Raw genomic sequence first — 57,671 nt, forward strand, 5'->3', positions numbered from 1 at the left:
AATTATTAACTGATATAACTTGGATAAACTATGAATCTTTTGTTTCTTTTTTTTCTTGAAGAACTTCATCTACACTTTTTTTTAGATTGTCAACAATACCTTTTAATGCTTCTTTTTCTTTAGCGTCTATTTTCTGTTTATCTAAATTTACACCATGTTTTTTAAATATAGAATCTAAAAGCATATCTACACTCTGAAATTCTTTATTACTCATCTATATACACCTCCTTAAATTACTTTTATATATCATATTCTTATGGTTATTAAACGTGCTATAGATAATAGTCTAGTTAATCCTAATTATGAATTTGTACTATTCTTCTATGATTATCGTCAATTCCTTTTGTTATTGCGCAAATAAGATTATTAATTTATGCAATAGTATGGTATTTTCGTGGAATTATCTATTAATGAATGAAATGCCCTTACGGTAAATAGAATTCAGCATATAGTAAAAGTGAATACTATTATAGAAAGGATGATTACAATTGGCTCTTACTAATAGACAGACACGATTGTTAGAGTTGCTTAACCAAATGACGCAAAATTTAACTACTAATAATGGATTAAACACAGATGTTTCACTTGATCTACCAGGGTTAGATTTAGATGCTAATCTCAATGTAGGAGAGGGGGAAACTAGCACACCATCACCAGTAATACCAACACCTACAACACCTACAACACTTAGAGAAGTACTACTAAGTTTAGTAAACGAACAAGTACAAATTACCACCCCTTTTGGAACAATTACCGGAACACTACTTCTTGTAAGAAATGACTATATCGCAATTATTGAAAATACAGGAGATCAAACATTGGTGCGTATGGATAAAATTGAATTTGTAAGTGAATTATAAGGAGGGAATTTATATGTTTGAACAAACATTTGCTAGTGAATTAGCAACGAATATTGGTTCAAGAGTAGAAGTAGCTACAGATAACAATTTAATAGAAGGTATCCTCTCAACTGTTACTACAGAGTTGGTACTAGTTATCGATGTAAGTAGTGGTTATGGACAAAATACGAAACTTTATGTCTCTTTAGATGCTATCAACTTCGTTCGTTTTCCTTCAGTAGCATAAATGAAAACAATAAAATATTATATTACAAAGACGACTCAATCAATGATTGAGTCGTCTTTATTATAGCCCTTAGGAAAATAATAAAATTTGTTTAATGTGGATAACATGCTGAATCCACAACGTCCAACACCAGCACCTATAACCTTGAGTTCTTAAAACAATCCTCTATGTGGTAAGTGCACACATGGAGGATTGTTTTAAAGTTGGCGGTGTTGGTCTAGGCCCTGCGATTCTGTTTAGGTTGAAGTTTTACATAGTAATTTTATTCTGTAATTATAAAAGAAGCAAAACACGTCCTTTTAGGTGATTTTTCAATCCCTTAGTGTTAATAATCCTCTACACACTTTTTCCATAATTTTAAAAAGCCCGATCTCTAATTTATATGAGATTGGGCCTTTTATTTTAAATAATGATTATAAAAAAGAATGTTACTGTAGATATTCCTAATTAATTGAATACTTTCAAAATTTTATTCATACACATAAAATGGGAGTTTTTGAAACATGACAAGAAAGAGTACATTGTAAGGCTCTGAAAATGAAAATGCTGATCACATATACAATAATTTTAAAGGTGGTTAAGTTATACCTTTCTTGATGGCGTTACTTATTTCATTTGTAGTTTTAAGTGTTCTAATTCCATCTTCTCCTGAAACTGAGGGGATTTTGTCTAATTTAATGCAATTTATAAAGTCTAATAACTGAATGCTCAAGGGTAGCATATTGTTTTCTAATTTAATATTTTGAGTGATGGTATCTCGTTTTATTCTAATATTATTATTTAAAATGTCGACTTCAATAAAAGCATCTTCAGTAAGGATTTGAATAGTTCTAATTTTTCTTTTTGATTTAAAACTAGCCGTTAGTTTAGCGATAACCCCTTCTGAGGACCTAGTAATGACCACGGCATGTTTTGGTGTATTTTCAAGGGTTTTTCCAAGTGTATAGGATTCTACTATTTTGTCTTTGAGGAGTTCTTCCAAAATATAAAGATCATGAATCATTAAATCTTTTACAACATCAACATTCCTATTTTTCTCATCATAGGGACTCATTCTATGAAAGTCCATCCCTATAATTTTTTCATTTTCTAGTTCATTTGCCAGAACTGAAATTAATGGATTAAAAAGTTCAATATGCCCTACTTGAAATTTAACTCCTGTTCTATTAGCTTTATGCAGTAAGTCTTTTGCCTGCTCCACTGAGTCTGTAACAGGTTTTTCCATTAACATGTGGACATTGTACTGAACACAAAGTAAACCAATTTCATAATGGAATTCAGTCGGAACAGCAATACTGACAGCGTCAACTGATTTTAGAAGGTTTTCGATACTATTAAATTGTTTCACTTTATACTTATCAGCAACTTCATTCCCCTTTTTTTCATCGTTGTCATATATGCCGACAAGCTGGCAATGATTATCTAATGATAGATACGTTCGTAGATGGTTTTCTCCCATTTTTCCTATTCCAATTACTCCTACTCTCATAAAAATCTCCTCACTCTTTATTACAGTTCTTTTTATATCTTATGCAAGAGTTTTTAAGTGAGATAGACAATCATAACAAGAAAGTAAATTTGGCGTTTAGCCTGATACTAGACTTAAGATGAAAGGAGAGAAATACTTGACTCATATATTGTTTATAGCAGAGGATACTTCAAAACTTCTAAATAAAAACTATCATTATTTAGAACAAGAACTCGCTAAAGAAGTAAACGTAACGATATGGAGAAAACCAGGCCACATTAGCTATATTTTAAGACAACTAAACACACGTCCAGACTTTATATTACTGTTAAATGATATTGATAAACAAATGTCACCTATGATTAAAGGACTTTCTAATATTAATATTCCTACAGGGATTTTCGTAAATGATGTTCATCGCTTTACAAGTTTAAGAAGGAACTATATTAAAAAAAATAATATTTCTTATGTATTTACAATTATCCGTGATAAATTTATAGAAAAGTATCCAGAATTTACACATAAAATGGAATGGTTTCCACATTTCGTTAATACAGAATTATGTAGAGACTATGGTTTGGAAAAAGAGATAAATCTGTTAATGATGGGTGCGGTAAACGAATATTATCCATTGAGGCAAAAAATAGTTAATTATTATTCGAATAATAAAGACTTTGTTTATCATAGCCATCCCGGTTATCAAAATTTCAGTGAAAAAGATGAACAACACGCGTTTATAGGAGAGAACTACGCAAAGGAAATTAATCGTGCTAAAATGCTATTCACGTGCCCATCAACTTTGAAATATCCTGTAATAAAGTATTTTGAAACACTCGCTTGTAAAACGCTTCTATTAGCCCCCTCTTTTACCGAACTTGAGGATCTTGGGTTTATTCCCGATTATCATTTTGTACCGATTGATGAAAATAATTTCCAGCAAAAAGCAGCTTATTTTTTAGAGAATGAGAAAGAACGGCAAAAGATTGTTGAACAGGGATACCATTTCATTAGGCAAAGGCATTCAGTTAAGATACGAGTTCAACAGCTAATTAAAAAAATTGAGATTATTATAAACCAATAAGAAAGGAGTCCTTTATATTGTCTCACATTCCTTTAAGTGCAAAATTAGGTTCAAATACGGTCATTGAAAATGATGTTAGTATTGGTGAGAATGTTGTAATTGGTCATAATACAGTCATATTGCAAGGTACCAAAATTGGGGATAATGTAACAATTGGATGTAATTGTGTTCTTGGTATCAAACCAAGCATTAACAAAAGAATGAGAAAGATATCTAATAGTACTAGACAGTTAGTTATTGAGGCTAATACGAGAATAGGACATGTGGTCTCTATCTATTCAGGTACTCAAATTGGTAAACATGTGTTTATAGGAGATCATGCAAGTATACGAGAAAATGTTACTATTGAGGAGGGTTCCGTTGTTGGAAGGGCAGCCATTGTTGAACTGAATAGTAAAATAGGCAAGTTTTGTACCATTCAAACGCTTGCCTATGTAACTGGGGATACCATATTAGAAGATAATGTTTTTATTGGTCCTTGTGTATCTATGTCAAATGATAAATATATGGGTGCAGAAGAATACTCGTTAAAAGGACCTCATATTAAAAAAGGAGCTAAAATTGGTAATAACGCCTCACTTTTGCCGGCGGTTATTATCGGTGTTAACACCATAGTTGGAGCTGGGTCAGTAGTTACAAAAAATATAGGGGACAACGTTGTTGTTGCTGGTGTTCCTGCAAAAGAGCTTACTTCTTCTTAATTTCCCTTTGTTCTCTTTATACATTTATATCATAATTAAAAGGGGTGCCACAATTGGATTTAAATCAAATAGATGATATTAGAGTTGTGATGCATGATCAGCATGAAGCTGTTGGAAAGAAAATAGGAAATATCTTTTATGTTCCCATTTCGTTATTAGAAAAAGGGTATTCTATAGAAAAAGTATGGAAAGAAAAAGATAAAACATTGGAAGTCTACGTAACATTAGCAAAACCAACAAAAATCAATCAATATGATTATACAGGTAATTATTTGCATTACGATAAAAATAAAGTGGAAAATTGGAATGTGGAATTCGATAATGATGGAATCCCAAAAACAGTGTATTCCTATGGGAAATATTATAACCCCTCTACCATTGCTCAATATGGGCTGCAACATTACAGTCTGTACTGTAGGAATGCGAATGAGTTAAGTAAAAATAAATTCCTAACTATAGCTGATTGGTTTTTAAAAAATCAAGATTCAAGAGGTGGATGGGCATATAAATTTGATCTCCCCTTTTATCCTAGTCGACTAAATATATTAAAAGCTCCATGGTATTCAGCGATTGGATTAGGTATGGCAATGTCGGTTTTATCAAGGGCGTCCTACCTCACAAAAGACAAAAAGTACAGTGAACAGGCACTAAAAGCTAATCATTTATTTAAAACACCTCCTCCTGTAGGTATTCAAGCAACATTTGAAAATGAGTATTTATTCTATGAAGAATGTCCAACGGAACCAGGTAGTTTTATATTAAATGGCTTTATGTTTTCTCTAATTGGGTTAAACGATTTATATAAAGAAACAGATAATAGAGATACGAAATACCTATATGATAAAGGAATTAGCTCGCTAAAAAGGATGCTCCCACTATATGACCTCGGAAATCGCACTGCGTACGACCTAACCCATTATACTACAGGTGCTGGTCAACCTAATGTAGCAAAATGGGGATACCACATAACTCATATTCATTTGTTAGAAGCATTAAATTCGATTGAAAAGGACGATAAAATGAATGAAACAATTATAAGGTGGAAGAAGTATTTAAAGGGAACTACACAATAAAAGTGTCCTCTAAATAAAAAACTAAGAGAGGTGATTAGCCTTTCTTAGTTTGTTTCATTTATTAATATTTCGTTAATTTTTTTAGAGGTCGTTCCATCTCCGAAAAGTCGTGGGTATTTTTGAGGAATTTCAATTGTCTTCACACTCTCTATAATTTTTTTTGTGTCAGCTCCTGTTAAATAGTTCCAACCCGAATGAATGGTTTCTACCCACTCTGTTTCATCTCTTAGAGTAATACAAGGAACTTCCAACATGTACGCTTCTTTCTGTAATCCTCCAGAATCAGTTAAAATAAGTTGTGCTTGAGAAGCTACCGTTAACATATCAAAATAATTAAGAGGATCAACAATCTTAATATGAGATGAAGATATCAAATGAGAATAATTGAACGTTATAAGTTTACTTTTAGTTCTAGGGTGTAAAGGAAGAACTACATCCATTTCTAATTTTTGGAGAGCTTTTAGAATTGACTTTAGACGATCTGGATCATCTGTATTTTCAGCACGATGAATGGTCGCTAGGTAATATTTCTTTTTGGTGAGAGATAAATCTTCTAGTATGGTTGATGTTTGTAATGCGATATTTTTAAAATAAAGCACTGAATCATACATGATATCTCCCGTGACATAGACACCTTTTTCAATTCCTTCCTTTTTTAAATTTTCAGCAGCAGATGGAGAAGGACAAAACAACCAGTTGGATAAATTATCTGTAATCAGGCGATTTATTTCCTCTGGCATTTTTTTATTATAACTACGCAAGCCTGCTTCGACATGAGCAATTGGAATATGAAGCTTTGCGGCAGCTAGGCTTCCAGCAAGCGTAGAATTTGTATCTCCATAGACGAGGACAACATCAGGCTTAACAGACATCATAATAGCTTCTAGTTCTACTAACATTGTTCCAGTTTGTTTTCCATGTGTATGAGACCCCACTCCTAAATAATAATCAGGTTTTGCTAAGTTCAACTGTTCAAAAAAAATAGAAGACATATTATCATCATAATGTTGACCAGTGTGTACGATTACTTCTGACGTTTGAAGATTAGACTTCATTTCTTTGGATAACATACATGACTTTATAAATTGCGGTCTTGCTCCAACAACTGTTAATACTTTCATAACATACTCCTTTCAACCGTATTAAAATACCTTTACAACTATTTTATTTTCAATTTATACATCCCATAAGAAGTTTTACTCATGATTTACTCATGATTACAAAACAGTTAAATATAATAGTTGTATCGAATTGAATACACGAGAGGAGCAAATAAAATGGCTGTAAAGGTATGTATGTTAGTTGCGGAGCATCCTTTTTTAGATTCAAGAATTTTTAAAAGAGAAGCTAAGAGTTTAATTAAATTAGGTTTTGATGTAACAATGATTGTTCCAAGAAAAGATGGTTATCTTTTTGATATAGATGGTACTCCCATCAAAAATAGTTTTTTAGATCAAACATTCATCCATGAGGGAATTACTTTTATAACATATAACTTTGAAGAAAGCAGGGCTGCGTTAAGTAAGGTGTTATCTCCTGAAGTTATCTGGGAACAAGGTTTTATGAACCCTTTAACTGAATTAGCGATTCAACAAAATGCTGATATATATCATGTACATGAATACTTATCCCTGTTTGCTGGAATTGGAGTAAAACGTTCCTTTAAGAAAAAAAACAAGGATATAAAACTAGTCTACGATAGCCATGAACTAACACCAGATCCATTTGATACCAGAACCCCAACGGAACTAAGAAATAACTTAAAAGAAAAACTCCTTCTCATGCTTGATGAGGTGGATTATATAATAACCATTTCCCACTCCATTAAATCGTGGTTTCTTTCCCAAAATCCTACTTTACCGGTAGAAGTAATTTATAATTCACCCCCATTAGCTAAAGACTATCAACCTAAAAATTTTGACAAAGATCATTTCATTGCTTGTTATGAAGGTAACATTGATTATAAAAGAGGAAGTAAAGATAAAATTATTCAAATATCTGAAATCTGTTCAAAAGATATCGAATTTAAAATCAAGGTCATTGGTGGAACGAGGTTCGGTGATTCGTTTCATCTTCCTGAACATCTAAGTGAAAAAATTGAACTCACAGGATGGGTAGATTATTATTCTATTTCACAGCATATGAGAAATGTAGATATCGGTTGGATTGATTATGAAGATTTAGGAAGTTCACTTAACCGTTCTTATGCTATGCCAAATAAATTTTTCAGTTACTTGAATAATGGTGTTCCTATTTTGGTTAATCGTTGCCACGAAATGGAATCATTTATCAGAACACATCAGTGTGGTTTAATTATTGATAAAAAGGAAGCCACTGCAGAAGACTACGCAAATGCTATTATCTATTTGTCTAAAAACAAATCACTATTAAAAGAAATGAGTTTAAATGGCCGGAGAGTAATGGAACAAACCTATTGTTGGGATAACATGGAAAAAAGACTGATAAAAGTTTATGATTATTTAACAAAAAAAGAAAGAATATTTTATACGTAGAATTCCGCTTAGATTTAGGATAGATGATTTAACCTCCATTTTCTCCAATCTTAAATGGAGGTCAATATCTTATAAAAAGAATGAATTACTTTCGCTCTTCAGCAATAGTATTTGTCACCCAATTTACAGTTGCTTCAATTCCATCCTTAAATGGTGTTTTATCGTGTCGCCCAATCATATTTTGCAACTTTTCTACCGAACCTCTATGGCTATATACATCTGCTTTTCGATTTGGCTTTCGAATAACATTGCCTTCGTACTTCATTACCTCTATTATAATTTGAAAAACACTTTCAATCGATAATTGTTGATCTGTAGTAATGTTTACCGTATCACCGGGCTGTATAATTGGAAAAACTTTTAATATGATGTTTACAGCGTCTTCCACATAAATAAAATCTCTTGTTTGTTGTCCGCCCCCATGAATTTCTGGAGTATCCCCATCTATAATTTTTTTAATCGTAACTGGTATGACACCAGCCAGAGGTCCCTCAAAGTTTTGTCTAGGTCCAAAATTGTTAAAAGGCCTTACAAGAAATGAATCTAAGTCAAACATTTTCACATAAGATTCTAACATGAGGTCTGCTGATGCCTTTCCTGCCGCATACGTTGTTGTAGGTGCAAGTGGATGTTTTTCATCTATTGGTTCGTATTGAGCTGAACCATAAGCTTCTGATGAGGAAAAATGACATAAAGTTTTAAATGCCTTTTTTCTTTGTAATTCCAATAAATTATTTAAAACGACAACATTGGTTAAATAAGCATTTGATGGGTTAATAAATGAATAATTTAGTGCTTTCGTTGCGCAGTTAAATACAATATCGATATCATGTTTTTCCATAATATAGTCTAAAGATTCTTTATTCTCAGCGTCATCTACATAAAGTACCGCACCATTATTTAAAGCATCTGTAACATTTCTTTTATTCCCGGTAAATAAATTATCAACAATAATAATTTGAGCTGCTTTTTCCGTTAAAAGTTTGTCTACCAGGTGACTTCCAATAAAACCAGCGCCCCCAATAACTAAAATGGTACTGTTAACTACTAAAGGTCGATTCAACTACTGCACTTCCCTTCTACTTTTACGTTTAAAAATTCATCCGAGATTGACCGCCATCAATAGGAATCGTTGTCCCAACAATCCATGAGGCATTGTCGGATCCAAGAAATACTGCAACATTGGCTATATCTTCGGTTTCTCCAAGCCGACCTGATGGAATTTTATCTGCAGCGTACTTTTTTAAAAAATCAGGGTCGTTTTCTAACCTGCGTATCCATTCCTTATTAGGATGATAGGTAGCTCCTGGTGCAATTCCAACTACACGTATTTTATTTTTAATTGCTTCTGTACTAAAAGATTTAGTGAAACTAATTAAAGCAGCTTTTGATGCATTATAAGAAGGAGAACCACCTGATTCTCTTCCGTAAATCGAAGAAACATTTATAATTACTCCTCCATCTTCACCTTGACTTACCATCTGTTTACTGACTAACTGACTTAAGTGTACGGCAGAGAAAAAATTTATCTTCATCGATTCATCAAAGACATTCACAGGAGTTGTTAATGAATCTTTTCCAAAACTAGCCCCAGCATTGTTGATGAGAATATCTATTCTTTTAAAATCTCTAATAAAATCATTTATCAATTCTTCCCTCTGTTCTTGTTTTGAAAGGTCTTTTGAATATATTTGTACTCCTAATTCTTCTTGTGTAGTTTTAAGTTCTTCTTGATTTCTAGCTACGATACCGACATGAGCACCTTCTTTAATAAATGCTGCGGCTATTGCTTTACCAATCCCTCTTGCACCACCAGTCACTAGCACTTTTTTTTTCTTTAATTTTAAATCCATTCATGTCTCCTCCAAAATTGAGTGATTTCAGTTCCTTTGATTAAGTGGAATTAAAAATAAATACGAAAAATGATGATACTTTTTTATCTTCTAACATATTTAAATTAACTGTATGCATATTTCAATGGAGTTGTTAATACTTTATTAGAAGGTATTTTAAAATACAGTTTATTCCATCATGATAGGAGGTCTCTAAATTGAGTCGAAAAGCCTGTTTTCTTTTGGGATATCTTCCCTTTTTAGATGCTCGTGTTTTCGAATGTGAGGCAAAAACGCTATTAAAGCATGGGTATCAAGTTACAATTATTGCACCTCGTAAAGGTGGATTATTATATGATATAGACGGAAAACCATTTAGGACTAAATTTTTAGAAAAAACGTTCGTACATCAAGGCATAAAAGTTATCACTTATAATAGTGAAGAAAGAAATGAAAATCATTTGTTTGATCCTCTTTATCAATTAGGAGTAAAGGAAAAAGCTGATATTTATCATGCTCATGAATTGAATTCCTTCTCGTACGGTAAAGAAATAAAAATGACATTAAATAAGCAAAAAGGAAATCAAGCAAAACTAATATATGACAGTCGACAGCTTACCCCTGATCCATATTCGTTAACTATTGATGAAAAAACAAAACAAAAATGGAAAAACATGCTACTAACTAACTTAAAAGAGGCAGATTATATAATAACCGTCTCTGATTCTATAAAATCTTGGTATTTATCCATTGACCCCTTACTTCCAGTTGAAGTTATTTATAATTCTCCACCACTTGTTTCAAATTTTAAATGTAAAGAAGAAAATACTAAAAATTTCGTTGTTGCTCATGAGGGTAACTTATCAAAAACAACCATACAAAAAATCTTTGCGATAACTGACTCTACTAAAAATGTGATGGACTTTGAATTTAAAGTCGTGGGTGGTCCTAGATATGGAGATAAGCTTTACGCGCCTGACCATATAAAAGATAAGATTAAAAGATCTGACTGGGTAAATTACCACTCTTTACCCTTAGTGTTGTCAGATGTAGACCTGGGGCTAATTGATTTAGACCCAACCCACTCTCTTAATAATTGTTTTTCTATGCCAAGTAAATTCTTTAGCTATTTAAATAATGGTATTCCAGTTTTAGTGAATAAATGTAGTGATATGGACAAATTTGTTAATACATATCAATGTGGAATTGTTATTAATAAATTAAATCCAACTCCAGCGGATTATGTGAAAGGTATTGTTTATCTGTACCAAAACAAAGCAAGGTTAAAACAAATGAGTATAAATGCTAGAAAGGCTATGGAGGATACCTATAGTTATGAACACATGGAAAGCCGTTTAGTCACAATTTATCGCTCGTTTGAATCTAAACAGACTAACTATCTTTTATCATAAGTATAAAAAAACGAACAATAACTGGTGGTGAATTATGAATAACATTGTTTGTTTCTTAGTAACTGAACACCCTTTTTTAGACGCCAGAATTTTCAAGAAAGAAGCAAAGAGCTTGGTTAAAAAAGGTTATAAAGTAACCATGATTGTTCCTAGAAAGAATGGTTATCTTTTTGACGTAGACGGAAATCTCTTTCGTAATGAATTTCGAGATTCTACTTTTTATTATGAGGGAATTAAAATAATTACCTATGAACAAATAAATTATGAACAAAACCTCAAAGAACTTCACTATACTCTTCTCTCTAGAGGCTATAACCGTTTTAATGATTCATTAACATGTCTAGGAATTAAGCAGGAAGCTGATTTTTATCATACACATGAACTATTTTCACTTTATTCAGGAATTGGAATTAAACGCGCTTTAACTTCAAAAGGAAAACATTGTAAACTAATTTATGATAGTCATGAATTAGAACCAGACCCGTTAAGTAATCAGTCCAATAGTGTTAAAAAAGTTAAAAAAAGTATGCTTAATATAATGTTAAGAGAATTAGACTTTGTAATAACCGTTTCCGAATCCATTAAATCTTGGTATCTCTCAATAAATTCAACTCTCTCAGTAGAGGTAATCTATAATTCACCTCCCTTAGCTTCTATTTGTGAGTCCAAAAAAGGTAATGAATCAAGTTTAGTTCTTGGATATGAAGGTGACATCGGACGAAATCGAGGTACTTTCAAGAAGCTGATCAATGTATTGGAAATGTGTAATAAAAGTTTTTATCTACGAGCTAAAATAATTGGAGGTTGCAAGAAATCGAAACAAGACTCAATTTTAGAGGTGCCTTCGCATTTAAGAGATAAAATTTCCTTTACAGGTTGGGTGGATTATGACTCCATTCCTTTAGAAATGAAGGATGTTGATTTAGGTTGGATAGACTTAGATGCTACAAATTCATTAAACAACAAGTATGCCATGCCAAATAAATTCTTCAGTTATTTAAACAATGGCGTCCCTGTATTGGTAAATAACTGTGAAGATATGGAGCGGTTTATTCTATCTTACAATTGTGGGTACGTCATCAATAAGTTACAAGCTTCGGCCCTAGATTACCACCAAGCTTTAATTCATCTTGAATCGGATAGAAAAAAGATAAATGAGATGAGCCGAAATGCCAGAGAAATAATGAAAACGGAGTACAACTGGGGTTATATGGAAAATAGGCTCTATGCTGTTTATGATCAATTAAACAACAGCGGAGCATAAAGGCTGCATCACTTAACACGGAGAAAGGATGATATGTCCTGAGAGTTTTACACATTCCTTATGGTCCTCCCATGATTGAGTTATGTCGTGCTTTACAAGCAAAAGGCGTTCACGCATTTTCCTGCCATTTTAATGATAATACATTTAAATTCAAACCCGACTTATGCTTACATCTAAATTCAATTACAGGACCAGAAAAAGAAAAGATAATAATGAAGTTTTTACAAGATTCGATACAACAGTATGATATTTTTCATTTTCATTTTGGGGAAACATTTTTTCCTGACAAAAGGGATTTATCCATTCTAAAAGATGCTGGAAAGAAAATGGTTGTACACCATCATGGTTCAGATATTCGTTTATTATCTGTTGCAAGAAGTTTTAACAATCCTTACGTTCGAGTTAAGCCTGAGTGGACCGAAGAGAAAATATACAATAACGTTTCGACTCTTTCAAAATATATTGACCATGCGATAGTTCAAGACCATGAATTAGATGGATATATTTCAAATTTATATAAGCATACTCATGTCATACCTCATACAATTGATACAAACAACTTCACACCACAATATCCTACTAGTAATAAATCTCCTCTCGTTGTTCATGCTCCCACTTTACGAGATTTAAAGGGAACTGAATACATCTTAAATGCAGTAAACGAATTGAAGCGGTCGGGTATGTCCTTTCAGTTTAAGTTAATTGAAGGAATGTCACATGATGAAACGATGAAACTTCTATCTAAAGCAGATATCATCATTGATCAGTTAAGAATAGGTGCTTGTGGTTTTATTAGCTCAGAAGCAATGGCTTTTGGGAAGCCAGTTATTTGTTATATAAGAGAAGACTTAGAAACAAAATACCCACCAGATTTACCAGTGATAAATGCTAATCCTTCCAATATAACAAATGTATTAAAAAATCTTATAGAAAAACCGCAACTTTGGAAGGAACTTGGCGAAAAAGGAAGGCAGTATGTTGAAACACATCATGATTCTCAAATCGTGGCAGGACGTTATATTGACGTTTACAAGAAATTATAAACAGTAAATCCATCGGTGGTGTTCCCTATGCGTCACTGATGGATAACAGAATAATACAAACTGAATCATATCTAAACATATAATAATAGAATGTTTTAGCCCCCTTTTCCTCTCTTCTATACTCACTTAAAAGATACTTCTTCGTTTGAATTTTTATAATTTTAATAGATAAAACACTGTTGAATGTCCAATCAGTCTCATTTATTAAACATAGAATAAATTAAATTTTATGATGATTAAGAAATGAGGTTGAAATATGATGAACAAATATGAATCATTTTCAAATGTAGCAGTTATTGGACTTGGTAAAATTGGACTTACTCTGGCTGCTGTATTTGCAAATAATGGTTATAAAGTTTTTGGTGCAGATAAAAACAAAGATGTAATTAATTCAATTAATCAAGGTGTATCTCATATAAAAAATGAACCAGGATTAGATCAACTGGTTTTGAATGCTCATGAAGAAGGATGCTTGTGGGCAACTGATTCTAATTCTGAAGCTGTATCCCAATCGAATATAATCGTTGTTATTGTGCCTGTATTAGTTAATGAAGTTAATGATATAGATTATCAATACATTGATTCTGCAGTTCAGGATATAGCTAATGGAATTAAAAAAGGCTCTCTTGTAATCTTTGAAACAACACTTCCTCCGGGTGATACCCAAAATAGATTCGGTAAAAAAATAGAAGAATTATCAGGTTTCATTATGGGTGAAGATTTTTATCTTGCTTATAGTCCTGAAAGAGTTTACTCTAATCGGATTATTCAAGACTTACAAAACTACCCGAAAATCATTGGAGCCTTCAACAATAAAAGTCTTGAGCTAGCATCAAACTTTTATAAAAAAGCTCTAAATTGTGAATTAATTGAAGTTGGTTCAATGGAAACTGCAGAGTTTTCAAAGGTAGCCGAGTGTGTGTATCGAGACGTAAATATCGCTCTTGCAAATGAACTTGCCAAATTTGCAGAAGAAAAAAACGTAAATATTTCCGAAGTGATAGAAGCTAGTAATAGCCAACCATATTCACAAATTCACTCTCCAGGTATTGGCGTAGGGGGCCACTGCATTCCAATTTATCCTTATTTTTTTATAAATAAAGGATTGAATAAAGGTCTTACCCCTTTGTCTAGGAAAATCAATGACAGTATGGCAAGTTATGCAATCTCAAAAATCGAGAAAAGGATAAACTCTTTAAAAAATAAAAATGTTCTTATCATGGGATTATCTTATAGAGAAAATGTCAAAGAGCCTACAAAATCAACAACTCTTTTGCTAATAAATCAGCTTAGAGAAAAAAATGTAAATATATTTATAAACGACCCGTTATTTACTGATGCGGAGATATCAAACTATGGAGCTACTCCACTATCCATTAAAGATAAAATGATTTTAGAAATTGATGTAATTATTATTCAATCTTTTCACAAGGAATATAACGATATAAATTTTAAAGACTTCACTAATTGTCAGCTGATATTTGACGGAAGAAACAAACTGAATCAAGAAGAAATAAAACAGTTGGGTATCCAATATGAGAGAATAGGAGGAATATAAATTGACAAATGGAAACTACAATAAAGTACCTTTGCTTGATTTAAAAGAAGAATGGAAATTAATAAAATTACCAGTTTTAGATAACTTAACTGAAGTACTTGATAGTGGGAATTATATATTAGGAGACAAAGTTGAAAAACTAGAGAATTCGGTCGCCAAATATTTAAATACCCCTTTCAGCCTTGGAGTAGCAAGCGGAACAGATGCCTTACAATTAGCTTTAAAAGCTTTGAAAATTGGAGCTGGTGATGAAGTAATTACAACACCTTTTACTTTCTTCGCTACAGGAGAAGTAATTGCTCTAGAAGGGGCAAAACCAGTCTTTGTTGATATAGAAGAAGAAACGTATAATATCAATCCTTCTGAAATTGAAAAAGCAATAACGGAAAACACAAAAGCTATCATCGTAGTTCATTTGTATGGTCAAGTTGCAAAAATGAAAGAGATAATGGAAATTGCTCGTAGATACAACTTGAAAGTAATTGAGGATGCTTGTCAGGCAATTGGATCAGAGTTCGAAGGCAAAAAAGCTGGTACGATCGGTGATATTGGTTGCTTCTCATTCTTCCCCACAAAAAATTTTGGTGCATTTGGAGATGCTGGACTAGTAATAACAAAAGATAAAAAAATTCATGACAAAATTAACAGTCTCAGGAATCATGGAAGTGAGGAGAAATATCACCATTCATCAATCGGGATGAATAGTAGACTTGATGAAATCCAAGCAGCTGTCTTGCTTGTGAAATTAGATTACCTAGAAACATTTTTGGAGAAAAGAAAAGAAATAGCCAACAGGTACACGGAGAATTTAAGTAATCTTTTAAAAACACCGCCGAACACAGATAGTCGAAAACACACTTTTCATCAGTACTGTGTTGAACTAGATAATCGTGACGAACTCAATGAAGTATTGAAAAATAGTGGTATTGCTTCTGCTATTTATTATCCTATTCCCTTACACAAGCAAGAGGCATTCCGTTATTTAAATTATAAGAATGGAGACTTTCCTGTTGCTGAGAAAACGTCCAAGAGAATATTAGCACTTCCAATTTTCCCAACCCTCTCTGTCGAAAAACAAGAACATGTTATAACAATCATTAAGCAATTTTTAGAGAGTTCAGGATAAATTAATCACTGTTTTCGTTTATATTAAATTTCAATATTTTTAAATATTCATTCCACTTCGCATCACTGTTTCTAGTGATGCTTTCTTTATGTTCTCGAACATTGTAAATAGTAAAGTTTTGATAATGAAACTTTGAGATATTTATTAATCTAGTTAATACACTTACATCTTCATAAAGCCTGCCATTTTCAAATGGAATTACCGGGAACCCTCCGACTTCCTTTAAAGATGAAGTCCGATATATTCTTGGTCCAAGTGGAAAGTGATAGGATAGTAAGTTAGAAATACCATCAATTTGAATACCCTTTGATTCCCCTTTAAAAACAACATCTCTGTCTAATTGTTTCCATTTCTTTAAATTTCCATATAACAGAGAAAATTCCTTAGGTAGATCGTGTAAAAGTTCTTTAACAGTCGAAACAGCATCCGGATCAAGCCAGTCATCTGCATCAAGTTCCAAAATAAAATCTGAAGTTACTTCAGACAATAATTGGTTTAAGGCGATTGCCTTCCCCTCATTCTTTTTATGAAATATTTTAACATGATTAAATTTATTCCATTGTTTTAGATTATTATAAGAATTATCAGTGGATCCATCATCAATAATTAATATTTGATCAAAATGTTCATTTTGTAAGAGACATGAGACAACTGCAGTCTCTACATACTTTTCCATATTATAATTAGATACTATTACAGATAGTGATGTATAGTTTGTTTTGACTGGATTTAGTTGGTACTTTTCTATGATTTTTGCTTTTTCAATGCTATTAGTGGAGCTGTTTTTTCTTGCTTGCTTGACTACACCCTCTTTAAATTGTTGACAAGATATTTCTACTTTGAGAAGCATAGCAGGAAGTCGAGACTCTTTAAATGGTAATTGAAAATCCGACATGAACTTCTCCTTTTTAATAAAAGAAGTAAGAAGTAAATATGGACGATGAATAACTTTATTGGAAATTTCATATGAAGTTACTAAGGCTGTCTTTGATTGATCTAGCTCTAGGGTTTCACTACTTATTTTAGGAGAAAGGTAGTCTGTATCCTGAAGAAGTAATACATATTCTGTAGAAATTTCATCAATAGTATTATTTAATAGTTGTCCTGAATCATTAATCTCGTTAGAGATAAATTCAATCTTGTCAAACCACTCACTTTCCATCATGAAATTTGTAGATATTTTTTCTTCCGTAATAACTATAATAGAATGCAACTTATTTCTGATTGGTATTAAGGAGAATAGTGCTTTATTCAATATTGACTGCTCAGCATAATCTACAAGAATAGCAGTTATATCTTTCAACATAAACCCCTCCCTACTTACATTAAATTATTTTAACTTTTATACAAACATATGCATTCACGCTTGACATTATCCTTACTTTTTCTCCCCCTTTTTTAAAATAGTTTGTTCATTTTTTTGTCTGTATGTATTATAATTAAAATTTTCTTAATCTATCTCTAGACTTAATAATAATATTTACATAAGATGCAAAACCGCTATCAATTGGGTCTCTAAATTGAGGGACCTCAAGTTTTATCAATAAAAATAGATAGCGCTTAGTTGTTTTTGGAGTAAGAACATCGTATTAATGCAATATATCATATAAGGTTTTATCAATGTTATTATAGGTGAATCGGAAGCCTTCATGTTCCAACCTTTCAGGAATAACCCATCTACTTTTTAAAACTAACTCTGTTTCCGTTCTAATTAGTACGGACCCTATCTCAAGTATCCACTTCGGTGCAGGTAAACCAAACTTAACATTTAATGTTTTACGCATCTTTTCCATCAGTTCTCTGTTTTTTACTGGTTCAGGAGCGGAACAATTAAATACTCCTTTTAAATACTCTCTATCTCTTACAAACAAAATAATTTGAAACAAATCTTCCACATGTATAAAGCTGAATTTTGCTTGCCAGACCCCTGGACTCCACCAAGACCATACTTTACCAAATTTAGATATGGAGTCATTACACCGCCACCTTCGCCTAATACAATCGCAGTACGTAGAGCGATTTGTCTCGTTTTTGGTAGGTTAAATGAAAAGAAAGTTTGCTCCCAAGCTTTTGCAACATTAACAGAAAACCCTGTACCAATGTCACCAGTTTCTTCAGTCATGGGGCGATCTTCAGCATGTCGATAAATGGTTGCCGTACTTGAATTCATCCATACTTCAGGAGGATTAGTACAAGACAAAATAGTATCACCAAGTATTTTGGTAGTTGAAACTCTTGAATTCATAATCTCTTGCTTGTTCGACTCATTGTACCGACAATTCACTGATTTTCCCGCAAGATTAATTAATAGTTCAGCATCTTCTATTGCTTCTTTCAAGGCCGATGAATCATCCCAAGAAACATGCTGGGCTTGCCTTGATATAATGACGACCTCATAGCCTAGCTCATTAAATCTTTTTTCAAAGTACTTTCCAATAAATCCAGTACCACCAGCCAAAATTACTTTTTGCTTCATATAATAACCCCAATCTTTATCAAAAGGATTCGATTTATGTATCGTTAAAAGAAAAATATCTGCACTTTAATGATAATATAAATTCCCATTTTTAAAATTTAAAAAATACCCCAGTTTTTTAGGTTAGTAACACCCGTTCAACTGGGGTAGTAATCGTGTAACTTTAAAAGACTATGTGTGCTATTCCGGCAATTATCGGTAATGTAATCAATGTCCGTAGTAAAAATATGACAATAAGGTCAAGAAAATGAACAGGCAATTTAGATGCAAGTAAGATCCCACCTACTTCGGACATATAGATTAATTGTGTAACCGAAACACTTGCAATAACAAAGCGAGTCAACTCGCTTTCGATTCCGCGACCTATAACTGCTGGTAAAAACATATCCGCAAATCCAAGCACCATTGTTTGAGCAGCTTCCGTTGCTTCAGGTACTTGTAATAGATGAAGAATTGGAATAAACGGTGCCCCGATAATTTCAAAAACAGTTGTTGTTTCTGCAATAATAACTGCTATTGTTCCAAATGCCATGACAACCGGAAGGACACCAAACCACATGTCGACAACATTTTTCAATCCACTCTTCATTGTAAAACCGAAACTATTATTTGCTTTTGCTCGCTCCAAAGCTTTGATCATTCCGAAACTTAATCGTTCTTTTCCAGATAAATAATCTGTTTGTTCCATTTGTTTATTTTCGATTACATACGTATCAGGTTTCCTAGAAAGTGGCGGTATTCTTGGAAGGATTAACGCTGCAACAAAACTAGAAATAACTATTGCAAAATAATAAGACATAAAGTAACTTTGTAATTTCATATAAGTAAGAATGACAATGCTAAATGTTATGGAAACAACTGAAAATGTCGTACTAATCACTGCAGCTTCACGTTTTGTATAAAATCCTTCTTCATATTGAGTATTAGTTAAAAGTACACCAATCGTACCATCACCCATCCAGGAAGCTAGACAATCTATCGAGGAGCGTCCTGGGAGAGTGAAAAGTGGTTTCATGATTTTATCCAGTAATGTTCCTAACAATTCCAATAAACCGAAATTTAATAATAACGGAAGAAATATTCCAGCAAATAAAAAGATAGTAAATAAAAGTGGTATGAGATCAAATAGTAGAAGTCCTCCCGTATTTTCTGACCAAATCCATTCAGGTCCTATTTTATAAAGCGTCATGAAAGCCAATATAAATCCAATTACTCGAACAAAAACCCATGCTGGATGGATAACGAATAAGTTATTTAAAAAGCTATTCGTCGTAAAGCGTCTAGATTTAACACTTGTTGCCCATATACTTACAATTGCAACAAGTAGTAAAATGATTGTCACCGTTAACGGTAGCTTGTCATATAAAAGTGACTCCAAAACGCCTGCCATTAAGGCAACAGGTATTGTGATTTCATCATTATATGTGATGGGAACCATAAATAAAAGAATACCTAAAGTAGAAGGTACTATAAAACGAAAGTAATCGATAACTTGAAAATGTTCAAACTGCCTTTTACCTTTTTGTAAATCTTTATCAGTCAATCCTATCTCTCCTTCTTTTTCATCACTCTTCTTTATTTTTCTATTACCTATATACCAACGTCAAAGAAAGATTAAAACTACCTTTTTCACTTTTTATTGACATTAAATTAGACCTTTTAAAACACAATGTTAATACTCTATCATTTTTATGAAAAAAAAAGCAATATCTTTGTTATCGTTTAACACGTTTTCATTCAAAAGCAAACACCCCTTTTTTGTACTTTAGGGGTGCTTGCTTCTTCGTTAAGATATACTTTTGTCTATTGCTTTTTCCCAATCAGAAAAATAATACAATGCGTTTTTCATTAATTGCGGATGTGATTTTTTCACTTTTTTCTTACTCAGATTTTCTTCCACCTTGTTTAACCTACGAATCCCTTCCAACACTTCCTCCACACTCATATCAACTTCCATCCGTATACCTCCTCGGTATATTTGATTAGTATTATAATCACCATCCACACATTATTTATTCAATTAATTCATAAATTTTCACATTTTTCTAACATATATAAGTATTGTGCTTTTCTATATAGATTCAACGTATTCTTAATTAGGTAAGCCATCATTATGGTGATAAATTATTGCAAGAAGTAGCGATTCATTTACAAGAAAATTACGAAATAATTTGTTTTATGTCCATAGACTAGTTCGTCATATTCCTAGATAAAAAAAGTTAAGAAGTTTACAAAATATCGATTCTATCGGAGAACGGCTTATTATACCTTTAAAAAACTAATCATACTTGACATTACTCGTGTTTGAAATTGGTTGTAGTATTGGCGGAGCGTTGTGGCCAGATCACGATAACAGTTTAAGTATTACGTTATGCTGATATGGTTCTCTATCAATCCAAAGAAAAAGGTAAAAATGACCATACCTATTATAATGCATAGAATAAAAACTTCCCCCTTATTATTAGTTCTTACATAATAAAGGGGAAGTTTTTTTAATTAAGCAAATAGATTATGCTATGTAGTGGATGTACTTTCTTTTGTTAACGTTTTAACTCTTCCATCATTTAAACCAATTAAGACAGTATTGGCCATATTAACGAATAAACCATTCTCAACAACACCTATTATCTTATTTAATTGCATATGTAAATCTGTGGTATTGTGTATCGCTTCAAAATAACAATCTAATATATAGTTTCCGTTGTCTGTAATAAAAGAATCTTGATCAACGATACGCAAATTAGCAATGCACCCTAATTTTTCTATCTGTTTACGTGTGAGTTCCCATCCAAAAGGTACTACTTCTACCGGTAATGGAAAATGACCTAAATTAGATACATATTTTGATTCATCAACTACGATAATTAGCCGGTCTGAAATGGATGCAACCATTTTTTCTCGTAATAGAGCCCCTCCCCCTCCTTTTATCAATTGTAATTCAGGATTCACTTCATCTGCACCGTCTATCGTCACATCAATTTTTTCTATCGTAGACAAATTGACTAATGGAATATCTAATTCATGGGCTAGTGTCTCGGTACTTTTAGACGTTGCTACTCCTTTAATATCGAGTCCTTTTTTTACGAGCTCCCCCAACTTTACAACCATCCAATAAGCTGTAGATCCCGTCCCGAGTCCAACTATCATTCCATCAGAAATATAGTCAACTGCATTTTCACCTACGAGCTTTTTCGTATTCATTTCTAAACACCACCTAGGCTATAATTTTTTCTCTATTATCCGATTATTTTAACATAATCATCTGAAATTAATTAGTTCGTTTGTCTGAGGACTGTGCTAATTAATACAACGAAGCATTCATAATGGTAAAAAAACTATTGCAAAACTAATGCCATTAGTTATAATAAAACTAACAAATTAGTTATTGTTAAAAATAAAGGGGGGTTTTTTAATGATACTTACAAACAATACAATACATTCGATAGATTTTTTAAAGCATTTTTTCCCGGTTAGTTGTTATTTAGTTGAAGAAGATGAGAGTTTAACTTTAGTTGATGCTGCCTTACCGTACAGTGCAAAAAAAATAATTCGAACAGCAAGACTTATAGGCAAGCCAATCACGAAAATAGTATTAACTCACGGACATGAGGATCATGTTGGTGCCTTGGATAAATTGAAAAAAATCCTCCCTGATTGTACTGTCTATATTTCGCGACGCGATGCAAAGCTACTCATGGGAGATTTGTCTTTAGAAAGTGGCGAACCTGAATTACCAATACGTGGTGGTGCTCCAAAGGGGATTGTAACGAAACCAAATATTCTTATTAAAGATGGTGATCGAATCGGCTCATTACTAGCAATCGGAACACCAGGGCATACACCTGGGTCAATGTCTTTCATAGATATCCGAAACAATAGCCTCATAGCTGGTGGTGCTTTTCAAACAAGAACTGGTATTGCTGTATCTGGTCAGTTGAAGGTTCTCTTCCCTTTTCCTGCTCTAGCAACATGGAATAAACAAGAGTCAGTTGAGAGTGCTAGAAAAATTCTCGAATTTAATCCTCAAGTATTATTCGTTGGACACGGGAAACCATTAGAAAATCCAATACCATTAATAAAACAAGCGATTCTAAAAGCAGAGAAAAAACTTAAGTCAACCAGACCAAGGAGTGTTTAAATGTCACCGAGAATGGGATTGGATTTACAGAAAATTGTTCAAACATCCATAGAGATTGCCGATGAAGACGGAGTGCATGCTGTAACAATGGCCAATTTAGCTAAGAGATTAAACATTCGCTCCCCTTCTCTATATAATCATATAGAAGGCTTACCTGCTTTACGTAATGAACTTGCCCTCCATGGCTTAAGACAATTATATAGTGCAATGGAAACCAATCTATCTCAGTCAAGTTTGCAAAATCCCGTTATAGCATTAGGCAAAGCATACATTAGATTTGCTAGATTACATCCTGGTTTGTACGAAGCAACACTTCATGCTTCGGATAACCAACTTCCTGAGATTCAGAAAGCTGGAAATAAAATCATAGAAATCACATTAAAAGTACTCGAGAGTTATCACTTAGACAAAGATACTGCCCTTCACACTGTAAGAGGATTAAGAAGTATATTACATGGATTTGTATCATTAGAACAAAATAATGGGTTTGGGATAACGCTCGATTTGGACGATAGTCTCGATTATATATTGATAACCTTTTTAAAAGGTATTCAATAAAAAAAGTATGCAGTTATTCTGTTGTACAATTATATACTTTTACTTATTAATAGAAATTAATGCGAATAAAAACCTTGATTCAACAAATAGTAATCCTAAATCATAGGGTACTATTTGAGGAGATTATCATGAAACAACTATCAATAGCTATAATTTATGTAATTTTGTTAATCATTGGTTTTATTTATCGAGAAAATGTAATCGACTGGGTTCAAGGCGACAATAGGACGGATATACCTTTCATGTTATTTTGCTCAGCATTTCTTTCATCGATTCCTATTATTCCATTTACTATTTTTGCTGGATTGATGGGTGTTAAATATGGTGTATTTTTTGGGTTTTTAATTAATATGTTTGGAGTTATTTTTTCTTCATTGATTTATTATTTAATAGCTCGCAATGCATTTAAGGATTTCTTCCAGCAATACATTCACCGTTTTACAGGGATGAACAATTTTAATGAACTGATTCAAAAGAATGACTTATTTACTCTCCTTCTAGCAAGAATGATCTTTCTTTTTCCATATGTACTTATTAATATTTACGCTGGCATAAACAAAATTTCACTTCGTTCCTACATAACTGCAACATTGTTTGGATCAACCCCACCCATGTTTATATTAGCTTTTGGAGGAAATAAGATTTTTACTGGATTGCCTCATTTTATTATAGGTCTGACCAGTTATGCTATTTTGTTAGTTATGCTGTTTTTTGGATACCGATACTGGCTTAAGAGGAAGGTTAGATACAGTGCGTTAAAATAAAGTCTTAACAAAATCGAAGCAAGTTACTCGACCATGGCTCATAATAACAACTTGGTTGATTTAAAGTTGCAAAATAATAATTAAAAGATAAAAAACATAATATTAGCATAGGAGAACGCTTCGTGTTAAAACACTCTCAAAAAGTTGAAAAGATTCAAATTAAGCAACTTGTTGGGAAGAGTTCGCTATTGGACTCTTGCCTATTAATATAACTTAGCGATTATCCCTTTGTTGTTACAGTAATTCCTTTGCTTTTCAAGTTTTTATTCTTACTAAAAAAATCATTTTTTAAAACTTTATTAAGCTTTATTTTTCTAAATTAACTTTTTGTGTTCAACGTATTAATCTAGATTCAAATTTGCTGTAAAGACACAATCAAAAAATACACGAATCAATAAATTATGTATCAGGTGTGATTCGCTGAGGAATAACAAGGTATCCATTAGCCTTCCTCTCTTTAAGAACTTTAATTAAATGCTCCTTCATCGAGCTATTACATGTTATCTGCATAAAAACCTCACTTTTACGACTTGCAAATAGCTTTATTCTCTTTTTGTGGAAGGCTATTTCGATTATTAATCCTAAGAAGAAACCACCTACTAAGCCGAGCAAACCCCAAATTACCGGTCCCCAGTACCATACAAATCCATATATCGTTCCCAGAAGCATAAAAATCGTTCCGCTAACCATAGCTCCGTCCAGAACACTTCTGCCATCGACTCGATGAAGAGAGTCAATTATATTTGTTTCTGCCTCAAGGTTTTCTAGAGGTAATGCAACAATATTTTTTGGGGGTACTCCTATCGACTCTATATCATGGATAGCCATCTCTACAAAAGGAGAATGTTCAAATGTAGCAATTATTTGTAATGTATCATTTTCTAATGTGTTTGGTTCTTGTTGTGCCAAGTTTTCATCCCTCACTCTAAGGTAACGTAGTTGCTCAATATCGTATAGTATATTGTTTTCATTTACCGCTGCATAGGCTTGATAGATGGCAAAAGCGTACATGGAAGGCAAGAAAAGGAACCACTGCCAGTCCACCATTGCGGTTGCGATTGGAAAATTCCCAATGGACGAATAAAACCAGGAACCAATCGTATTAGCCTTATAGGTAACAAATATCCACCATGCCAAAATAAATGTGCCAGTAATCGTATGGCCACTATATAATTGTCCTAAGCCGGGTGATAAAGTAGACCAAATTGCTGCTAACCAGGGTTTTTTCTTATCAACGATGATAATATCAAATGCGCTAACAATCGAAGGGCCGACAGGTGCATCTTCCACTTCGGATAGAATGTGACTTTTGCCTATTTCAACAGAAGAACGGTAACTGTCCCAGATACTAAATATATACGCTCCCATATAAAGCAAAATCCACTCTTCGTTTAAGACAGCTTTTGCCTCCTCGAACTTCCCAAGCATGGATAAAGCTATCCCCATATTTAGATTAGCCTGAGTGTTTACCACAAGCTCCCAAATTATCAGAATAAAACCAGGTAAGTACCTACCTAAATACACATGACCAAACCCTGGAAAAGTTAACGACCACCAAGCCGCCACCCAAGGAATGCGAGGGTAAACGGAGTTAGCTCCAAATGTAGATAATGCCCCTTTAGCATAGCGGGGTTTTATGGTAGTTGACTGGAACTTCTGATGTGGCATTGGTTAATCTCCTTCAGAATGACGTGTTTGTATTAGGTTTCCAAATATTTACCATTATTATTCAGTCACTTTTCTTTATTTCATTGTTTGAGTAACTCCGTTCGATATCTAGTTTGATGTTTTGTTCGGCTTTCCTCAAAATTAATCCCTAATTTTTATAATAAATAGAAATATGCTAGATTATAAATTTCCTAGTTACTCAACTTAACGACAGCAAGATTCTGCTAAAGCTCGGTTAACACAATCCATTCAATTGATAAACACATATGTTATTAACTACAACATCAATAACTATAAGAAACTGATAAATCAACATTAATAAGCAGTCCAATTCACCTGGAAATTGAACTACTTATTCATCTGCTACGTATATCGTTCTTAAATCGAATCCTTAATTAGCTATGTTTTTATCCGTTATAAAATACCTATTGTTCAGTCAAATCATCTACGGATACATTCTGTTTGAATTCAGGTTTTTCAAGGGGGTGTACAGTTGCATTTCCAGTATCCTGATCTACATGTTCTATGTAGATTTTCCCACCGTTATAACTAACATTAGCCATTGTTTCAGATGAAGCAATTTCTTGTGCGCGTTTTGCATCCATTACATAACCTCCTTTTTCTTTATTACTTTTTGCTTCCAAGACGACAATTATACAAAAAGGTAATTTTCAAAAACTCTCATCATCAAATTTCAATAAAAACCTTTGACATAATTATGAATATGTTATACATTATCAAATGGACGAACGTTTCATATAACAATAATATTAATATTCGTGTTTAGGAGTGTACATCATGGAAAATGCATTTGATTATGAAGATATTCAATTAGTTCCAGCAAAATGCTTAGTAAATAGTCGATCAGAGTGTGATACATCTGTTACTTTAGGTGACTATACATTCAAGTTGCCTGTAGTTCCTGCTAATATGCAAACAATTGTTGATGAGACCATCGCAATTAAATTAGCCGATAATGGTTATTTCTATGTTATGCACCGTTTTGAGCCAGAGAAGAGAATACCTTTCATTGAAGATATGAAGTCACGAAAGTTAATTTCGTCTATTAGTGTAGGTGTAAAAGACGATGAATATAGCTTCATTGAAGAATTAGCTAGAAAAAATTTATTACCAGAATACATTACGATTGATATCGCACATGGTCACTCCAATGCAGTGATCAAAATGATTAAACATATAAAAGAGTATTTACCAACAAGCTTTGTAATTGCTGGTAATGTTGGTACACCTGAAGCGGTCAGAGAATTAGAACATGCTGGTGCAGATGCAACGAAAGTAGGAATTGGACCAGGAAAAGTATGTATTACTAAAATTAAAACTGGATTTGGCACTGGTGGTTGGCAATTAGCTGCACTACGTTGGTGTGCAAAGGCGGCAAGTAAACCTATCATCGCCGATGGGGGAATACGCACGCATGGCGATATAGCTAAATCAGTTCGATTTGGTGCTTCAATGGTTATGATTGGTTCATTATTTGCCGGGCACGAAGAGTCACCAGGTGAAACGATTGAAAAAGAAGGAAAGCTTTACAAGGAATATTTTGGTTCAGCTTCCGAGTTTCAAAAAGGTGAAAAGAAGAATGTAGAAGGTAAGAAAATGCTTGTCGAACATAAAGGTTCTTTACAAGATACTTTGAATGAAATGGAGCAAGACCTTCAATCTTCTATATCTTACGCTGGTGGTAATCGATTAGAAGCAATACGTACCGTAGATTACGTCATTGTGAAAAATTCAATTTTTAATGGTGACAAAGTTTATTAGTTTCGATACAAAATCATATATGCTTCTATAAATAGAAAAAGTGCCTTTTATTGTTAAAGGCACTTTTAAGTGTAGGAAAATTTCTCTTTATTCAGCTAAAGCTTCTTTATGTAATGTATCTATGAGTTTACCTAATGCATCCTCTTCATCATTACCTGTGACAATAATCCTAAATGTCGTGGCATGTTCTAATCCTAGTGACATAACACCCATAATCGACTTTAAGTTAACCACTTTTCTTTCGTACTCTAACTCGATATGTGAATTGAATTTATTCGCAACTTGAATTAATATTGTTGCTGGTCGTGCGTGAATTCCTAGTGGATCAATAACTGTAAATGTTTTTTCAACCATAAATGAATAAACTCCTCTTTAGATATATTCCTAATAATTATACCCAACTTGAGAGATTTTCTTAAATGATATGTTTCTTCTTATATAAATGTAAATGCTTATATTAAAAACACCGCCATCCATTGGATATAGAGGCGGTGTTGCTAAACTTATATAGAGTGTTTTCATTAATTGTTAATATATTTTTCGAATACATCTCCAAAGTCCTTTCGATGATATTGTTCACGTACAGATTGTAACCATGAAAATCCAAACTCTGTTAATTGTTTATATTGATCAGCTAGTTGTACTTCACTTGTTCTTGAATTTTGCAGAACGCTGACTGCTTTATCAAGACTTTTTCCAGCCATATCCAACATAATATCATTTTCATGTGTAATTTCAGAAATATAAACCAAAGCCTTGTACAAATCATTTAATTTATCAATTTGTCTTTTATCAACATCCACACTATAATTTTGTTTTCCAAGTGTGAATTTAATTTCTATATCCAAATCCACCTTACCAGCAGTTTCTAATAAAACGTCAGAAATCTTATGTTGGGAATATGGGAAGCGATTTAATGTCCGCTTAGAAGAAATTGCATTTTCCCCATCTACATGTATAAAAGCTAAATTAGTAAAACAGTATTCATCTGCTTTTGTCTTAATTAAAAAATAAATTTGTTCATTATCCTCATGTCTTATATAATCGTCCGCATCTGTTTTATCATAATCTTGAGGTTCAATTATTTTTCCGATATCCGACAATCCTAAAGCGTCGGAAGCAAACTTTTTCAGCATGAATATCTCCCCTAACACAATTTATTTGACCATTATATTTTATCACACTAATTTTAACAACTTAACCACTTTTTGTAAGAATACTTTATTTAACAGAGTTTATACTAGAAACTGTACAAACAAGTCATAAAAATGGAGGAATTTAAATGGCAGAAAAAGAAAATAAGCAAAAAAATTTGCCGGATTTCGACTCATTAGATGACCGATTAATTGCCGAGCCTTCAACTAGCCCAAGAATTGTTGCAAAAACAAATTTAGATGTTAAAAGTGTTAAGGATGAGAATCCTTATGCTAGAAATAAAATCAATGATACAGACAAGAGATTATTTAATGAATTTTTCGAGTAATAGCTTATAGTAGCCTTTAAAAAAATTGCAAGGTGGTATATCTGCATGCAGATATACCACCTTTTTCTTCTATCCAATATTATTTATCTATCTCGATAGTACTTAATATTTCTATCTCTTTTAATGCTTGTGTAGCTAATTGATCTGCTTCTCTATTTTTCTTTCGAGAAACAGCCTTATATTCAGGAGTAATTCCTAACTGTTCAATTTTTTTCTCAATCCGATCAGACCACTTATTTAATTCCTCTTCTACGCATGGCCACTCACCGTTAAGTTGATTAATAACCACCTGAGAATCCCCCACAATGGTTACTGGTAAGTGATGTACACCTAACAATTCTAACTCTTTTAACCCAAGATGAAGCGCAGCATATTCTGCTTCATTGTTCGTATTTAGATTATCTACTAAAGCATTTTTACGAAGGCGAAATAATTTTTGGTTTTGTTCATAATAAATGACACAACCTAGACCTGAATTTTTTGTTTGAAGATCAAAGCCACCATCAAAATAAACGATTGCGTTATGTGGTTCCGTTTCAATCCCTTTCATATACTTTTTTAATTCCTTCATTGTCCATGTGTTTTCATGGACATCAACGAAATTGATTTCCTTCGTGCGTCCTGTCTTTTCGATATCTTCAGCAATAAATAAAGCTTTCGCATCCGGCATTTCACCTGAGCTGAAAGTTGTTTCTACTCCTTTTGGTGTTTTATATGTAATTTCGATTCTTACATTCATAAGTTGACCATCCTTATTCAAGATAATGTTCAAGATTTATTCTAGTTCGGTGCTCTCTTCTAATTATTGCCTACGCTATTTAGTTTAAACCAGAATAATGCTCACTTTACTTTCATAAATTAATCCGTGAAAAAAGTGGTGATTCATCGATTGATAATCACCACTTCATAGTTATACGACTATTTATGTTCACTTCTAAATTCTTTCATAAAGTTAATAAGCTCTTGTACACCTTCTAAAGGCATTGCATTGTAAATACTAGCACGCATACCACCTACAGAACGGTGTCCTTTTAGCGTTTCAAGTCCTCTTGCTTGTGCTTGCCTGACAAAAAGGCCATCTAAGTCACGGTCTGGAATTACAAAAGGAATGTTCATAATCGAACGACTATCCTCTTTAACTGGAGATAAATAAAAATCCGACTCATCTATATACTCATATAGAATTCTAGCTTTTTCTTGATTGATTTCTTCCATTCCTTTTAAGCCACCAAGTTCTTTTAACCATTCAAAAACAAGTTTAGCCATATAAATAGAAAATGTTGGTGGTGTATTATGCAATGAACCACTTTCGCTGTGCGTTTTATAATCTAACATGGTTGGGCATGTTTCTGTTGCTTGACCAATTAAATCTTCACGAATAATCACAACTGTAAGTCCAGCTGGACCAATGTTCTTTTGTGCGCCAGCATAAATCAACCCAAATTTTGAAATATCCATTTGTTCAGATAAAATATTTGATGACATATCAACGACAAGCGGTACATCACCTGTATCCGGAATATCTCTAAAAGTAGTACCTTCTATCGTATTATTTGTAGTAATGTGTACATAATCAGCTTCAGGGTCAATCATACTGCGATCAATTTTTGGTATATAAGTGAAGTTTTCATCTTCTGAAGAGGCAATCACACGAACTTGACCAAATTTTTCAGCTTCTTTAATAGCTTTTTTAGACCAAGAACCAGTATTAACAAAATCTGCTTTGCCACTTTTCGTTAATAAATTCATTGGTACCATCGCAAATTGTTGTGATGCTCCACCTTGCATGAAGATAACTTTATAATTATCTGGGATATTCATCAAGTCTCTCAGCAATTGTTCTGCTTGTGTAATAATATCTGTAAATAAACCAGATCGGTGACTCATTTCCATAACAGACATTCCAGAATCATTGTAGTTTGGTAGTTCTTGTTGAGCTTTTTCTAATACAGGTAACGGAAGCATAGATGGTCCCGCTGAAAAATTATAGACTCTTTTCATCAAACCCACTCCTATTTTTAAGAATACACAGAAAGAGGTAAGGATTCTGTTCCTTACCTTTTGCCCAGGCGAACGGCTATTGATACTAAGTGCTCCCTTACGGTTATCCGCATTTCGCCAGTTACACATAGCCCTTTCTTCATTGTGATAATTTTAACAATACTTTGCAAATTTCTCAACAATTATTTAAAAATTTCGTAAACTGTTTATTGTTTTAGTCTCCAATTAAAATTACTTCGATATACAGAAGATATCTTAGTGTGCGTATAATAATAAGAGTTTAACAAAAAACTAAGCCTGTTCCTAAATATAAATGAAGTGAAAAAGGATGATGTAGCATGGGTTTAGTAAATAAGGTTTTAACTGTAGGTGCAGCAAGTGCAGCAATTTATGGTATTAGAAAAGGGATGCAAAACGGAACTTTTCAACGACTACCTGAAACAATCAATAATGCTTTAGACAATCCACAGATACAGCAATTTATGCAACCGATACAAAATATGGTCAATAATCAAAATCAGAGTGGTGTTGAACCAACAAATGCTGTGCAAACAATAGCTGAACAAGAAGCTAAAAATAATAATGCGCACTTCGAACAATGGTAGAGTAGAACGTTCCGCTGAATTTATGCGTTAACGTGTATTCTTCTTTTATCAATAGGAAAAATTACGAGTCTTCTCTCCTACTATAAATAGGAATGCGAGTTAGTTATCTCGCATTCCTATTTATTATCTTATTACTCGTAGTTAATTACCCTGTAATATTTCGTTCGTTTTATCAAGTATCTCCTCATCTTTGAGTCGGAACTTGAATTCCACCCTTCTTGAGTCCTCTGCACTATAGTTACCATTTTCATCGGTACGACTGTCTGTGAATGACTTGCCATTAACTGTAAGTTTATCTTTTAAATGTTGTTGAATATTATGGTATGGAAACTTATCGCTAAGAATATATTCTGCTACACTATATGCTCTTTCTTGGGAAAGCTTTAAATTATATAAATACGTATCCGTACGATCGGCGTGACCTTCGATAATAATCTCTGAAATATATTCTTCATAGCCACTTTCTAGTAGAACGTCTAAATATTTTGGGACAAACTCATCTAAAAACTGAAATGATTCTTCCTTTAAAACTGATTCATCATACGCATATAAAATTTCCGTATTAAAAATAATTGCCCCGGTCTTTTCGTCTACTTCAATCCCTAACGGAGAATCACGAAATTCTTCGTTTAAATCTTTCACCAACTGAGATCGAACGCCCATAATTTGATCAATCGTTCGTTTCATATCCTCAATTTGAATTGATTTAATTACCATCATACAAATAAAAATCAACACAAAGCAAAGTAAGATGGATGTTAATAAATCGGTAAACGATGGCCAAAAGTGACTTTCATCCTGTTCATTTCTAAATAGCCTTTGGTATTTATTAATCATTTTGCCTCAAACCTCGATCATTGCTCACTTTTACTGCTTCCTGACTAAAGGAATGGAGCTGGTGATTTAACTTCTGTATTTCCTGGTTTAGTTCATTAAACGTTTGCTGTGTGTAACGGCTACTACTTTGCTGGATTTCTTCTGTTATAAGCCGTAATTCCTTAAATTCTTTTTTGATTCCTTGATTGGTCATTTCCACATAATCTCCAATGTTGCGGATTACCCTATCAAGCTTGTCTCCAAGTGTCCCTTCTAAATTATTGACATACTGAGAGAGGGTGTCTTTCAACACAGTTACATTTGCCTCCAGCTGATTCTCACGTTGGTTAAAAGAACTATTCAATTGAGAAATGGTCCCATTAATTTCATTAATTAACTGATTATTTTTCATACCGACTTGCTCATAAGTGTTGGTCGCGTCCCTTAGATGTTGTTCAAACACAATCGAATCTGTTGCATGGGCTTTTAAGTGTTGATTAAACTCTTGATTAAACTTCTTTAACTCATCAAAACGATCCGTTAAAAGATGCTTATATTCAGTTTGTGTTTTATTAATCGTTTCTAACGCACTGGGTAAATGAACGATTGAGTTTCCCAACTTATCAAAGTCTCTTGAAAGCTCACCGAGGTAAGACGTAATACCATCTAATTTAGCACTTAGATCATCGCCAAAAATTTGTTTAAACTCTTTGTTATGATCTGCCATTCTTAAAACTAAATCATTACTTTTTTTGTTTATTGTATTCAAAGAATTATTGACAGCTTCCTGACCATCCAAGATGGACGAACTAAACTTCTTCAAATCGTTTACCGATTCTTCAAAACGGTTTAGTGTCTCCGTCTGTACTGTAGAAACTTCTTTCACTTTTTCATAGGTCTCTTCAAAGGTATTGGCGATACGTTCATTTCTTCCATCCATTCTTTTAAAATAGGTAAAAAGTTGATCAAAGTTTTTATTAAGCTTCGATGTACCTTTGTCGAATCCATCTGTTGTTTTTTTTATACTGTCAAATAACACTTGAAATTCCTTTAAATTACTCGACAATCCTTGATTGAACTTAGCCAGGTCTTCTGCAGATTGCTGTAAGCCAGTTGTATAATCTTGAAAACCTTTAAATGAACTTTCAATACCTTGTAACGACTGTTGGTTCGTTTCCTGAAGTCCAAGAATCGAGTTGTTAATAGTTTCTGACACGCTAATAAGTCGTCCCATACCATTTTCTTCTTGCTCCTCTAAATTTGATTCTACTTTTAACATAATATCTGTAAGTAAATATTCTGTATTAAATGCCTTAATAATTACAGTCATAATTAATGAAAAACCCATTCCTGCTATACTCGTGTAAAATGCCACATCAATTCCTGAGAGAACACTGGCAACATCTTCGACTAACTGAGTACCCCCTGAATTAATACTACCTAACGACATTGTTAATCCAATAAATGTCCCCAAGACACCAATCAATATAAACACAGAAACTGTTGCCTGAATCATCTTAATGAGGCTTACAACAGGAAGATTAAATACACGCCAGCTCGAAAATTTTTCTTGGATAAAGGTCTCTACTTTAACTGATTCTTCTTGTTGCTTTCGGACAAATTGTTTCTTAAAGTCACGTAACGGATCGATATCCATCCGATTTGTCTCATTTAAATAATTACGTATCTTCTTTAATTTATTAAACAAAGTGATATGGACAACAAAAGTAACAACAAATGTGACCAACAAAACCATGAAAATAATCTCAATACTTTGATTTGCTAATATAGTTTGTGCTTTATCCTCACTAACAAATAGTTGCAAGATTGATTCAAGCATTTTATTACCTCCTACTGAACTGATCTAACTACATAAAGACAAGCAATTACTTTATTTCTTTATAGTTATTCTGCGCTTGACGAAATCATGTGTTTTAAGTTAATACTCTAGGAAAATATAATAATAATCACTAAAAACAGTAGCAAATAATGCTTTTAGAATTCCAAATTGTAACTGTAAATTGTTCTAAAGATACAGTACGTTCATAGAAAGAGATAATCTCTTTCTAACATCTTTTGAAATGATAACCTAATTCATTTCCTGGGAAAGCGCAGTAACCGACTACTTTCTATTTATTTTGCAATAGTCAATGGTAATTGTTATTTGTCAACAACTTGTCAAAACTTTGTTGTCTGTTTGTGAACTATTGAACATAAGTGTTTTCCATACTTTTTAAACATGTTATTATCTAAATGTAGCAACAAACAAGAATTCTTGAAACAATATATGTGATTTATTGAACAATATAAAATAATTATAGGAGTGGATGGACATGTTGGAACTTTTAAGAAAAAATAATGTCGTAGCTGGTGTATTAGCAATTATTCGGATTTATCTTGGTTATTCTTGGATTACAGGTGGTTGGGGGAAAATTACTGGTGGAGGCTTTGATGCAAGTGGTTTCTTACAAGGAGCAATTGCAAAATCTACTGGAGAACACCCTGCTGTTCAAGGTTGGTGGGCAGCTTTCTTGGAAAATGTTGCTTTACCAAATGCGGGTCTATTCACCTTCCTGGTTATGTGGGGAGAGCTTCTTGTTGGTATTGCATTAGTCTTGGGTCTATTTACTAATTTCGCAGTGCTAATGGGAATGGTTATGAATTTCTCTTTCCTATTCAGTGGAACAGTAAGCACAAACGGTCAAATGATATTACTTGGATTCTTCATCGTTGTTGCTGGTGCGAACGCTGGAAAATTAGGTCTAGACAGATATGCAATGCCTTACCTGAAAGCATTGTTCACGAAAAAAATTAGTAAAGAAGTTAGAAAAACTGCAGAAATTTAAATAAAAGCGAACAGCCAAACATTGGCTGTTCGCTTTTTCGGATTAAGCTTTTTCAAGTAAAGTTAATTGAAAATCTCCAATACTTCCTTTTTGATACAGGTTAGTAATTGATGTAGAGTAATTTTGAATTTCTCCTCTAAAAGATAATTTCTTTTCAGGAATGATAACATCAAATACTCCTTCATAAAGTAGCGTGGTTATATCATGGTATTCCTCATGGATTACTTTAAAAGCAAACGAAATTTTAAGTAATCCATTCACTTTTGTTTCTTCAAAATTATCAACATGTAATATAGTCTTATTCAATATTAATTCTTTTACCAATAGTTCATCTCCTTATTTGATGATAGTACCACTAGTAAATAAAATTGTTTTTATGCGAATTAATAGGATGTATATTTTTGCATTACTCTTTTTCTTGGTTAAAGTCTGGAGCTATTGCTTTTTTTACAAATAAAGCGATAAAGAAAGCAATAATTACAAGAAATAATGCAAACCAATAAGCATGGTGTACACCATAAGTCATCGCTTGATCAGATACCTGCTTCGTTATCTCACCAGTTTGATCATCTAAATAACCATCTCTTCCTTGGGTCATGATACTCACGAAAATGGATACACCCAGTGCACCTGAAATTGGTTGGAGCGTATTCGCAATGGCAGTACCATGAGGATATAAATGTTTCGGCAATTCATTTAAGGCATTCGTTTGAGCGGGCATCATGATTGCCGAGATGGAAAGCATTAATATCATATACGCGAGAATAAAGGACCATATTGGTACAGAAGGACTAATATTACTGAAAAATATCATGACTACGATTAAAGCAATCGTACCAGGAATCATTAGTTTCCGCGGACCAAACTTATCGAATAGTCCTCCCATTACTGGTGACATTAAACCGTTCAGTAGCGCCCCTGGCAACAACAATAGTCCAGCCAATTTTGCTGAATAACCGAGCGGGCCTTGTAAATACATTGGCATCACAATTTCAGAAGCAAACATCGCCATAATGACGATGACAAACAAACCGACACCTAATGAATAGTTCTTATATTTAAAAACACGAACATCTAATAATGGTTCATCTAGTTTCAATTGGCGCAATACAAATAAAATAATGCTAAGAAGGCTAGTTGCAATAATAGCAATAATTATTGGCGACAAGAAACCTTCTGCCTGCTCGCCAGCACTACTAAATCCATAAACGATTCCACCAATACCTATAGAAGAAAGAACAATCGATAGGATATCTACTTTCGGTCGAGTAACTTCTCCAACGTTTGTTAGATATTTCATGGCAAATATAATAGAAAATACAGCAAAAGGAATAACAATTAAAAACAACCAACGCCAACCTAAAAGATCCACAATAACTCCTGATAAGGTTGGTCCGATCGCTGGAGCAAACATAATAACTAAACCAAATGTCCCCATGATTTTCCCGCGAACTTCTGGTCGATAAAGTAATAGTAGAGCATTGAAAATAATTGGTATTAATAACCCTGTACCGACTGCTTGAATCATACGACCAGTTAAAAGCATTGGAAAATTAACTGCACTAGCAGCAATAATTGTCCCTGCTAAAAACACACTCATCACACTAATAAACATTTGTCTTGTTGTGAACCATTGAATTAATAGTGCAGAAATAGGCATTAAAACACCCATCACTAACATAAATCCTGTTGCTAACCATTGTACAGTTGGTTCGCTGACACCAAACACTTCCATAAACTCTGTTAATGCTATATTAAGTAATGTTTCATTTAATATTGCAAAGAATGCACCAATCATAAAAGTAATTAAAATTGGTTTTGTTTTTATTTCTGTTTCTGTCTCCATACTTCTCCTCCACTTTCTCTAGAATTCTAGACATCTTAAGAAATCCTAATTATGTAAATTTCTTTATATCCCTTATACACTTTACCATGCTTTTTTTAGTCTGTATCTAATTTTGCTTAGAGACGTAATAATTATTTATTATATTTTTCTAAAGATTTTAAATGGATAACTATACCTGTTATCGACGTAAAAAAACTTAAAATTTGATTTTCCTAAGGTCCGAGATGGAAATATAATAACTTTCCCATGTTTTATGTTGCTAATCAAAAAGTAACAGAAAAAACTATTACAAATAACAAAAAGGAATTCCTAAATTAGATAGGAATTCCCATAATAAATCTTATTTAAAATAACAGTAAACTTATATTTTATTGTGTTATTTCTTCTAACGTACAACCTACTTTAGCATCTTGATGATGTGCAGCAAGGTCACCTAATGAGACTATCCCGACAAGTCTGTTATTCTCTACTACAGGGAGTCTTCGTACTTGCCTATCAGCCATAATGGCTTCCACTTCATGAACGGACATATGAGGCTTTACTTCTATTAACTCGGTGGTCATGATGTCCTTAATTTGTCCCTCGGGAGATTTATTGGCTAAACCACGTGTTACCAGGTCTCTATCTGTGACCATGCCAACTAGCCGATCACCTTCACAAATAGGAATGGAACCAATTCCACGGTCATTCATAGTTTTTGCAACTTCAACAATTGAATCTGAAGGTTGGCAGCACTCCATGTTCTTTGTCATAATATCATTGACTCTTAACATAATGATATACCTCCCAATACAGATTTTATACGGCAACAAATATAACAATTCATTACCTTCATAATAACAATAACCGAAACGATTTCTGATTAAACATGTCTTGTCCATCTTTTTTATTGGTTTTTTTAAAAAATCCTTTTATATCAACAAAATGGAATATCAAAGTCTGTTTAATCAGATTTTCCTCAATTTTATAGAAGAAACTGAATGATCCTTTCCTTTTCTGATGATAACGTCAGCACGATTTTTTGTTGGTCTTATATTCAGATTAAGATTCTTTTTATTAATTCGATTCCAAATATCAGTTGCTACCTTCTCTGCTTCATGATCAGAAAGATTGGCATAGCGCGTGAAATAAGAATCTGGTTTACTGAAAGCAGTTTCTTTTAACTTTTTAAATCTTTCTTTGTACCAATGAAAAATGTCTCTTTCATCCGCATCTACATAAATGGAAAGGTCAAAGAAGTCTGATACAAAGAGACTTGGCAAAATCTCCCCTAGTTGTCTTGGGGGTTGTAACACATTAATCCCTTCTATAATTACAATATCAGGCTGTTCCATTTCCAAGTATTCACCAGGAATGATATCGTAATACAAATGTGAATAAACTGGAGCTTGAACTTTTGGAATCCCAGATTTAAGATCGTCTAAGAATTGAATAAGAGCTCTTGTGTCATAGCTCTCTGGAAAACCTTTTTTCTCTGTTAGGCCTCTATCCTTAAGTACCTCGTTTGGATACAAAAAACCATCTGTAGTAATTAGTGCAACTTTTGGATGACTTGGCAATCCAGAAAGTAATGATTGTATAATTCTTGATGTGGTACTTTTACCTACAGCGACACTCCCAGCAATTCCAATAATAAAAGGGATTTTACGAGATTTTTGTTTGAAGAACTTATCCGTAACGTGATGCAATTGTTCATAAGCTATAATGTTAAAGGAAAGATAGCGAATAAGTGGCAGATATATGTCCTTAACTTCATCAAGAGATATATTTTCGTTTATTCCATGTAATTCCTCTAATTCAGCCTGATTGATGGTTAGTGGTGTATCATATCTTAGCTCTGACCATTCTTTTCTAGTGAAAGATAGATAACTAGTTAATTTTTCTGGCATAATAAGTACTCCATTCCTTGACTAAAAAATAAACTTGCAAATTTTTTTAATAAAAGTTCTATAGCCACCTAGAATTATATTAAATTTTAGTTCAAAATTCATCCTATTCAAATTATAATTTGTTCAGTTAGACATATGAGCATGATGTATTTTACCACTTTATTTAAATCAAACTTATTTCATTTAATGAATAAAATGTTGATTAATTTCTCATCTTAATCTTGAGGTGAATGTATGATGAATAGAGCAATTACAACAGCTTTACTTGGAATAGGGACTGCACAGTTCTTAAAGGTACCGCTGCACTATCGTGAGACTGGTATATGGGATTGGAGCAAACTGTTTGGTACGGGAGATATGCCTAGTTCACATTCTTCGGCTGTTACATCTTTAACTACTTATGTAGCCTTAAAAAATGGTGTTCCTTCCATTAACTTTGGTGTGAGTACGGTTTTCGGGTTGATTGTCATGTATGATGCAATGGGAATCCGTTGGCAGACAGGTGAAATTGCTATAGCGGTAAACGATATAGACGAACAATTAGAAAAGCTGGCGTATGATCATCCTAAAATGAACCACAAAAAAAGAGAAAAAGAATTAAAAGAAATGCTCGGTCATTTGCCTATTGAAGTAGCTGGTGGTGCGATTTTGGGAATTGCAATAGGGGCAATCAGTTATTTAACAGAAAATAACAAGTGAAAGAATACACTAAAATAGACGCATTATCCATTGATAATTGCGTCTTGTTTTTCGTCCTTCATTGCGTATAGTTTACTTGTAAATTCTTTTTGTTTGCTTACTTTTCAATTCCGGAAAAGTCTCGAAAATACTGGTTACTAGCTTGTCACAGCCAAATTTAAGCGCATCGGTGGTAGGTAGTTTAAGGTCTTCTTCATATTCTGAAATTGTTGTCGTTAGCTCTTCATTCGTCATGTTTTCATGGTTGAGTGTTATCGCAATTACTTTTGACTTTGAAAAGGTTTCAATGAGATTTATTTCACTTTTTACATCTGTTGGTTCTATATAACTAAAATCACCCGAACGTGGTCGTTTAGGAGCATGTTGAACGATTATTGCCCCAGGTCTAGCTCCTCTAATAATACCAACTGAACTTATATACGCAGGATGACTTAATGCCCCTTGACCTTCAACAACTATAATATCAGGATTGTCATTGTCATAAGCTCTTAGAATTTGGTGCTCGATTTCACCTGTCATAAACTGAGATGGAATAGCATCAATAGCAACACCATATTTTGCGCCTTGTATAATTCCAGTTTGTCCTGTTGCAATAAAAGCGACATTTAATCCAGCCTCAAGTAAAGCATCTTCAAGTAAAACTGAAGTTGTCCGCTTTCCAATTGCACTATCTGTACCTAACACGGCAACGATTGGTGTATCAATATCCAATATACGTCCGGAAAATAGATGCAAGTCCTTTTTAGCAGCAGGTTTTCTCACATCTAAGATAGATACGTTATTTTTCTTTGCACAGATGGCGAATTCTGCGTCATCATTAAAAAATTCATGAAGTGGATTAATGATATTAATTCCTTGTTCCATTGCATGAATAAGCATGCTTCTTTCCTCCGTTTTTAAAAAACCTTCCGTAGGAGCAATCCCATATATAAATTGATCAGGTACGCGTGTTAAATTTACTAGTGCATCACCAAGGCTGTCGAAGATAGGTATCCCGTTCTTTTCGCCAACTAAACAAACACCAGCATCCATACCAGCTTTTGTACTATCAATAACTCCAACAATTTCAAATTTCCTAGAGCTTCTTACTAGTCCGTTCGCTGTCTTACCATCCATTGATCCAAAATTACTTTCACAATATACTAATGCAGTTTCTTTCATTATTTTATATTCCTCCTAAAATCTATTTTCACTACGAATCCCGAGCAAAATTGATTTTACATTTTAAGCAGATATTGGAGTACCTGTCCTATATAGAAAGAAAACTATAAGTGAAAATGTAATTCATTTCACAATAAAAATGTTCAGTCGTGCACTAAGTATAGCACAATAATCAATATGTTATGGTTTATTTTCCAAATATTGTTTGTCCATAGATTTAGATCCATTTATTTATATACAAAAAGACACTGTTCTTATCGAAGAATAGTGTCTTTTTATGTTAGTGGAGAATTACTTCTTTATACACGACTCAAATTTAGTCTAGTAAATATTTAAGATAATATTAATCAATTTCATAATACCAATATTGTCGTCACCTACAACAATATATCGTTGATTATCTCAGATAACTGAATAAGGTAATTATGAAATGGACTTATAGCTAACTTTTATCTTTTTCCCACACCTTTTTCTTATAACTTACAATAAATTTTATGAAAAAGAAACTTGATAATGATGATAAATACATCGATAGTCCTTTAGCAATATTTGTCTCCACCAATCCAGGAAATATAGATATAAATTGAAATAGCCACAACCCAGAAAGAAATACTATATTTGCGATAAATAGACTTATAATTGCTTGGAAAATAAAAGCGAAAAATAATTTTTTGCTTTTAGTGACTTTAAACGTATATCTTGTATTCCATATATAACTATTTAAGATTGCAACCGTATAAGCTAAAGAATTATACAGTGTAAGTAAAGACGTTTGTTCTGTTGGAAAAAAATAGAGTAAACCATTAAGTACACCAATATCCAGAGCAGCACAAATGATACCGATGATACTGTAGCTTAAGTATTCCATGATGCTTTTTTTATATCGTTTGTATGTCATATAAACACCGTTTAGTTCATTTGATTTGTTGACTAATTTTCCTTTAAGATTCCAGAAGTTTGTCGGGAAGTTTTTAATGTTTCTTTGTAAAAACCAAGTAATTGTTGGGAAGGTTCTTCCCATCCAATTGCTTGACTTACTTCGTGAGCCTGTTCCGACAACTTCAATCGATAGTCTTCATCTTTCAATTGTAAAATAGAATCAGTAAAATTACCGCGCTTAGTTGGATCATAAAGTAATCCTGTTTTTCCATTACTTACTTGCTCACTTGTTGGACCGCTTTCTGCTGCAACAACAGGTAAACCGGAAGCCATTGCTTCCAATAAAACAAGTCCTAATGTTTCTGTTGTTGACGGGAAAACAAAAATATCTGATGAAGCATACGCACTTGCAAGCTCATTACCGTGGAGAAAACCGGTAAAAACGGTGTTTGTTCCCTTATAGTACTCTTCCAGAAAAGCTCGGTGTGGACCGTCACCAACAATCGCCAGACAAAATTCTGAGGATTGCTTAAGAAGGTCGCGAATTTTTTCAATATCCTTTTCTGGTGCCAATCTTCCAACGAAAAGAAGTAACTTTTTGTCTTTTTTTCCTGCAGTTAATCGATTACGGATCCCATCATCATATCGCTTTGGATGATATTGATTTGTATCTACCCCGCGTTTCCAAAGATGAACATTGTGGAAACGTTTCTCTTTTAATTCCGTAAGTACGGAGCCAGACGTGCAAAGGTTTATATCTGCTCGATTGTGAATTGTTCTGAAATACCACCAAAGTATTGGTTTAAACATAGAAACTCGATAATAATCAGCATACTTCGGTACATGTGTATGATAAGAAGCAATCAAAGGTATTTTTAATCGCTTGGCATAAAAAATACCTGTTATGCCAAGAAAAGCTGGATTAACAACATGCACAAGATCTGGTTGAAACTCTTTTAAATGTTTTTTTACTTTAGGAGAGAAAAAAGCATATTTTTTATCTTTATACATAAAAAATGTAAAGGCAGGTATCCCTGCAACTTGTACACCTTCAAATTCAGAAACGCCTAAGTCTGGTGCAATGATGAGTACCTCATGTCCCTGATCTTTAAGCCATCTAATTGAAGCGCATAATCTAGTTACAATTCCATCCGTTGATGGCAAAAACGTTTCAGTTATCATTACTACTCTCATAACTACACTCACCTTTTACAACTTTTTAACATCACGTTAATTTTTTTCATTTAATTCTTAATTAGTATTTCACGAAACACCATTGTCAAACCATGAATAGTTTTCAGCTATTAACATTATTTCGCCTAAGTCGTCGCACCCAGACCTGGAACCCCTGGTTGCTGTTCCTTTGTCCAGGTACTTTTAGCAGGAATTTTTGAATAATCTGCGCGATACGCATATTTTTCTGCAATTTTAGTCACTTCCTGTAATAACCCTTCATTAAGTGTGATAGGTTCTAATCCTTTTGACAAAAACAAATTATTTTCAACATTTAGCTCATTTTCAATAGCTTCCTTACGTGGATTTGAAACATAAGCTATTTCACCACCAGTAATTTTACTAATGAGTGTAGCTAAATCGTTAACGCGATGCGTTTCTGTCATCTGGTTAAAAATCATCACCCGCTCTTCACGTGCTGGAGGATTTTCAATGGCTAACTGAATACATCGAACCGTATCTTGTATATGTATAAAAGCCCTTGTTTGACCACCTGTGCCATGAACCGTTATAGGATGTCCCACTGCGGCTTGCATTAAAAATCGATTTAAAACTGTGCCGTAATCACCATCATAATCGAACCGATTAATTAGCCGTTCGTCGCGTTTTGTTTCTTCTGTATTTGTGCCCCAAACGATTCCTTGGTGAAGGTCTGTAATCCTAACATTATCATTTTTATTATAATATTGAAAAAGTAACTGATCTTGTGACTTTGTCATATGGTAAACAGAACCTGGGTTCGTCGGGTAAAGAATTTGTTGGTCCATACTCTCTCCAGCTTCTGTTTCTACTTTAACATTCAGATATCCCTCGGGAATCTTCATGCCAGCCGTTCCATACCCATAGACTCCCATCGTTCCTAAGTGGACTAAATGAATATCTAATCCAGAATCTACTATTGCGCATAGAAGGTTATGGGTTGCATTTAAATTATTGTTAACGGTATATCGTTTATGTTTAGGAGACTTCATAGAATATGGAGCTGAGCGTTGCTCCGCAAAGTGTATAACTGCATCAGGCTTTTCATTACTTAATACGTTAAGTAATGCATCATAATCATTCGCTATATCTATATTATAGAATCCTATTTGTTTCCCTGTAATTTCTTCCCAAACATTTAACCTCGTACCAATAGGCTGAATAGGAGTTAATGATTCTGCTTCCAGTTCATTATCAATATTACGACGTGACAAATTGTCTATAATGACTACTTCATGCCCTAAATTAGATAAATGCAGACTCGTAGGCCAACCGCAAAAGCCATCCCCACCTAATATAACTATTTTTTTGTATGGATTTATATCCTTATTTTTAAAAATCAATGTTACCACCCTTTATCATTTGTTTTCGATTACAGACGAAGGTCTAGGTATTTAATAAAACTTTACCTTTAGTAAAGTATAACTGTCCTATTTCTAAAAAAACAGTAATAACTAGTTTTAACATCTATTTGCTAGAATTAGCTTATTAGGAGTTGCTTATCCGACCAACTGTTCAAGCACTTTTCTATGGTAAATATGTTAGATCCTTGTTAATATCTTATTCATGATTATATCGTGTTATATCTCGGATATCTTATTCGGCATAATAAATTATATAAAAACTGAGACAATTTCATTATTTTCTAATTCAGTCCTATACAACAATATAGTTTTAGAAGTTTCTATCCAACTCAATATTGTTGTAAGCGATGATTAAATTGCTATTATGAAAATTATTAAACTAAAAAACAAATGCAACTAATTATAGGATGCATTTGTTTTTTCGCGTTATATTTTTCCAAATAAATGACTATGTGCAATAGTGCCCCTTCGTCTATGATGAAAGATTTAATTAGTCAAAAGAACAAAAAACGCCAAACAATTGGCGTTTTTATTCATTATTTATTACGTTTATTTTTTTTTATTTGTATCTTGTCCAGCATTTTCAATCGCCTCAGCTGTTGCATCTACTGCACTCATTGCAGCATCTTCTGTTGTTTCTAATGCACTATGAACAGTGTGAAATGCAGCACCCGCGGTGTCTTTTATGTTTTCAGCAGTTTTATTGTTTTTATTTGTCATATGGTTCCACCTCCTAAACAACTATAGGATGTGGATGTTCACTTTTAATTATTCAAAGCCTTTTCTCCCTTGGTGGAACACTTTATTATCTTTAAATCAAGTACCACAGAAAGTTTGATAAGGGCGATTAGATGGTTGAGGAAGTTTCGCATAGTCATCTTGTTCGGATGAATACGCAAAAGGTTTCGAAAGTGCATGTAGTAGCTTCTCCATCACTCGATAGTCTCCGCCTTCTACCGCTGCTTCTAATGCCTCTTCTACTCGGTGGTTTCTTGGGATTATCGCAGGGTTTACACTTTTCATTAACTCCTGTGATTCACGTTTTGATTCCTTCTGTTTATCGATACGTGCTAACCATTTCTCTTCCCATTTTTTAAATTCACTTGTACCGAACAGGTCTAAACCTTCATATTTTTCAAGCGTTAACGCTCGAAAAGTATTCGTGTAATCTGACTGGTTTGTGTGCATCATATTCAAAAGGTTTTTAACTAGAATTTCATCTTCTTTTTCTTCGTTAAATATTCCGAGTTTTGCTCTCATTCCTGCTAACCAATGCGCATGATATAATTCCATATAATTTTTAATTTCATCCTGGGCGATTTCGACCGCTTTGTCTTGATTCTCATCTAGTAACGGTAATAATGTTTCGGCAAATCGCGCGAGATTCCATCCTCCAATAGGTGGTTGATTCCCATATGCATAGCGACCTTGCCTATCAATAGAGCTAAAAACTGTTGCTGGATCATACTCGTCCATAAAAGCACATGGTCCATAATCGATTGTCTCACCACTTATTGTCATGTTATCCGTGTTCATTACTCCATGGATAAAGCCAACTAGTTGCCATTTCGCAATCAGTTCTGCTTGGCGCTTGATTACTTCTTGGAGTAGTGAAAGATAGCGATCCTGATTAGCTTCAATTTCTGGATAATGGCGATTTATTGTATAATCAACTAATGCTTTTACATCTTCCTCTTCACCCCATTTTGCTGCGTACTCAAAGGTACCAACACGAAGGTGACTAGCAGCAACACGTGTTAGAATTGCACCTGGAAGGTCGGTTTCACGTATTACTTGTTCCCCTGTAGTAACGACAGCTAGGCTTCGCGTAGTGGGAATACCGAGAGCATGCATGGCTTCACTCATAATGTGTTCCCGAAGCATCGGACCAATAGAAGCTCGCCCATCACCCCCTCGAGAGTATGGCGTCCGTCCTGATCCTTTTAGTTGAATATCAACACGTTGTTTTTCTGGGGTGATTTGTTCCCCGAGCAGTATTGCTCGTCCATCACCAAGCATTGTAAAATGACCAAATTGATGACCTGCATATGCTTGCGCAATGGGAGATGCACCTGGAGGAATCTTATTTCCTGCAAAGATATCCACCCCTACATCGCTCTGCAATTCTTTTTCATTTAAACCTAATGATGTTGCTAACTGATGATTAAAAACAATTAATTTCGGCGCACTTACTGGGTTTGGATTTTGACTAGAAAAGAAAGTTTCCGGCAGTCGAGTATAACTATTATCTAAGTTCCATCCTGGTTCTAACGTTCCATTGCTTTTTGTCATGGTATCTCCCTTCTCTTTACATACATTTATATTCAAGGTCCTATGATATTGTATTTCCTATATTAACATAACAAACGCTTTTTTAGCTTCCGCTGTTCCTAGTTATTTATTCAGTTACTATGGGAACAAGTTGCTTGTCCCGCAAAGGAAAGCGAAACAAAACACTATCATTTTTCTCAAATATATAGGAAAATACGATGGGATTATTCCGTAAACGTGTATTTATGATAAAATTAAAATTGTAATAGTTTTTAAATTGGACGGTGCTCACTACATATGAAAGAAACAAAAAAGCTTCAGGAATCAGATTTATACAAACCTATTCAGTCCCATTTTTTAAAAGAAGGTTATGAAGTCTATGGAGAAGTAAAAGACTGCGATATGGCAGCCATAAAAGATGATGAGCTAATACTCATTGAGCTCAAACTTAATTTGAGTGTGGACCTTCTCATACAAGCGACGAATAGACAAAGATTATCAGAACTTGTGTACATTGCGATACCAAGACCAAAAAAATATAACCCCCGTTCTAAACGGTGGAGGAATATTTGTCAATTAGTAAGAAGGTTAGAGTTAGGCCTAATTCTTATATCATTTTCAGGAAATCGCAAAAAACTAGAATTTATCTTTGATCCAACTCCATTTAACCGTAAGAAAAGCATGGCTCAAAATAAGCGTAAACGCCAAGAAATACTTAAGGAGATTGATGGACGAAGCCAAGATTTTAATATTGGTGGTTCAAGTAGAACACAGATTATGACCGCATATAGAGAAAACTGTATCCAAATCGCTTGTTATCTTGAAAAAGTTGGAGAACTATCACCTAAGGCATTAATTCAAATGGGAACTGGTAAAAAGACTTCTTCCATTTTAATTAAAAATTATTACGGATGGTTTGTTCGTGTTCGAAGAGGAATTTATGTCCTTAGTGACAAAGGAAGAATAGAAATGAAGCAATATCCAGATCTGATAAACTACTATAAAAATTTAATAAGGACATAGGGGCAGATTCTGCCTTTCTTGTCCCTCTACTGTTTACATGAGTATTATTATCGTTTTTCATCGCTAATAACAATTGCATACGTTAACCAACCAGTTATTGTTCGGTTCAATGCAGACTTAAGTGACAAGGGCATGCAATATATTTGGGTACTTGTATCATGGGTTGTTCTGTGTCATTGTTGAATTCGTAAACGTTAACCACATTTTCCATGAGAAGCGCAGAATAAAAAAGAACACGAAAAAATTAAATGAAAAACCTAATAGATTTAAGCTAATATAGTGACTAACATGATAGGTAAACCAATGTGCAGGAAATCAATAAAAATCGGAATCTTTTTTGAAAATATTACTATCAACTAGTTTTTTAAACGTATATACCAATGAAATGCAGTGAAATTATAAATTTAGCAATCCTCTTATTTTACCTTTTAGCTAAATAAATAACCTAGTATGAATGGTAATATGATAAGTAATGAAGAAAGAAGAATTAGTGTAAACGAAACTTTTTTGTGTAATTTATACCTACCTTTACCACTATACCAACCAGAGAATTGCAACTTATTTCTATATAGAACAAAAAGTAAAATAAAAATCGCTAATGCACCAAGCCACGTATATGTTTCTGTAGCACCATTGATTGTATATAAGTTGCCAATAATAGCCCAGCATATGCTACCAAGAATACCAAAAACAATAATGATTCGCAGTATTTCTAGCAATGTTCGCATTCTAAATCCTCCTATTTTACAGGTGTATCTATAGAAATAATAAATGGAATCTTTAAGAATGTAGGCTACTAATCACAACCACACTCGTATTCCATAAATATAAATGTTTTATATAATTTAATATCATTAAAATCTCTTGTGACAGATTCATAAACTTTAATTAATGGAGCAATGTCTCTTTTGGCAAAATTACTTAATTGCTCATCTAGTTTACTAAATGATTCTATAAAATAATGGTTCATTTCTTCATATATATTATTGTGTTCACAAACGTCATACGTCACTGCAAGATAAAATTTTGTGAATTTATACTTAAACGGGTAGATATTTCAAGAAACAATTAGTTTATTATGGCACAGGGGGATAATAATGAAAAAATTATTACAAAATGAATGGTTTAGGAAATATGGATTCTTTGTATCAGGTCTTCTATTGTTATTTATTGGCTTACTTTTAATTGTTGATGGGAAGACTAGTCTCCCTTATAGAATTTCTTTTATAATCATTGCTATTTGTGGAGCTATACAGGTAATTGCAACCTTCATAAGTGATAAATGGAAAAATACAGAAAATCTTATAAAATATTCGTTTATTGGCAGTGGATACGTGTTGATGGGAAGTGCTATCTGGGAACATCTAGTACATGGGATAATTAAAGTTCCCATTTGGGGATTGGTGACGATTTACTTTTTTTTCATAGTAGGCTTTTTTACAGGAATCGCTACGGTAATAGACCGGATTAAAGGAATAAAAAGTAGGAATAGTACTAACTATGGGTGAAATTAATAGGTAAGAGTCTGATACAGTACCAAACCCTTACCTAACATGTTGCTTATAAATTAATCTGTTCAAACTATATGGTAGTATCTGTTTTATGTCTCATTCATTACCTCAGTAAAGACTATTTAGTTTGTTCTAAACTTTTCTGGAGAGTAACCATTTCCTCAGCAAATAATTTATAGCGTTCCAATACATCATTATCAATGATTTCATTTTCATCACTAAAGGAATCATTTTGAATAAAAACATTAATCGTAGGTACCAACCCTTTTAAATATGTAAGGATGGGCTTTAATTGATATTCAGATACCAGAAAATGTTTTTCAATCTCCCCTGTTGTTACGATACCGGTTACTTTACGTTTAAAAGCATCTACAGGTAAATGATCTAGTAAATTTTTTAATGCACCAGAAATCGATGCTTGATAAATCGGCGAACCAATCACTAAAAAATCAGCTGATAGTACTTTGTTTACAACGTTAAAAGTATCTTCATTATAGTAAGCTAATGGGTCACCATTAACAAATTCCACTTCAAAGTCTCTTAAATCAATTAATTCTGTTTGAATATTAGCGTCGAGAGCTTCTATTGCTACTAAAGCATTATGAACAGCTACGTTTGTCTTCCAACCCGCTAATGATCCTGAAATTCCTACAAGCTTCATAGTTGGACCCTCCTGTTTCTACTCTGGTGTTGCTCACTCTAAAGTTAATAATAAACATAACTTTCTACTATCTTAACATTATTATGTTATTGGCAGAAATTCAAGAATTAAAGATTTTATTTGCTTCAATTGCTTTTTTTACATGAATAAAATGCCATGTTTTCACTTAAGACTGTTCAACTATTTCCTAATTTTATATTGATTGCATTTTTAAGTAAATTCTGTAGAACTGCCGAAAAAAGTGCAATCATACCTGAAGAAAAAGTTATAATTAATCCGATAATCAAAATTCCTGGATTGGCAGCATTGAGTGATAAAAGCGTGATGAACCCAGCTACATACATGCAACTTATTATGGTTGCACAGTACTTTATATATTTTAAAGCCTTTACAGTTAATTCAGAAAAAGCAGTACCTTTATCAATATAACTTAACATTCTGAAAGCCTGATATAATGCATAGAAAAATGGTATGGCTGTCAAATACAAACCGATTAACAGAAGATATTGTAAATAAGCAAACGCTGGGTACATCCTTGCAAATAAATCTGCTTGCCAAGGTAACCAATAAATACATAAAGCGAGTACAGTGATACCTGTAATAAAAAGCGACATCTTTAATAAGAGTGTTTTCCCTTGTTCTGCTACTTTTAACAGAAGAATTTTTTGATTCAAAAAAAGCACCTCTTTTCGTTATCTATTATATAAGTTTAATCTATATTTTATCGATAATTAATAAATAATTGTTAAATTTAATATAATATTATTGTTTAAATGGATGAGTTACTAAGTTCTAAGGTTATCTGTGACAATGATATTCTGACAAGCGCTTCACTATAAATCACGATACGTTAGTGCAAGAATAAAAAAGAAAGTTAGTCTTGTGTAGACAAATTTTATACAGAAGTCGCTAGCACTACTACGAATACGAGGAGTGGAAAGCATGAAACAAAATCAACTTGAAAAAATCAAAAATGAACAAGGCTTTATTGCAGCACTTGATCAAAGTGGTGGCAGTACACCAAACGCGTTGGAGTTATATGTGTTTCAGAGGATTCTTATGCAAGTGAAGAGGAAATGTTTGACCTCGTTCATGCAATGAGAACACGAATAATTACATCTCCTAGCTTTGACTCTAATTATATTCTTGGTGCTATTCTTTTGAACAAACAATGGATAGTAAAATTGGGAATCTTTATACGGCAGATTATTTATGGCAAAAGGAAGGAATTGTTCCATTTTTAAAAGTCTACAAAGGTTTAGCAGACTTAGAAGATGGTGTTCAATTAATGAAGCCCAATCCTGGCTTAGCAGCTTTATTAGAAAGACCCGTTATTAAAATCAGAGAATGAATCCATTCTCTGCTGAAATAATTATCGAGGTCTTTCTCCCATCATGGGAAACTCTACACCGAGCTCAGCTAGCTGTGCTTCAGCTTCTTCTGTTGTAATTGTACCATCTCTTTGTTGTTGCGTGATTTCTTGTACTTGTGCCAGCGTCTCTTCGTCTAATTCTCCAAACATCCCGCCACCAGTGCCAGGTGTTCGTTGTTCGCCGTCTGCCGGTGCTTCAAACGTACCAGTTTGACCACCACGTTGTCCGCCTTGGTCACCACCAAAGCCTCCAGCACTTTGTCCATCTGTAACTCCATTTTCATCTAACCACGTTACAAATTCTGAAATCGTGAACTCCACTACTTCTGTGCCATCTTGATAACCATCCGTGTATAAACCGTAGACTTCATCGCCAGAAGCAGTTCCGCCAGTGTAAAGCGTATAAGTTTCGTCCGTTGCTATATCTGGGGAACTAATTAAAACCGATTGATAATCAACTGCAGGTTCAAACGTAACAATGGAATTCCCTTCACTATCTTCTAAATGCACTAACGTACCAGCTGCTTGCGTTTCTGAAAAAGTCATCATAATTGAATTCTGCGAAGATTCGTCAGATGTTGATTGCACCATACCTGAACTTCCAGCCGTTATTATCGTTCCACCACTTATATCAAAACCACTATCATAATCGAGCGATCCATTCCCGCTATTTGTAGGACCATTTACAATAACGGTACCGCCAGTCATTTTAATCGATCCATTTGAATCAAAACCGTCTCCATTAGCATACAGCGAAATATTTCCGCCATTAATGGTTAAGGTGCTTGCTTCAGTTGCTTGTATGTCCCAACCTGAGCCATCATTTCCGCCCGCAACATTGACACCATCATCACTAGACTTAATATCATAATCACCACCATCAATTGTTATTGCCATACCTTCTAATCCTTCATAACTTTTTGTAACAACCATTTGCCCATCAGATGTTGTTAAATTATTACCTGCATGTACCGCGTCATCACCAGTTGCTATTGTAAAATCACCACCAGCAATGGTAACGTCATGATTACTATGGATACTATCATCTAATGAATCAATCGTAAATGTTCCGCCACCAACTGTAATATCTACTGTAGCTTTTAGTGCTTTTGCACTCTCCTTATCTGTGGTTATTGATGTTGTCTCACCCATGTCACCTTGCATTCTACCATCATTATTTTGAATGGTTTCTGGACTTCCCCCACCAGCAACAATGTTGTATGAGCCATCAATTACCCATAATGATGCAATTGCTTGTATGCTATCACTTCCAGAGATAATATCAAACGTACCACCATCAAGGACAATATTTCCTTTTGTTATATCTTCATCATTTGTCGATTTAATTCCATCGCCACCAGCTTCAAGGGTGAATGTTCCATCTTGAATGGCTATAAGATCGCGACCCATTAATGTATCATCAACGGCATTAATACTTATATTACCGCTCGTAATTTTTAACGAATCTTTGCTAGAAATTCCATTATTATAATTTCCGTTAACCGTTAAATTACCTGTTCCATTAATGGGGAGGTCGTCTTTACTAAAAATAGCTGCGTTAGGCTCATCTGTCTCCTCATCTGGATACACATACGTTTCACCGTCTGAAACGATGTTCTCCGTTCCTTCCGTTAGCGAAAGAACTGTTTTTTCAGCATTTACAACATTAATTGCTGCAGTGTCTCTTGTACTTATTTCAACTCCATTTAATACAATACGAACCGTGTTTTTATCTTCAGAATCAATAGCAATTTGGCCATCAAAACTTCCACTAAGAACATAAGTACCACCAGTTTTAATCGTTAGTATGTTATCACTTAAAATTACTGCTGCATCAGACGTGAAATCTGCTTGACTCCCATTAAGTTCGATATAAGTCGGATCGTCATCATTCCAGTCCGTATAATAATCATCATCAGTATAAGTAACAAGATCACTAACGGATGCTGCTACTTCAGAATTTACAGCAACAGTATTAACTGTGTCTTCCCCTGTCTCTACACTAGTTGTGTTCTCATTATCATTACTGCAGGCAAACAGTAGTGTTGTACATAAAATGCTTGCCGCCATTTTAGAATACGTTTTTTTTCTATTCATCTTTATAACTCCTTCACCGAGATAGTTTTTTAGGACTGGTATTAGGTCCGTACAGATATTATTGATAACGAACCTTAATAAAACCTTAAAAATATCAAGGGTAGTCAAATTATAAATTTTTACATAGAAAAAGCCTACAACAAAATAGTGTCAAGTACCGATAGACACTAAGTCCATACAAAACACCTGACACTATACCGTTTATAATAATTATAATTCTATAAATTTATCGAAAAGATTATTGTTCCTTTACTACTGTTTGTGAATATCGATCATGTGGTAATACTGCCCCATCTTGATTTTCAAAGGCTTTTGGGTTTTTTAAGTAATCAAAGGTACTCACTGTATCTCGATAGGCAATCCGTTTTATAATTTGATTTGGTGTTAATCCCGCTCCCTTTTTATCCTCAAGGGTAAGTCCCATTTTTTTGTAACCAAATGTTTGCCCGCTATGTCGTAACTGCGCGTATTCAAGTGACCACATAACTACAGTTGGAGTAACCAAAGCATGAAACGCTTCACTTTTCACTCTCTTTCGCAAAAGATACTCAACCCCAGCCGTAATTGCAGTTGAGATAGCCAAATCAATAAAATAAGCTTTTGTCCTTTTCTTCGTTATTGACTCCAAAACGATTCCTCCTCTTTTTGAGCTTTCATTAGTTCGAGATAATCTTGATTCATTAAAGTATCAGGTTAATCATATTCGACATATGAATTGGAACTCCTTCAATCAATAAGATATTTTAAACTTATGTCGGTATAGCACAAACAATATGACACGTTTTAAATTCATTTTAGAGGGAACCTTTATCAATAAATAACACTGAAAAAGGGTGTAAGGAGAATTGTCTTTAATAAATAAACAACACGCAAAAATTAAAGCAAAAGAGGCTGGTCATGAAGCTAAACCATGGGTGAGAAGTTTTGCGAGATTCGGTTTCTTTGCAAAAGGAACCGTCTACATATTAATCGGTATTTTATCTTTTATGGCAGCACTTGGTGTCGGAGGTAAAACCACAGGGTCAAAAGGTGCGTTCGCATCTGTCGCAAGCCAGCCGTTCGGTGAGATTATACTGTGGATAGTCGCAATTGGACTTTTAGGCTACGTATTTTGGAGAGTATTCCAAGTCATCAATGATCCTTACTATAATAAAACAAATACGAAAAGGATTGTGATAAGGACGGGATTTGCAATTAGTGCTGGGATTTATGGTTTTCTTATATATAAGGCAGTTAGTATAGCAATGCATGCTGATAATGGGGGCGGAAGTTCACAAACTAGTACTGCGAAATTATTGTCACAACCTTTTGGACCATCGATTATTATGTTGGTTGGTATTGGAATTATTATCTTTGCTATCTCAGAAATCATTAAAGCTCTGCAATCTAAATTCAAGAAACATTTGATGGTTAATGAAATGAACCATAGAGAAAAACAATGGTTTACTGTTTTTGGAAAAACAGGCTTAATAGCAAGAGGTCTCGTTTTTTGTATTATTGGTTCTTTTTTAATACAAAATGCACTAACATCTAATCCCGATCAAACAGTTGGACTTGATAGAGCACTATCTGAAATCGCACAACAGCCGTTTGGACAATGGATGTTAGGAATTACAGCAATAGGATTATTTTTATATGGTGTATTCCTATTCTTTAAGGGAAAATATGCTAAAATCTCTCTTTCTTCTTAACCATTCATGTTGATATTCTATTCACTTTACGTCTATGTATGAAACAAAGAGAGATAGAAAGGACTATCTCTCTTTGTTTTACTTTATTGATGCTTTCTTTTTCTTATGAATAAAATTGCAAGTCCTCCAATTACTAGTAAAAACAAACCGAGTAACAAATAATTAAATGTATTTGTTGCTGTATCAGGTAGATTTGTGTTTTTATCACCAGTCATTGGATCGTCTTCTGTTGTTTCTTCAGATGGTTGTTTAGACATTTCGCTTGTAGTCTCAAAGACTGTGAATGTACTAAAGTGACTAACTCCGACTATAATTTGTCCTTTATTTTCATCATATTGTCCACCAACAGCTTGCCATTCTTCCTCATCTGGATTCCAGTATTGTACCTTTACTTTTCCTGAATCATTAACTTTGTCTGAATCTACTACAAAGTTTAATGTTACATCGTTATCAAAATTTGTAATGTAGATATCACCTTGTTTGATACTGAAATCATACACAGCACTTAATGCGATATCCATATCTTTCATTCTCTTTAAACCAATATCAACAGTTTTGTTCTCTGTTAATATAGATGAAGGAATTTGAATTTCAACTGCTTTTTTCTTGATAGTAATCAAAAGATTTTTCTGCCTTAATATTTCAACTTGCTCTTTTGTAAAAGATACAATTACAGAAGAATCATAATCACTCAAATCAATTACTAACTCTCCATCTTTCATCACATTTTCAATAGAATTATCTCTTATCGATGCACGATTATCCTTTACTTCAGGCTTGATGACCAAAGGATCTTTAACATCACTTGGATTTTCTTCATCGTCTGGTTCTTCTCCTGGTTGTTCTCCATTTCCTGGACCTTCATCATCCCCCGGCACTTCACCTGGTTGTTCTCCATCACCAGGTTCTTCTCCATCCCCCGGCACTTCACCTGGACCATCTAGTGCGGAAGGATCCCAGCCATTTAAAACATTTTGAACTGTCCACTCAGCTGCTTGCTCGTCTGTTAACTGTCTTCTAGATTCATTGATTGCCGCGCCATCACCGTTATTTTGATATTCATACAAACGCGCGTCCATAGGATCTAGACCACTCATGGATGTCCAGCCTTCTTCTTTGATGTGGGCACCTAGTTCACTGTTCATATAAACAACACTACCACGTGCATTTGGATTACCACCAGCTGGCCATGGTCTACCTAAGTAAACCGTACCTTCAGGGGCATCACTTGTTAGTTTACTATTTTTAATTAACATACCGTAATCATCAGACAACATAGTACTTGCAGCTGTGATATAACCATTATTAGAATCTGATCCACGGTCCAAGGAATGAATAACAGAATCTTCTATAACAACTCTGGCACCACCGAAAATAAAGTCTACATCACCTTCGATATATACTTCCGTATAATATTGGCTACCGGAGTGAGTATATAAAGTATCTTGATTACTAATGAATCGAACATTTTTAAAATACTGACGATCGCCAGCTGCATAAACTGCAACAGCCTGCTTCCCATCCACATCTAGAGTTTCATCAAAAGAATTTTCAAATGTTACATTTTCTACATGAAAATCATTTGCTCTTAGGTAGACACTTGCACTACCACTTGTACCTAGTGTTCCTCCTACACCATTATCACGACCTGCAAAGTTATCGTAGGTGATAACCGTTCCCTCTTCACTTTCACCAATCATCGTGATAAATGGTTTATTTGCTGGAACTGTTAAAACCTCTTTATAGGTACCATCTTTTACATAGATAGTCACTGGATTTGTATTATTATTTGGAACTGCATCAATGGCAGCCTGGACTGTATCGTAATCACCACTTCCATCTTTAGCAACGGTTAACGTACTATCGATATCACCCATTTGTTTCATTTGCCCATCTAAATCTTTAATTTCACCTTCCACTAATTTTCTATCTAGTGTATCAACAGAATTTGTGCTGGCAACTTGTACAAAAACTTTGTCGTTATAATTACCAGTTTGCTGGGTTATCTCAAGTAATTGAGTTGCCCAGTGACCGCCCCATGAATAACCATTACGACGTTCCGCTTCTATTTCCATAATTTCGTGCTTGATGACGCCATCACGTCCGGAAAAAATTGGTTTATTTGTGCCAATTTCATAGAAACGATACCATGCAGTTGAATTATCATCTGCAACAAAATATTCTTCATTTGGATCACCACTAACATATCTTGTATTTTCTAATTTTACCTCATCTAACCATTCCAGAGCCGCAGTAACAGCTTTATTGATTTCTTCTGTTTGAGGTCTAGACATTAAATAGCGGATAATCCCAACAGATTCCTGTCCAGAAATGGAAGCATGCTCGTAAGCACGTGCTTTCATTGGCTCATATGTTACTGGATGATGCTGTGCACACCAGGCTGTCAGCTTGTCATCGACTTTAATTTGTGCGTTCAGGATATAATCAACTGCCATATCAATGGAATCTTCTACCTTTACCCGGTAAGCATCACTAATTAAATCGGAATCAAACGGATATTCTCTTTTGACAATTGAATCCATTAATTCCAGTACATTAATCATAGCTTCATCGTTAAATGTTACATAGTCAGAATAGTTACCGCGAGCAGGATAAACCTGTGCGAATCCACCACTGTCATATTGTAAATTAAACAAGAATTCTATTGCCTTTTCAGTACTTTCTTTATATCTTATATCAC

Annotated in this window: 55 protein-coding genes, 2 pseudogenes and 1 riboswitch (1 of these 58 cut by a window edge); of the genes and pseudogenes, 23 read left to right on the forward strand and 34 right to left on the reverse strand. The window is 33.8% G+C overall.

Annotated features, from left to right (window positions below):
* Window positions 1–28: 28 nt before the first annotated feature.
* Entirely contained in the window at window positions 29–214 is a 186-nt protein-coding gene (locus QQS35_RS04695; RefSeq protein ID WP_285930708.1) for a hypothetical protein, read from the reverse strand.
* A 274-nt stretch (window positions 215–488) separates the two neighbouring features.
* Here QQS35_RS04695 and QQS35_RS04700 point away from each other — a divergent pair, with 274 nt between their 5' ends.
* Both QQS35_RS04700 and QQS35_RS04705 read left to right on the forward strand, forming a co-directional pair.
* Window positions 489–860 (forward strand): DUF2642 domain-containing protein, encoded by a 372-nt coding sequence (locus QQS35_RS04700; protein WP_285930709.1) that lies wholly within the window; start codon window positions 489–491, stop codon window positions 858–860.
* A 13-nt stretch (window positions 861–873) separates the two neighbouring features.
* Window positions 874–1,086, forward strand: a complete 213-nt coding sequence (locus QQS35_RS04705; protein ID WP_285930710.1) for a hypothetical protein — start codon at window positions 874–876, stop codon at window positions 1,084–1,086.
* A gap of 577 nt (window positions 1,087–1,663) precedes the next feature.
* Here the strand turns inward: QQS35_RS04705 and QQS35_RS04710 are convergent.
* Window positions 1,664–2,575, reverse strand: a complete 912-nt coding sequence (locus QQS35_RS04710; protein ID WP_285930711.1) for a Gfo/Idh/MocA family protein — start codon at window positions 2,573–2,575, stop codon at window positions 1,664–1,666.
* 136 nt (window positions 2,576–2,711) lie between these two features.
* Here QQS35_RS04710 and QQS35_RS04715 point away from each other — a divergent pair, with 136 nt between their 5' ends.
* The 3 genes from QQS35_RS04715 to QQS35_RS04725 are packed head-to-tail and all read left to right on the forward strand — an operon-like array spanning window position 2,712 to window position 5,409.
* Window positions 2,712–3,635, forward strand: coding sequence for a glycosyltransferase (locus QQS35_RS04715; protein ID WP_285930712.1), 924 nt, complete (start codon window positions 2,712–2,714; stop codon window positions 3,633–3,635).
* A 17-nt stretch (window positions 3,636–3,652) separates the two neighbouring features.
* Entirely contained in the window at window positions 3,653–4,336 is a 684-nt protein-coding gene (locus QQS35_RS04720; RefSeq protein WP_285930713.1) for an acyltransferase, read from the forward strand.
* Between the two features lie 53 nt (window positions 4,337–4,389).
* On the forward strand, window positions 4,390–5,409 hold the full coding sequence (locus QQS35_RS04725; RefSeq protein WP_285930714.1) for a D-glucuronyl C5-epimerase family protein: 1,020 nt from the start codon (window positions 4,390–4,392) through the stop codon (window positions 5,407–5,409).
* A 44-nt stretch (window positions 5,410–5,453) separates the two neighbouring features.
* Here the strand turns inward: QQS35_RS04725 and wecB are convergent, their stop codons facing one another.
* Window positions 5,454–6,530 (reverse strand): non-hydrolyzing UDP-N-acetylglucosamine 2-epimerase, encoded by a 1,077-nt coding sequence (wecB, locus tag QQS35_RS04730; RefSeq protein ID WP_285930715.1) that lies wholly within the window; start codon window positions 6,528–6,530, stop codon window positions 5,454–5,456.
* A 156-nt stretch (window positions 6,531–6,686) separates the two neighbouring features.
* On the opposite strand from wecB, the gene QQS35_RS04735 reads away from it, so the two are divergent.
* Window positions 6,687–7,922 carry a glycosyltransferase gene (locus QQS35_RS04735; protein WP_285930716.1) on the forward strand — a complete coding sequence of 412 codons (1,236 nt, stop codon included), beginning with the start codon at window positions 6,687–6,689 and terminating at the stop codon, window positions 7,920–7,922.
* An 85-nt stretch (window positions 7,923–8,007) separates the two neighbouring features.
* On the opposite strand, the gene QQS35_RS04740 is transcribed toward QQS35_RS04735, so the two are convergent.
* Window positions 8,008–8,985 carry a dTDP-glucose 4,6-dehydratase gene (locus tag QQS35_RS04740; protein WP_285930717.1) on the reverse strand — a complete coding sequence of 326 codons (978 nt, stop codon included), beginning with the start codon at window positions 8,983–8,985 and terminating at the stop codon, window positions 8,008–8,010.
* A gap of 28 nt (window positions 8,986–9,013) precedes the next feature.
* The gene (locus tag QQS35_RS04745) at window positions 9,014–9,775 is read right to left on the reverse strand and encodes an SDR family NAD(P)-dependent oxidoreductase (RefSeq protein ID WP_285930718.1); all 762 of its coding nucleotides are present in this window, start codon (window positions 9,773–9,775) and stop codon (window positions 9,014–9,016) included.
* Between the two features lie 197 nt (window positions 9,776–9,972).
* Between QQS35_RS04745 and QQS35_RS04750 the strand changes: the two genes are divergently transcribed.
* The 5 genes from QQS35_RS04750 to QQS35_RS04770 all read left to right on the forward strand — a co-directional run bounded on the left by QQS35_RS04750 (window position 9,973) and on the right by QQS35_RS04770 (window position 16,157).
* Window positions 9,973–11,166, forward strand: coding sequence for a glycosyltransferase (locus QQS35_RS04750; RefSeq protein ID WP_285930719.1), 1,194 nt, complete (start codon window positions 9,973–9,975; stop codon window positions 11,164–11,166).
* 34 nt (window positions 11,167–11,200) lie between these two features.
* Window positions 11,201–12,430, forward strand: a complete 1,230-nt coding sequence (locus QQS35_RS04755) for a glycosyltransferase family protein (protein ID WP_285930720.1) — start codon at window positions 11,201–11,203, stop codon at window positions 12,428–12,430.
* Between the two features lie 212 nt (window positions 12,431–12,642).
* The gene (locus QQS35_RS04760; protein ID WP_285930722.1) at window positions 12,643–13,473 is read left to right on the forward strand and encodes a glycosyltransferase family 4 protein; all 831 of its coding nucleotides are present in this window, start codon (window positions 12,643–12,645) and stop codon (window positions 13,471–13,473) included.
* A 256-nt stretch (window positions 13,474–13,729) separates the two neighbouring features.
* The gene (locus tag QQS35_RS04765) at window positions 13,730–15,031 is read left to right on the forward strand and encodes a nucleotide sugar dehydrogenase (RefSeq protein ID WP_285930723.1); all 1,302 of its coding nucleotides are present in this window, start codon (window positions 13,730–13,732) and stop codon (window positions 15,029–15,031) included.
* Window position 15,032: 1 nt separating this feature from the next.
* Window positions 15,033–16,157 (forward strand): DegT/DnrJ/EryC1/StrS family aminotransferase, encoded by a 1,125-nt coding sequence (locus tag QQS35_RS04770; RefSeq protein WP_285930725.1) that lies wholly within the window; start codon window positions 15,033–15,035, stop codon window positions 16,155–16,157.
* Between the two features lies 1 nt (window position 16,158).
* Here QQS35_RS04770 and QQS35_RS04775 read toward each other — a convergent pair whose 3' ends face one another.
* The 5 genes and pseudogenes from QQS35_RS04775 to rpiA all read right to left on the reverse strand — a co-directional run bounded on the left by QQS35_RS04775 (window position 16,159) and on the right by rpiA (window position 21,834).
* Window positions 16,159–17,463 (reverse strand): glycosyltransferase family 2 protein, encoded by a 1,305-nt coding sequence (locus QQS35_RS04775; RefSeq protein WP_285930726.1) that lies wholly within the window; start codon window positions 17,461–17,463, stop codon window positions 16,159–16,161.
* Window positions 17,464–17,746: 283 nt separating this feature from the next.
* Window positions 17,747–18,633 (reverse strand): annotated as a pseudogene (locus tag QQS35_RS04780) (TIGR01777 family oxidoreductase).
* A gap of 163 nt (window positions 18,634–18,796) precedes the next feature.
* The gene (locus QQS35_RS04785; RefSeq protein WP_407933940.1) at window positions 18,797–20,176 is read right to left on the reverse strand and encodes a YjiH family protein; all 1,380 of its coding nucleotides are present in this window, start codon (window positions 20,174–20,176) and stop codon (window positions 18,797–18,799) included.
* Window positions 20,177–20,419: 243 nt separating this feature from the next.
* Window positions 20,420–20,590 (reverse strand): hypothetical protein, encoded by a 171-nt coding sequence (locus QQS35_RS04790; RefSeq protein ID WP_285930728.1) that lies wholly within the window; start codon window positions 20,588–20,590, stop codon window positions 20,420–20,422.
* A gap of 557 nt (window positions 20,591–21,147) precedes the next feature.
* Window positions 21,148–21,834 carry a ribose-5-phosphate isomerase RpiA gene (gene rpiA / locus QQS35_RS04795; RefSeq protein WP_285930729.1) on the reverse strand — a complete coding sequence of 229 codons (687 nt, stop codon included), beginning with the start codon at window positions 21,832–21,834 and terminating at the stop codon, window positions 21,148–21,150.
* 211 nt (window positions 21,835–22,045) lie between these two features.
* Here rpiA and QQS35_RS04800 point away from each other — a divergent pair, with 211 nt between their 5' ends.
* The 3 genes from QQS35_RS04800 to QQS35_RS04810 all read left to right on the forward strand — a co-directional run bounded on the left by QQS35_RS04800 (window position 22,046) and on the right by QQS35_RS04810 (window position 24,093).
* Window positions 22,046–22,771, forward strand: coding sequence for an MBL fold metallo-hydrolase (locus QQS35_RS04800; RefSeq protein WP_285930730.1), 726 nt, complete (start codon window positions 22,046–22,048; stop codon window positions 22,769–22,771).
* Entirely contained in the window at window positions 22,772–23,329 is a 558-nt protein-coding gene (locus QQS35_RS04805; protein WP_285930731.1) for a TetR/AcrR family transcriptional regulator, read from the forward strand.
* Between the two features lie 128 nt (window positions 23,330–23,457).
* The gene (locus QQS35_RS04810) at window positions 23,458–24,093 is read left to right on the forward strand and encodes a TVP38/TMEM64 family protein (protein WP_285930732.1); all 636 of its coding nucleotides are present in this window, start codon (window positions 23,458–23,460) and stop codon (window positions 24,091–24,093) included.
* A gap of 399 nt (window positions 24,094–24,492) precedes the next feature.
* On the opposite strand, the gene QQS35_RS04815 is transcribed toward QQS35_RS04810, so the two are convergent.
* Entirely contained in the window at window positions 24,493–25,761 is a 1,269-nt protein-coding gene (locus QQS35_RS04815; RefSeq protein ID WP_285930734.1) for a hypothetical protein, read from the reverse strand.
* A 425-nt stretch (window positions 25,762–26,186) separates the two neighbouring features.
* Window positions 26,187–26,366, reverse strand: a complete 180-nt coding sequence (locus QQS35_RS04820) for an H-type small acid-soluble spore protein (RefSeq protein ID WP_285930736.1) — start codon at window positions 26,364–26,366, stop codon at window positions 26,187–26,189.
* 193 nt (window positions 26,367–26,559) lie between these two features.
* On the opposite strand from QQS35_RS04820, the gene guaC reads away from it, so the two are divergent.
* The gene (gene guaC / locus QQS35_RS04825) at window positions 26,560–27,543 is read left to right on the forward strand and encodes a GMP reductase (protein WP_285930737.1); all 984 of its coding nucleotides are present in this window, start codon (window positions 26,560–26,562) and stop codon (window positions 27,541–27,543) included.
* Between the two features lie 87 nt (window positions 27,544–27,630).
* On the opposite strand, the gene QQS35_RS04830 is transcribed toward guaC, so the two are convergent.
* Both QQS35_RS04830 and QQS35_RS04835 read right to left on the reverse strand, forming a co-directional pair.
* Complete coding sequence (locus QQS35_RS04830; RefSeq protein WP_285930739.1) at window positions 27,631–27,897, reverse strand: phosphocarrier protein HPr; 267 nt, start codon at window positions 27,895–27,897, stop codon at window positions 27,631–27,633.
* 167 nt (window positions 27,898–28,064) lie between these two features.
* Window positions 28,065–28,679, reverse strand: a complete 615-nt coding sequence (locus QQS35_RS04835) for a PH domain-containing protein (RefSeq protein ID WP_285930740.1) — start codon at window positions 28,677–28,679, stop codon at window positions 28,065–28,067.
* A gap of 146 nt (window positions 28,680–28,825) precedes the next feature.
* Between QQS35_RS04835 and QQS35_RS04840 the strand changes: the two genes are divergently transcribed.
* Window positions 28,826–29,026: a hypothetical protein gene (locus QQS35_RS04840; RefSeq protein ID WP_285930741.1), complete on the forward strand. Its 201-nt coding sequence runs from the start codon at window positions 28,826–28,828 to the stop codon at window positions 29,024–29,026.
* A gap of 79 nt (window positions 29,027–29,105) precedes the next feature.
* Here QQS35_RS04840 and QQS35_RS04845 read toward each other — a convergent pair whose 3' ends face one another.
* Window positions 29,106–29,765 (reverse strand): reverse transcriptase-like protein, encoded by a 660-nt coding sequence (locus QQS35_RS04845; protein WP_285930742.1) that lies wholly within the window; start codon window positions 29,763–29,765, stop codon window positions 29,106–29,108.
* A 179-nt stretch (window positions 29,766–29,944) separates the two neighbouring features.
* Entirely contained in the window at window positions 29,945–31,027 is a 1,083-nt protein-coding gene (serC, locus tag QQS35_RS04850; protein WP_285930743.1) for a 3-phosphoserine/phosphohydroxythreonine transaminase, read from the reverse strand.
* 55 nt (window positions 31,028–31,082) lie between these two features.
* A riboswitch (ZMP/ZTP riboswitch) is annotated at window positions 31,083–31,162 on the reverse strand.
* A 203-nt stretch (window positions 31,163–31,365) separates the two neighbouring features.
* Here serC and QQS35_RS04855 point away from each other — a divergent pair.
* The gene (locus QQS35_RS04855; protein WP_285930744.1) at window positions 31,366–31,632 is read left to right on the forward strand and encodes a hypothetical protein; all 267 of its coding nucleotides are present in this window, start codon (window positions 31,366–31,368) and stop codon (window positions 31,630–31,632) included.
* Between the two features lie 141 nt (window positions 31,633–31,773).
* On the opposite strand, the gene QQS35_RS04860 is transcribed toward QQS35_RS04855, so the two are convergent.
* Both QQS35_RS04860 and QQS35_RS04865 read right to left on the reverse strand, forming a co-directional pair.
* On the reverse strand, window positions 31,774–32,469 hold the full coding sequence (locus QQS35_RS04860) for an OmpA family protein (RefSeq protein ID WP_285930745.1): 696 nt from the start codon (window positions 32,467–32,469) through the stop codon (window positions 31,774–31,776).
* Window positions 32,462–34,288, reverse strand: a complete 1,827-nt coding sequence (locus QQS35_RS04865) for a MotA/TolQ/ExbB proton channel family protein (RefSeq protein WP_285930746.1) — start codon at window positions 34,286–34,288, stop codon at window positions 32,462–32,464. Before QQS35_RS04865 ends, QQS35_RS04860 begins: the two co-directional genes overlap by 8 nt.
* A 493-nt stretch (window positions 34,289–34,781) precedes the next feature.
* On the opposite strand from QQS35_RS04865, the gene QQS35_RS04870 reads away from it, so the two are divergent.
* The gene (locus QQS35_RS04870) at window positions 34,782–35,294 is read left to right on the forward strand and encodes a DoxX family protein (RefSeq protein WP_285930747.1); all 513 of its coding nucleotides are present in this window, start codon (window positions 34,782–34,784) and stop codon (window positions 35,292–35,294) included.
* Window positions 35,295–35,336: 42 nt separating this feature from the next.
* Here the strand turns inward: QQS35_RS04870 and QQS35_RS04875 are convergent, their stop codons facing one another.
* The 4 genes from QQS35_RS04875 to coaA all read right to left on the reverse strand — a co-directional run bounded on the left by QQS35_RS04875 (window position 35,337) and on the right by coaA (window position 39,029).
* On the reverse strand, window positions 35,337–35,618 hold the full coding sequence (locus QQS35_RS04875; RefSeq protein WP_285930748.1) for a DUF3219 family protein: 282 nt from the start codon (window positions 35,616–35,618) through the stop codon (window positions 35,337–35,339).
* A gap of 82 nt (window positions 35,619–35,700) precedes the next feature.
* Window positions 35,701–37,140 carry an MDR family MFS transporter gene (locus tag QQS35_RS04880; protein ID WP_285930749.1) on the reverse strand — a complete coding sequence of 480 codons (1,440 nt, stop codon included), beginning with the start codon at window positions 37,138–37,140 and terminating at the stop codon, window positions 35,701–35,703.
* 368 nt (window positions 37,141–37,508) lie between these two features.
* A complete protein-coding gene (locus QQS35_RS04885; protein WP_285930750.1) occupies window positions 37,509–37,913 on the reverse strand; it encodes a CBS domain-containing protein in 405 nt (134 codons plus the stop codon).
* Between the two features lie 174 nt (window positions 37,914–38,087).
* Entirely contained in the window at window positions 38,088–39,029 is a 942-nt protein-coding gene (gene coaA, locus QQS35_RS04890; protein ID WP_285930751.1) for a type I pantothenate kinase, read from the reverse strand.
* 237 nt (window positions 39,030–39,266) lie between these two features.
* Between coaA and QQS35_RS04895 the strand changes: the two genes are divergently transcribed.
* Entirely contained in the window at window positions 39,267–39,728 is a 462-nt protein-coding gene (locus QQS35_RS04895) for a divergent PAP2 family protein (protein ID WP_285930752.1), read from the forward strand.
* A gap of 72 nt (window positions 39,729–39,800) precedes the next feature.
* On the opposite strand, the gene QQS35_RS04900 is transcribed toward QQS35_RS04895, so the two are convergent.
* The 6 genes from QQS35_RS04900 to QQS35_RS04925 all read right to left on the reverse strand — a co-directional run bounded on the left by QQS35_RS04900 (window position 39,801) and on the right by QQS35_RS04925 (window position 46,636).
* The gene (locus tag QQS35_RS04900) at window positions 39,801–40,889 is read right to left on the reverse strand and encodes a DUF1611 domain-containing protein (protein ID WP_285930753.1); all 1,089 of its coding nucleotides are present in this window, start codon (window positions 40,887–40,889) and stop codon (window positions 39,801–39,803) included.
* Window positions 40,890–41,331: 442 nt separating this feature from the next.
* On the reverse strand, window positions 41,332–41,787 hold the full coding sequence (locus QQS35_RS04905) for a GtrA family protein (RefSeq protein ID WP_285930754.1): 456 nt from the start codon (window positions 41,785–41,787) through the stop codon (window positions 41,332–41,334).
* 32 nt (window positions 41,788–41,819) lie between these two features.
* Window positions 41,820–42,962, reverse strand: coding sequence for a glycosyltransferase family 4 protein (locus QQS35_RS04910; protein WP_285930755.1), 1,143 nt, complete (start codon window positions 42,960–42,962; stop codon window positions 41,820–41,822).
* 125 nt (window positions 42,963–43,087) lie between these two features.
* Window positions 43,088–44,323 carry an NAD-dependent epimerase/dehydratase family protein gene (locus tag QQS35_RS04915; RefSeq protein WP_285930756.1) on the reverse strand — a complete coding sequence of 412 codons (1,236 nt, stop codon included), beginning with the start codon at window positions 44,321–44,323 and terminating at the stop codon, window positions 43,088–43,090.
* Between the two features lie 570 nt (window positions 44,324–44,893).
* Window positions 44,894–45,064, reverse strand: coding sequence for a hypothetical protein (locus QQS35_RS04920; RefSeq protein WP_285930757.1), 171 nt, complete (start codon window positions 45,062–45,064; stop codon window positions 44,894–44,896).
* Window positions 45,065–45,160: 96 nt separating this feature from the next.
* Entirely contained in the window at window positions 45,161–46,636 is a 1,476-nt protein-coding gene (locus QQS35_RS04925; protein WP_285930758.1) for a protein adenylyltransferase SelO, read from the reverse strand.
* Window positions 46,637–46,912: 276 nt separating this feature from the next.
* On the opposite strand from QQS35_RS04925, the gene QQS35_RS04930 reads away from it, so the two are divergent.
* Window positions 46,913–47,638 carry a DUF2161 domain-containing phosphodiesterase gene (locus tag QQS35_RS04930; RefSeq protein ID WP_285930760.1) on the forward strand — a complete coding sequence of 242 codons (726 nt, stop codon included), beginning with the start codon at window positions 46,913–46,915 and terminating at the stop codon, window positions 47,636–47,638.
* A 428-nt stretch (window positions 47,639–48,066) separates the two neighbouring features.
* Here the strand turns inward: QQS35_RS04930 and QQS35_RS04935 are convergent, their stop codons facing one another.
* Window positions 48,067–48,366 carry a hypothetical protein gene (locus tag QQS35_RS04935; RefSeq protein WP_285930761.1) on the reverse strand — a complete coding sequence of 100 codons (300 nt, stop codon included), beginning with the start codon at window positions 48,364–48,366 and terminating at the stop codon, window positions 48,067–48,069.
* 369 nt (window positions 48,367–48,735) lie between these two features.
* Between QQS35_RS04935 and QQS35_RS04940 the strand changes: the two genes are divergently transcribed.
* Window positions 48,736–49,146 carry a hypothetical protein gene (locus tag QQS35_RS04940; protein ID WP_285930762.1) on the forward strand — a complete coding sequence of 137 codons (411 nt, stop codon included), beginning with the start codon at window positions 48,736–48,738 and terminating at the stop codon, window positions 49,144–49,146.
* A 121-nt stretch (window positions 49,147–49,267) separates the two neighbouring features.
* On the opposite strand, the gene QQS35_RS04945 is transcribed toward QQS35_RS04940, so the two are convergent.
* Window positions 49,268–49,810: an NADPH-dependent FMN reductase gene (locus QQS35_RS04945; RefSeq protein ID WP_285930763.1), complete on the reverse strand. Its 543-nt coding sequence runs from the start codon at window positions 49,808–49,810 to the stop codon at window positions 49,268–49,270.
* Between the two features lie 176 nt (window positions 49,811–49,986).
* Window positions 49,987–50,424, reverse strand: a complete 438-nt coding sequence (locus QQS35_RS04950; RefSeq protein WP_285930901.1) for a DUF2975 domain-containing protein — start codon at window positions 50,422–50,424, stop codon at window positions 49,987–49,989.
* Between the two features lie 328 nt (window positions 50,425–50,752).
* Between QQS35_RS04950 and QQS35_RS04955 the strand changes: the two are divergent.
* Window positions 50,753–51,143, forward strand: a pseudogene (locus QQS35_RS04955) (fructose bisphosphate aldolase); the annotation flags it as partial.
* 39 nt (window positions 51,144–51,182) lie between these two features.
* Here QQS35_RS04955 and QQS35_RS04960 read toward each other — a convergent pair.
* Both QQS35_RS04960 and QQS35_RS04965 read right to left on the reverse strand, forming a co-directional pair.
* Window positions 51,183–53,279 carry a carbohydrate-binding domain-containing protein gene (locus tag QQS35_RS04960; protein WP_285930764.1) on the reverse strand — a complete coding sequence of 699 codons (2,097 nt, stop codon included), beginning with the start codon at window positions 53,277–53,279 and terminating at the stop codon, window positions 51,183–51,185.
* Between the two features lie 238 nt (window positions 53,280–53,517).
* Window positions 53,518–53,907 (reverse strand): RDD family protein, encoded by a 390-nt coding sequence (locus QQS35_RS04965; RefSeq protein ID WP_285930765.1) that lies wholly within the window; start codon window positions 53,905–53,907, stop codon window positions 53,518–53,520.
* A 217-nt stretch (window positions 53,908–54,124) separates the two neighbouring features.
* Here QQS35_RS04965 and QQS35_RS04970 point away from each other — a divergent pair, with 217 nt between their 5' ends.
* On the forward strand, window positions 54,125–54,970 hold the full coding sequence (locus QQS35_RS04970) for a DUF1206 domain-containing protein (RefSeq protein WP_285930766.1): 846 nt from the start codon (window positions 54,125–54,127) through the stop codon (window positions 54,968–54,970).
* Between the two features lie 83 nt (window positions 54,971–55,053).
* Here the strand turns inward: QQS35_RS04970 and pelA are convergent, their stop codons facing one another.
* A protein-coding gene (gene pelA, locus QQS35_RS04975; RefSeq protein ID WP_285930767.1) for a pectate lyase crosses the window boundary here: on the reverse strand, window positions 55,054–57,671 show its final stretch. It continues 3,061 nt past the right edge of the window; only the last 2,618 of its 5,679 coding nucleotides appear in the window; its start codon lies beyond the right edge, outside the window; the stop codon is at window positions 55,054–55,056.

Source organism: Aquibacillus rhizosphaerae, assembly GCF_030282825.1.
In the GTDB taxonomy this organism is placed as follows: Bacteria; Bacillota; Bacilli; order Bacillales; family Amphibacillaceae; genus Aquibacillus_C; species Aquibacillus_C rhizosphaerae.

Excerpts from the sequence above, each read along its gene's own strand:
- QQS35_RS04760 (WP_285930722.1), top strand. The coding sequence starts at position 12,643 with ATGAAGTTTTTACAAGATTCGATACAACAGTATGATATTTTTCATTTT.
- QQS35_RS04905 (WP_285930754.1), bottom strand. The coding sequence starts at position 41,787 with ATGACATACAAACGATATAAAAAAAGCATCATGGAATACTTAAGCTAC.
- QQS35_RS04960 (WP_285930764.1), bottom strand. The coding sequence starts at position 53,279 with ATGAATAGAAAAAAAACGTATTCTAAAATGGCGGCAAGCATTTTATGT.
- QQS35_RS04880 (WP_285930749.1), bottom strand. The coding sequence starts at position 37,140 with ATGGAGACAGAAACAGAAATAAAAACAAAACCAATTTTAATTACTTTT.
- wecB (WP_285930715.1), bottom strand. The coding sequence starts at position 6,530 with ATGAAAGTATTAACAGTTGTTGGAGCAAGACCGCAATTTATAAAGTCA.
- QQS35_RS04925 (WP_285930758.1), bottom strand. The coding sequence starts at position 46,636 with ATGACAAAAAGCAATGGAACGTTAGAACCAGGATGGAACTTAGATAAT.
- QQS35_RS04755 (WP_285930720.1), top strand. The coding sequence starts at position 11,201 with ATGAATAACATTGTTTGTTTCTTAGTAACTGAACACCCTTTTTTAGAC.
- guaC (WP_285930737.1), top strand. The coding sequence starts at position 26,560 with ATGGAAAATGCATTTGATTATGAAGATATTCAATTAGTTCCAGCAAAA.
- QQS35_RS04950 (WP_285930901.1), bottom strand. The coding sequence starts at position 50,424 with ATGTCGCTTTTTATTACAGGTATCACTGTACTCGCTTTATGTATTTAT.
- QQS35_RS04820 (WP_285930736.1), bottom strand. The coding sequence starts at position 26,366 with ATGGATGCAAAACGCGCACAAGAAATTGCTTCATCTGAAACAATGGCT.
- coaA (WP_285930751.1), bottom strand. The coding sequence starts at position 39,029 with ATGCCAGAAAAATTAACTAGTTATCTATCTTTCACTAGAAAAGAATGG.
- QQS35_RS04900 (WP_285930753.1), bottom strand. The coding sequence starts at position 40,889 with ATGAAAGAAACTGCATTAGTATATTGTGAAAGTAATTTTGGATCAATG.
- QQS35_RS04910 (WP_285930755.1), bottom strand. The coding sequence starts at position 42,962 with ATGAGAGTAGTAATGATAACTGAAACGTTTTTGCCATCAACGGATGGA.
- QQS35_RS04845 (WP_285930742.1), bottom strand. The coding sequence starts at position 29,765 with ATGAATGTAAGAATCGAAATTACATATAAAACACCAAAAGGAGTAGAA.
- QQS35_RS04745 (WP_285930718.1), bottom strand. The coding sequence starts at position 9,775 with ATGGATTTAAAATTAAAGAAAAAAAAAGTGCTAGTGACTGGTGGTGCA.
- QQS35_RS04895 (WP_285930752.1), top strand. The coding sequence starts at position 39,267 with ATGAATAGAGCAATTACAACAGCTTTACTTGGAATAGGGACTGCACAG.
- QQS35_RS04775 (WP_285930726.1), bottom strand. The coding sequence starts at position 17,463 with ATGTTGAAAGATATAACTGCTATTCTTGTAGATTATGCTGAGCAGTCA.
- QQS35_RS04735 (WP_285930716.1), top strand. The coding sequence starts at position 6,687 with ATGGCTGTAAAGGTATGTATGTTAGTTGCGGAGCATCCTTTTTTAGAT.
- QQS35_RS04805 (WP_285930731.1), top strand. The coding sequence starts at position 22,772 with ATGTCACCGAGAATGGGATTGGATTTACAGAAAATTGTTCAAACATCC.
- QQS35_RS04810 (WP_285930732.1), top strand. The coding sequence starts at position 23,458 with ATGAAACAACTATCAATAGCTATAATTTATGTAATTTTGTTAATCATT.
- QQS35_RS04765 (WP_285930723.1), top strand. The coding sequence starts at position 13,730 with ATGATGAACAAATATGAATCATTTTCAAATGTAGCAGTTATTGGACTT.
- QQS35_RS04815 (WP_285930734.1), bottom strand. The coding sequence starts at position 25,761 with ATGCCACATCAGAAGTTCCAGTCAACTACCATAAAACCCCGCTATGCT.
- serC (WP_285930743.1), bottom strand. The coding sequence starts at position 31,027 with ATGAAAAGAGTCTATAATTTTTCAGCGGGACCATCTATGCTTCCGTTA.
- QQS35_RS04830 (WP_285930739.1), bottom strand. The coding sequence starts at position 27,897 with ATGGTTGAAAAAACATTTACAGTTATTGATCCACTAGGAATTCACGCA.
- QQS35_RS04695 (WP_285930708.1), bottom strand. The coding sequence starts at position 214 with ATGAGTAATAAAGAATTTCAGAGTGTAGATATGCTTTTAGATTCTATA.
- QQS35_RS04920 (WP_285930757.1), bottom strand. The coding sequence starts at position 45,064 with ATGACAAATAAAAACAATAAAACTGCTGAAAACATAAAAGACACCGCG.
- QQS35_RS04835 (WP_285930740.1), bottom strand. The coding sequence starts at position 28,679 with ATGCTGAAAAAGTTTGCTTCCGACGCTTTAGGATTGTCGGATATCGGA.
- QQS35_RS04855 (WP_285930744.1), top strand. The coding sequence starts at position 31,366 with ATGGGTTTAGTAAATAAGGTTTTAACTGTAGGTGCAGCAAGTGCAGCA.
- QQS35_RS04930 (WP_285930760.1), top strand. The coding sequence starts at position 46,913 with ATGAAAGAAACAAAAAAGCTTCAGGAATCAGATTTATACAAACCTATT.
- rpiA (WP_285930729.1), bottom strand. The coding sequence starts at position 21,834 with ATGAATACGAAAAAGCTCGTAGGTGAAAATGCAGTTGACTATATTTCT.
- QQS35_RS04945 (WP_285930763.1), bottom strand. The coding sequence starts at position 49,810 with ATGAAGCTTGTAGGAATTTCAGGATCATTAGCGGGTTGGAAGACAAAC.
- QQS35_RS04800 (WP_285930730.1), top strand. The coding sequence starts at position 22,046 with ATGATACTTACAAACAATACAATACATTCGATAGATTTTTTAAAGCAT.
- QQS35_RS04705 (WP_285930710.1), top strand. The coding sequence starts at position 874 with ATGTTTGAACAAACATTTGCTAGTGAATTAGCAACGAATATTGGTTCA.
- QQS35_RS04865 (WP_285930746.1), bottom strand. The coding sequence starts at position 34,288 with ATGCTTGAATCAATCTTGCAACTATTTGTTAGTGAGGATAAAGCACAA.
- QQS35_RS04870 (WP_285930747.1), top strand. The coding sequence starts at position 34,782 with ATGTTGGAACTTTTAAGAAAAAATAATGTCGTAGCTGGTGTATTAGCA.
- QQS35_RS04940 (WP_285930762.1), top strand. The coding sequence starts at position 48,736 with ATGAAAAAATTATTACAAAATGAATGGTTTAGGAAATATGGATTCTTT.
- QQS35_RS04790 (WP_285930728.1), bottom strand. The coding sequence starts at position 20,590 with ATGGAAGTTGATATGAGTGTGGAGGAAGTGTTGGAAGGGATTCGTAGG.
- QQS35_RS04935 (WP_285930761.1), bottom strand. The coding sequence starts at position 48,366 with ATGCGAACATTGCTAGAAATACTGCGAATCATTATTGTTTTTGGTATT.
- QQS35_RS04710 (WP_285930711.1), bottom strand. The coding sequence starts at position 2,575 with ATGAGAGTAGGAGTAATTGGAATAGGAAAAATGGGAGAAAACCATCTA.
- QQS35_RS04885 (WP_285930750.1), bottom strand. The coding sequence starts at position 37,913 with ATGTTAAGAGTCAATGATATTATGACAAAGAACATGGAGTGCTGCCAA.
- QQS35_RS04840 (WP_285930741.1), top strand. The coding sequence starts at position 28,826 with ATGGCAGAAAAAGAAAATAAGCAAAAAAATTTGCCGGATTTCGACTCA.
- QQS35_RS04860 (WP_285930745.1), bottom strand. The coding sequence starts at position 32,469 with ATGATTAATAAATACCAAAGGCTATTTAGAAATGAACAGGATGAAAGT.